Origin of the sequence: Streptomyces sp. NPDC093598, from assembly GCF_044764825.1 — a bacterium.
Taxonomy (GTDB): Bacteria; Actinomycetota; Actinomycetes; order Streptomycetales; family Streptomycetaceae; genus Streptomyces.
On record NZ_JBIWIV010000001.1, the window covers coordinates 452,244 to 509,282 of the forward strand.

The following is a 57,039-nucleotide window of genomic DNA, read 5'->3' on the forward strand; positions in this document are numbered from 1 at the left end:
GCGGTGTCGTCCGCGCTCAGGTGCCTGCCGTCCAGCAGGCCGTTCAGCAGCAGGGGCCAGGAGCGGCCCGCCGCGGTGTCGCCTCCAGCGGGGGTCACAGCGCTCATAAGCCGCTCCAGGGTCAGGCGTCCCGCACTACGGGACGAGAATCTCAACGAGGTCCACCCTATCCAGCCCCGGGCACGGCGAAGGGCCCCGTCCGACGATCGGACGGGGCCCTTCGGTGTGGCGTGGCGAAGCAGCGATCAGTGGTGGCCGTGGCCGCTCGTGATCTCCCGGTACTCCTCGACGGTGGGCTTCGGGATCTGGGCACCCTCGCCGTAGTAGGCGTCGCTGAGCTTGGCGCGCAGCTTCTCGGAGCCCTTCACCTTGCGCTCGACACCGTTCTCGTCGACCGTCGGGCCGATCTCGGCCGGCTCGTACTGCTCGTGCGCCGTGAGCGTGTACATCTGCTCCTGGCTGAGCGGCTCGTGCACCTCGATGAACTCACCGTGCGGCAGGCGCTTGATGATGCCCGACTCGCGGCCGTGCAGCACCTTCTCCTTGTCCCGGCGCTGCAGGCCGAGGCAGATGCGCTTGGTGACGATGAAGGCGATGACCGGTCCGAGGAAGAACCCGATCCGGACGAACCAGGTGACCGCGTTGATCGACAGGTGGAAGTGCGTGGCGACGATGTCGTTGCCACCGCCGATCAGCATGATGATGTAGCCGGTGACCCACGCGACACCGAAGGCCGTGCGCGTCGGGGCGTTGCGCGGGCGGTCCAGGATGTGGTGCTCGCGCTTGTCCCCGGTGATCCACGACTCGATGAACGGGTACAGGGCGATGATCGCGAGGAACACACCGAAGAGGACCAGCGGGATGAACACGCCCAGGACGAGCGTGTGACCCCAGAAGTTGATCTCCCAGCCCGGCATCGCGCGGACCAGACCCTCGGCGAAGCCCATGTACCAGTCCGGCTGGGCACCGGTCGACACCTGGTCGGGACGGTAGGGGCCCAGGACCCAGATCGGGTTGACGGTCGCGATGCCGGCGATGGCCGCGATGACACCGAAGACCAGGAAGAAGAAGCCTCCGGCCTTGGCCATGTAGACCGGCAGCAGCGGCATGCCGACGACGTTCTTGTTGGTCCGCCCGGGACCCGCGAACTGCGTGTGCTTGTGGTAGAAGACCAGGATCAGGTGGCCGACCACGAGCCCGAGCATGATGCCCGGCAGCAGCAGGATGTGGATCGAGTAGAACCGGGCGACGAAGTCGGTGCCCGGGAACTCCCCGCCGAACAGGAACATCGAGATGTACGTGCCCACGATCGGCACGGACAGGATCGCGCCCTGGGTGAAGCGGACACCGGTGCCGGAGAGCAGGTCGTCCGGGAGCGAGTAGCCGGTGAAACCGGTGAACATGCCCAGGACGAACAGCAGGAAGCCGAACAGCCAGTTGATCTCGCGCGGCTTGCGGAACGCGCCGGTGAAGAAGACGCGCATCATGTGCACGAACATGCCGGCGAGGAAGATGATCGCCGCCCAGTGGTGGATCTGCCGGATGAGCAGACCGCCGCGGACGTCGAAGCTGATGTCCAGCGTGGAGGCGAACGCCTCCGACATCAGCTGCCCCTGGAGCGGGACGTAACTGCCGTGGTACTCCACCTCGTTCATCGACGGGTGGAAGAACAGCGTCAGGTACACACCCGTCAGGATGATGATGATGAAGCTGTAGAGGCAGATCTCACCCAGCATGAAGGACCAGTGGTCCGGGAAGATCTTGCGCATGTTGGCCTTGGCCAGGGAGTAGATCCCGAGGCGGCCGTCGGCCCAGTCGGCGACCCGCTCACCCGCGGGCGCCTTGCGGCGTGTCTGTGCAGTGCTCATCCGCGCTCCCAGAAAGCAGGGCCGACGGGCTCTTCGAAGTCGCCGAGCGCCTCGAGGTAGCCCTCGTCGTTCACACCGATGCGGAGCTGCGGCAGGGCGTGACCAGCGGGACCGAAGATCACTCGGGCACCGTCGGAGAGGTCGAAGGTGGACTGGTGGCAGGGGCAGAGCACGTGGTGCGTCTGCTGCTCGTACAGGGAGATCGGGCAGCCGACGTGGGTGCAGATCTTCGAGTACGCGACGATGCCCTCGTGCGACCACTCGAGCTCGCGCTTGTCCTTGATGTTCTCCGGCTGGATCCGGACGATCATCAGGGCGGCCTTGGCGATCTCGTTCTGGAACTCGTGGTCGTGCTCCTCCAGGCCCTCGGGCTTGGCGAAGGTCAGCGAACCGACCGCCACGTCGGAGGGACGCAGCGGCTCGTTCGTGTTCATGTTGACGAGCAGCTTGCCCTTGGACCACAGCGTGTGGCGGAGCTTCTCGCCGGGCAGCGGGCCGAGGTCGCGCAGCAGCACGACACCGGAGAGCGGCACCAGGGTGAGCGCGCCGAGCATGGTGTTGCGGATCAGCTTGCGGCGGCCGAGCGCGGACTCCTTGGCGCCCTGCTTGAAGTCCGCGAAGACCTTCTCGCGGACCTCGGGCTCCGCCTCGATCGGGTGCCGCTCGTCGGCGATCTCCACGTCCGACATCAGGGTGCGGGCCCAGTGGACGGCGCCCGCTCCGATGCAGAACAGCGCGATGCCGAGCGTCATGCCCAGCGCGAAGTTCAGCGCGCTGATGCGACCGAGCGGGAAGATGTAGACCGACTTGTCCACCGGGATCGCCACGAACGCGGCGATGAAGGCGACGGTCGCCAGCATCGACACCGTGAACATCAGGGCGACCGAGCGCTCGGACCGCTTGGCGGCCCGCTCGTCGACGTCCTGGACCCGGTGCTCGTGAGGCGGCAGGCCCGGGTCGGCGAACGGGTGCTTGTCGTCCGCGACGCTCACCACGCCGTGCCCGTGCTCGTCATGGCCTGCGGACTGCGCGGCAGGCAGGTTCTCTTCTGGAATGTCTTGGCTACTCATGACTTCTTGGCCTTTGCGGTCCGGGCGGCGACCCACACGGCGACGGCGATCAGACCGCCGAGACCGAAGATCCAGCCGAACAGGCCTTCACTGACCGGCCCGAGGCCACCCAGTTCGAGGCCGCCGGGGCTCTCGGTCTTTTCGCTGTTGACCGCGTCGAGGTACGCGATGATGTCCTTCTTGTTCTTCTCCGACAGCGTGGTGTCGGGGAAGGACGGCATGTTCTGCGGGCCGGTCTGCATGGCCTCGTAGATGTGCTTCGGGGTGACGCCCTCGAGGGTCGGCGCGTACTTGCCGTGCGTGAGCGCGCCGCCCTTGCCGGTGAAGTTGTGGCACTGCGCGCAGTTGGTGCGGAACAGCTCACCGCCCTTGGCGATGTCGGCACCCTCGGGGCCGTACTGCTCCTCCGTCGGAACGGACGGACCGGCACCCAGCGAGGCGATGAACGCCGCGAGCTGGTCGATCTCGGCCTGCGAGTAGATGTTCTTCTTCTCCGGGACCTGGGGGCCCTGGGAGGTGGCGGCCGGCATACGGCCCGTGCCCACCTGGAAGTCGACGGCCGCGGCGCCCACGCCCACCAGGCTGGGCCCGTCGGAGGTGCCCTGACCGCCGGTGCCGTGGCAACTGGCGCAGCCGACCGAGTAGAGCTTCTTGCCCTCCTCGATGGTGAGGGACTGGGCGGTTTCGTCGGCCTGTGCCTTGTCCGCGGGTGCGAACACGGCGTACAGCCCCCCGGTGCATGCCAGCGCGAGGAGTAGGACGACGAGCGCCGCCAACGGGTGGCGTCGTCGTGCGGAGAGCTTTTTCACGGATTACCCCGGTGTCAGGATCTTCTGCGTCGATGCTTCTGGGATGCGCGCTTCGTGGAGCACGCGCGGATGCGGGCCCTGCTACTTGATCATGTAGATCGTGGCGAAGAGACCGATCCAGACGACATCGACGAAGTGCCAGTAGTAGGACACGACGATCGCGGCCGTCGCCTGCTCGTGGGTGAACCTCCGGGCCGCGTAGGTCCGGCCCAGGACCAGCAGGAAGGCGATGAGACCGCCCGTCACGTGCAGGCCGTGGAAGCCGGTGGTCAGGTAGAACACCGAGCCGTACGGGTCGGAGGACAGGGACAGGCCCGCCTCCTTGACCAGCTCCGTGTACTCGAAGACCTGACCGCCGATGAAGATCGCACCCATCACAAAGGTGACGATGAACCACATCCGCAGCTTCTTCACATCACCGCGCTCGGCGGCGAAGACGCCGAGCTGGCAGGTGAGGGAGGAGAGCACCAGGATGGTGGTGTTCGTCGCCGAGAACGGGAAGTTGAGATGGGCAGCCATCTCCTTCCAGTGATCGGGACCCGTCACCGATCGCAGGGTGAAGTACATCGCGAAGAGGGCCGCGAAGAACATCAGCTCGGAACTCAACCAGATGATGGTTCCGACGCTGGTGAGGTTCGGCCGATTGACCGACGGGTGCGCGTGCCCGGTTTCTGCTGTCGTTGCTGTCGCCACGACCGACATTATGTCGGTCGCTTATCCCGCCCTCACTCCGGGGGGTGCCGTTCGGAGTGTCTTCACCGGTCGTACCGGTGTTGACGTGGTGTTCAAGGGAGTAGCATCCGGCCCAACGGGCCTGTCCTTACGACGCTGACGTCACGGAGGAACAATGCAGCCGACCGCCACGGTGCTGGTCTACAGCGACGACTCCAACACCCGCGAGCAGGTGCGGCTCGCCACGGGACGGAGGCCGGCTCCGGACGTTCCCGTGGTGGAGTTCCTGGAGTGTGCGACCCCCGCGGCGGTGATCAAGGAGCTGGACCGGGGTGGGATCGACGTCTGCGTGCTGGACGGCGAGGCCGTGCCGATGGGGGGCATGGGGGTCTGCCGGCAGATCAAGGACGAGGTGTTCGACTGCCCGCCGGTGCTGCTGCTGATCGGGCGGCCCCAGGACGCGTGGCTTGCGACCTGGAGCCGCGCGGAGTCCGCTGTGACGCTGCCGGTGGAGCCGGTGGAGTTCGCCTCCGCGCTGGCCTCCCTGCTGCGGGAGAAGGCGGCTTTGAACGCCTAGGAACTCGGGGGCGCCCGTTGTCTCGCGGGTGCGGGTGGTCTGTGACTTGTCGCGCAGTTCCCCGCGCCCCTGAGGGACGTACCCCTGAGGGCGTCTAGACGCTCTGTGGGCGCAGTCGGGCCCTGTCGGCCTCCGTGGGGCCCTCCGGGGTGCCGCCTATGAGGGCGCTGCCGGTGCGCCACTTCGCCCAGTCGAGGTTCCAGTCGCCGAAGCCGTTGCCGAAGGGCGCCATCGTGTCGCCGCCGGAGTTTATGACCTTGACGATGTCGCCCTCGCGGACGGTGTCGTAGAACCACGCCGCGTTCTCGGTGCTCATGCCGGTGCAGCCGTGGCTGACGTTGGCGAAGCCCTGGGAGCCGACGGACCAGGGGGCGGCGTGGACGTACTCGCCGCTGTTGGTGACCCGGACCGAGTGGTGGACGATCAGGTCGTAGAAGTCCGAGGCGCCGATGCTGGCGCTGGTCATGCGGACGGTGCCCTCCTTGGCCAGGACGACCTTGACGCCGTTGCGGGTGTCGTAACCGGGCATGCCCGTCGTGACCGGGATCTGCCGGATGATCTCGTCGTTCTTGTAGACGGTCATCTGGTGGGCGGCGGCGTCGGTGACGGCTATGAGTTTGTCCGCGGTGGTGATGGTCAGCGGCTTGGCCTTGCCGCCCCACATCCGGTCGCCGATCTTGATGCCCTGGAGGTTGCTGCGCACCTGGACGGTGGCCTGGGCGGGCCAGTAGTCCTTCGGGCGGTAGTGGAGCTTCTTGTCGTCCACCCAGTGCCAGGCACCGTCCGTGGCGGGGGTGGAGGAGACCTTGAGGGCGCGTTCCACGACGGCCCGCTGGGCCTTGTCCTTGACGGGCCGGCTCAGCTCGGCCGTGATGGGCTGGCCGACGCCGTAGGTGCCCGCCTTGGGGCCGAAGGTGACGTCCAGGCGCTTCTTGGTGGTCGGCTTGCCGGTCTCGAAGGTGACGACCTTGCGGCCGGGCGCCCCGTCCTCGTCCTCGGTGCTCACCCGGACCGTGTAGCTGGCGTTGGCGGCGAGCGGGGAGGTGCTGTGCCAGCGGCTGCCGTCGGCGGCGAGTTCGCCCGCCACGTAGCGTCCTGAGGCGTCGTGGGCCGTGACGTCGGTGATGCGCCCGTCGGAGTCCTCGACGACTTCCAGGGGCTTGTCCGGGTCGGCCTTCTCGCGGCCCTCCGAGGGGGCGTTGAAGGAGACCTGGTCGGCCGCGTCGTAGGGACGGGCGGCGAGCGGATTGCCGTCCGAGCCGCAGGCGCTGACGCCCGCGCAGAGGGATATCACCAGCAGCGTGCAGCCGACGGCGGTGCGGCGGCGGGAGATCACTGTGTGGCTCATGACCTCACGCTAGGAAGCCGCGTCAACAGTGGCACGCCGAGCGACTCGTACGAGTGACATGCATGTGCGGCAAAAGCAGGGGCCCGGACGCTCCTCTCGGAGTGTCCGGGCCCCTGAAGCGCTCGGCGCGTGTTACTGGGTGCGGTTCTCACCGCGGTAGTACTCGAAGACCCAGCCCCAGACGCCGATCAGGATGATCGGCAGCGAGAAGTACATCAGCCACCAGCCGATCGCGATCGACAGGAAGGCGAGGGCGCCGCCGATGGCCAGGGAGAGCGGCTGCCAGCTGTGCGGGCTGAAGAACCCGACCTCGCCGGCGTCGTCCGCGACGTCCGCCTCCTTGTTGTCCTGTGCGCCCACGTCGACCCGCTTGGCCGTGAAGCCGAGGTAGAAGCCGATCATGATGCACAGGCCGAAGGTCAGGAAGAGCGCCGTCGTGCCGGCCGGCTCCTTCGACCACACGCCATAGACGATCGCCATGACGAGCACGAAGGCGCTCAGCCACATGAACATCTTGCCCTGGATCTTCACTTGCCGGCCTCCTTGCCGCCAGCGAGGGCCTTCTCGCCGTGACCGGCGTTCTCGAGCTGGTCGAGAGCGGCGATCTCCGGGTGGTGCAGGTCGAACGCCGGGGATTCACTGCGGATCCGCGGCATGGTGATGAAGTTGTGCCGCGGCGGCGGGCAGGAGGTCGCCCACTCCAGGGAGCGGCCGTAGCCCCACGGGTCGTCGACGCCGACCGGCTTGCCGTACTTGGCCGTCTTCCACACGTTGTAGAAGAACGGCAGGATCGACATGCCGAGCAGGAACGAGCTGATCGTCGAGATCGTGTTCAGCGCGGTGAAGCCGTCGGCCGCCAGGTAGTCGGCGTAACGGCGCGGCATGCCCTCGGCGCCCAGCCAGTGCTGGACCAGGAACGTGCCGTGGAAGCCGATGAACAGCGTCCAGAAGGTGATCTTGCCCAGGCGCTCGTCCAGCATCTTGCCGGTCCACTTCGGCCACCAGAAGTGGAAGCCGGAGAACATCGCGAACACCACGGTGCCGAAGACGACGTAGTGGAAGTGGGCCACCACGAAGTACGAGTCGGAGACGTGGAAGTCCATCGGCGGCGAGGCCAGGATGACACCGGTCAGACCACCGAAGGTGAAGGTGATCAGGAAGCCGGTCGCCCAGAGCATCGGCGTCTCGAAGGACAGCGAGCCCTTCCACATCGTGCCGATCCAGTTGAAGAACTTCACACCGGTCGGTACGGCGATGAGGAACGTCATGAAGGAGAAGAACGGCAGCAGCACACCGCCGGTGACGTACATGTGGTGCGCCCACACCGTCACGGACAGACCCGCGATCGCGATGGTCGCGCCGATCAGACCCGTGTAACCGAACATCGGCTTACGGGAGAAGACCGGGATGACCTCGGAAATGATGCCGAAGAACGGCAACGCGATGATGTACACCTCTGGATGGCCGAAGAACCAGAACAAGTGTTGCCACAGCAACGCGCCGCCGTTGGCGGAGTCGAAGACGTGGGCACCGAACTTGCGGTCCGCCTCCAGGGCGAACAGGGCCGCGGCCAGCACCGGGAAGGCGAGCAGGACCAGCACACCGGTCAGCAGCACGTTCCAGGTGAAGATCGGCATGCGGAACATCGTCATGCCCGGAGCGCGCATGCAGATGATTGTGGTGATGAAGTTGACCGAGCCGAGGATGGTGCCGAAGCCGGAGAAGGCCAGGCCCATGATCCACATGTCGGCGCCGATGCCCGGGCTGCGGACAGCGTCCGACAGCGGGCTGTAGGCGAACCAGCCGAAGTCGGCCGCGCCCTGCGGGGTGAGGAAGCCGCCCACCGCGATGAGCGAGCCGAACAGGTACAGCCAGTAGGCGAACATGTTCAGCCGCGGGAACGCCACGTCCGGCGCGCCGATCTGCAGCGGCATGATCCAGTTCGCGAAACCGGCGAACAGCGGCGTCGCGAACATCAGCAGCATGATCGTGCCGTGCATCGTGAACGCCTGGTTGAACTGCTCGTTCGACATGATCTGCAGACCAGGCCGGGCGAGCTCGGCGCGCATGAGCAGCGCCATGACGCCGCCGATGACGAAGAACGCGAACGACGTCGCCAGGTACAGCGTGCCGATCGTCTTGTGGTCCGTTGTCGTCAGCCACTTGACCACGACACTGCCGCGGTTCTGGCGCCTGACCGGCAGCTCGTCCTGGTAGTGGGACCCTGCTGCCGCGGCACCCTGGGGTTCGTTGAGGATGCTCACAGGTTGTTCGTCTCCCGGTTCTTCTCGTGGCTCGTCTGCGCGATGCCGGCAGGAACGTAACCGTTCTGCTGCTTGTCCACGAGGTCCTTGAGGTGCTGCTCGTAGCGCTCGGGGGAGACGACCTTCACGTTGAACAGCATCCGAGAGTGGTCGACGCCGCAGAGCTCGGCGCACTTGCCGAGGAAGGTGCCCTGCTTGTTGGGGGTCACCTCGAAGGCGTTGGTGTGGCCCGGAATGACGTCCTGCTTCATGAGGAACGGCACCACCCAGAAGGAGTGGATGACGTCACGCGAGGTCAGGACGAAGCGGACCGTCTTGCCCTCGGGGAGCCAGAGCGTCGGGCCCGGGTTGTTGGTCTGCGGGTTCCGCGTACCGGGGGTGCCGCAGTCGTAGACGCCGCCGGCGTTGGCCGGGAAGTCCTTCTTGAAGCGGTCCGGGATCGCGTCCAGGTCCTTCGAGGTCTTGGCGTCCCCGGTGGAACCGGCGACCGGCTCGATGTAGTTGAAGCACCAGCTCCACTGGAAGCCGACCACGTTGACCGTGACGTCGGGCTTCTTCTTGAGGCTGAGCAGCTCGGACTCGTCACGGGCGGTGAAGTAGAACAGCACCGAGACGATGATGAGCGGGACCACCGTGTACAGCGCCTCGATGGGCATGTTGTACCGGGTCTGCGGAGGAACTTCGACCTTGGTGCGGCTGCGCCGGTGGAAGAACGCACTCCACAGGATCAGACCCCACACCAGCACGCCGACGGCGAGCGCAGCCGCCCAGGACCCCTGCCACAGGGAGAGGATCCGCGGAGCCTCTTCCGTGGTCGGGGTGGGCATACCAAGGCGGGGGAAGTCTTCCCAGTTGTACGAGCAACCGGTGGCTGTCGCCAAGACCAGGCCCGCGGTCAGTGCCTGCAGCAGCTTCCGCCGCATCGGGCGCCGCGGCGAGCGGTCGGAGCCGTTGGGACTCACGTAGCGCCTTCCCGAGAGTCTCGCCCGCGCGGATCGGCTGCGGCCTGGCCTTCTCGCTGGTCGGTCGCGGCCCTGCGTCGGGCAGGGGTTTGGATGTTTATGCGGACCAAACCCTAGCCGACGCCCTCCGGGGGTTCTCGGGGAGGGGTGCCTACTCACTCGGGTGGTTCGCTGATTTGGCGGCTGCGGGTGATTTGTGGCTGTTCGCGCAGTTCCCCGCGCCCCTGAGGTCCAATGTCCCCAGGAACGTTCTAGCGTTGCTGTGTGGCCTACTTCGACGCTGCTTCCGCTGCTCCGCTCCATCCGATCGCCCGGCAGGCTCTGCTGGCCTCGTTCGACGAGGGGTGGGCGGATCCCGCGCGTCTGTACAGGGAGGGGCGCCGCGCCCGGGTGTTGTTGGACGCCGCGCGGGAGGCCGCCGCCGAGGCGGTGGGGTGCCGGCCGGACGAGCTGATCTTCACCTCGTCCGGAACACGTGCCGTGCACACGGGGATTGCCGGGGCACTGGCCGGGCGGAGGCGGGTCGGCCGTCACCTGATCGTGTCAGCGGTCGAACACTCCTCTGTACTGCATTCGGCGGAGCTCCTCGAGGCGGCCGGAGGGAGCGTCACCCAGGTCGCGGTGGACCGCACCGGGCTGGTGGACCCCGCGGCCTACGGCGATGCCCTGCGCGAGGACACCGCACTGGCGTGTCTGCAGTCCGCCAATCACGAGGTGGGGAGCGAGCAGCCCGTCGCGGCGGTGGCCGAGGTGTGCCGGGAGGCCGGGGTGCCGTTGCTGGTGGACGCGGCGCAGTCGCTGGGGTGGGGGCCGGTGGAAGGGGACTGGTCGCTGCTCGCGGCCAGTGCGCACAAGTGGGGTGGGCCGTCCGGGGTCGGGCTGCTCGTCGTGCGCAAGGGTGTGCGGTTCGCGGCGCAAGGGCCGGTGGACGAGCGGGAGTCGGGGCGTGCGCCCGGTTTCGAGAACATCCCGGCGATCGTGGCGGCGGCCGCGTCGCTGCGGGCCGTACGGGCGGAGGCGGCCGAGGAGGCCGTGCGCCTGCGGGAGCTGACGGACCGGATCCGGGCCCGGGTGCCGCGCCTGGTCCCCGACGTCGAGGTGGTGGGCCATCCGGTGCGCCGGCTGCCCGGGGTCGTCACCTTCTCCTGCCTCTATGTCGACGGGGAGGCGCTCCTGCACGAGCTGGACCGCGAGGATTTCTCCGTCTCGTCCGGATCGTCCTGCACGAGCAGCACGCTGACGCCGAGCCATGTACTGCGGGCGATGGGTGTGCTGAGTGAGGGGAATGTGCGGGTTTCGCTGCCACCGGGGGTGACCGAGGAGGATGTGGAGAGGTTCCTGGCCGTCCTCCCCGGGGCGGTGGCGGCCGTGCGGGAGAAGCTGGGCGCGCCGGTCGCCACCGAGGTAGCCCGCGAGGAGGACGTCCTGGTCGTGGACTCCCTCGGCAAGCGCTGCCCGATCCCCGTCATCGAGCTCGCCAAGGTCATCGGCGACGTACCCGTGGGCAGCCTGGTGCGGGTGCTGTCGGACGACGAGGCGGCCCGCCTGGACATCCCGGCGTGGTGCGAGATGCGGAACCAGGAGTACGTGGGCGAGGAGCCGGCGGACCGAGGAACGGCGTACACGGTCCGCCGGACGAGCTGAACGTTTCTTTGGTGCGGGGGTGCGGGGAACTGCGCGAACAGCCCCCGCGCGTCCGCAGCCGAACACGGTCTCTCAGGCGAGGTGCGCCTGAACCTCCGCGGCCGCCTCGTCCCCGTACGCCTTGGTGAACCGCTCCATGAAATGCCCGCGGCGCAACTGGTACTCCTGCGTCCCCACCGTCTCGATGACGAGCGTCGCCAGCATGCACCCGACCTGCGCGGCGCGCTCCAGGGAGACGCCCCACGCCAGACCCGAGAGGAACCCGGCGCGGAAGGCGTCGCCGACGCCCGTGGGGTCGGCCTTGCGCTCCTCGTCGGGCGTGCCGACCTCGATCGGGTCGTCGCCGGCCCGCTCGATGCGTACGCCGCGCGCGCCGAGGGTGGTCACCCGGTGGCCCACGCGGGACAGGATCTCCTCGTCGCTCCAGCCGGTCTTGGACTCGATGAGGCCCTTCTCGTACTCGTTGGAGAAGAGGTACGTCGCCCCGTCCAGCAGGATGCGGATCTCCTCGCCGTCCATCCGGGCGATCTGCTGGGAGAAGTCGGCGGCGAACGGGATCGAGCGGGAGCGGCACTCCTCGGTGTGCCGGAGCATGGCCTCCGGGTCGTCCGCGCCGATGGAGACCAGGTCGAGGCCGCCGACGCGGTCGGCGACGGTCTTCAGCTCGATGAGGCGGGCCTCGCTCATGGCGCCGGTGTAGAACGAGCCGATCTGGTTGTGGTCGGCGTCGGTGGTGCACACGAAGCGGGCGGTGTGCAGCGTGTCGGAGATGCGGACGGAGTCGGTGTCGACGCCGTGCCGCTCCAGCCAGGCCCGGTACTCGTCGAAGTCCGCGCCCGCGGCGCCGACCAGGATCGGCCGGGTGCCGAGCTGTCCCATGCCGAACGCGATGTTCGCCGCGACGCCGCCGCGGCGGACGTCGAGCTTGTCGACGAGGAACGACAGCGAGACCGTGTGCAGCTGGTCCGCTACGAGCTGGTCGGCGAAGCGGCCGGGGAAGGTCATGAGGTGGTCGGTGGCGATGGAGCCGGAGACTGCGATGCGCACGGCGTGGACTCTCCTGAGGGAGGCGGACCTTGACGGTTCACGCTATCGGGTGGACGGGGCCGCTCTGAAGGCATCGAAACTACCCGATAGTAGATCTTTCTCCGTGAGCTCGACCGTGCATACGGTGCCGGTATGACGAACCTCAAGGTCCACGTGCCCGCTCCGGTCGATCTGGAGGGCGACCTGGCGTCGCTGCCGGGTGACGGGGCGCGGATGGCTCCGCACTGGGCGGTCCCCGACCGGGTGGCCTCACGGCCGGTCTCCCCGGCCCTGATCCACGGCGTGTCCGTACCCCCGGCGTCCGCGCGGCTGCTCGACGCCATGGAGGACTACGGCGACTGAACGGCGCATTCGCGGGAACCGTGTGCTCCCCCGCTGCGTCCCATCGCTGTCCCCCGTAAAGGGGAGGCGGGATACGACCCACCAGCGGGCCCGTTGTGTGACGGGCCGGGTCCCATGGGACAGCTGTGCAGCCGAAGGAGCGATGCGGTGAACACCGAGCGACCCGACAACGACGACGACCCCAGGGAAGCGGACGGCGCCGGCGCCGGCGCCCCGGAGGTCGAGGAGCCGGGTACGGCGGACGCCGGAACCCCGGCGGAGGCCGGGGCGTCGGCGAAGGCCGGGGTGTCGCCGGGTACCGCTGAGTCCGACGAGGCCACCGAGGCCGTCGAGCCTTCCGATGCCCCGGGTGACGAGAGGCGGGCCGCTGAGGCGCAGGCCGCCGAGGGCAGCGAGGGCGGGGCGGCCACGGCAGCCGACGAGCCCGGTACGCCGGAAGCCGGGAAGACGGGCGAGCCGGAAGACGACCGGCAGGCTGACGGCGAGCGGCCCGCGGCGACCGGGGACCGGGAAGCCGGTGCCGAGCCGGCGCCTGATCGCACCGCCGCCGCGGAACGTGGGGGCGTCGCGGAGCGTGCGGGCGTCGCGGAGGCCCGCCCCGGCGCCACCGCGGCACCGGGCGGCGACCTCCCCCGCGACGAAGAGGACCTGGTCCGCCAGGGCAGTGGCCGCCCCCGTACGCCCGCGATCATCGCCTCCGTCGCCGCCGCCGTGCTGCTGATCGGCGGAGGCGGGGCCTGGCTCGCCTCCAACGCGTCCAGTGGCGCGGGCGGCGGTACGACGTCCGGTGCGCCCGGTGGGGACGGCACTCCCCCGCCGCTCGCGCTCGACGGGTACTCGGAGTCCACGACGGGCGGCGGCAACGGCATCGCACCCGGTGAGCCCAACCCCTACGGCGCCACCTACCGGGTCGGCGGCACCCTGCCGGACGGTCCCGGCAAGGCGCCGGTGTACCGGGCGCGGGGCGAGGTCACCCGGCAGGACGTGGCCCGGCTGGCGAAGGCCCTGGGGGTCGAGGGGTCGCCGGTGGCGCAGGGCGAGGCCTGGAAGATCGGGGGCCAGGACGGGTCGGGGCCGAGCCTTCAGGTGAACAAGCAGGCGCCGGGGTCCTGGACGTTCAGCCGTTACGCCCCGGGCACCGACAACTGCAAGGGCACCGACACCTGCACCGCCCCGCAGTCCGGTGGCACACCGGTGAGCGAGGAGGTGGCCGAGAAGGCGGCCGAGCCCGTGCTGAAGGCGGTGGGTCAGGACGACGCGAAGCGGGACGCGAGCCAGGTCATGGGGGCCCAGCGGGTGGTGAACGCCGCTCCCGAGGTCGGCGGACTGCCCACACACGGCTGGACGACCGGGATCACGGTCGGCTCGGACGGCGAGGTCGTCGGCGGCAGCGGTCAGCTGAAAACGCCGGTGAAGGGCGACACGTACCCCGTGGTCAGCGCCGGGAAGGCGCTGGAGCTGATGAACGGGCAGCCGAAGAACGACCACCGGATGGGCATCGGCGGCTGCGCGAGCCCCGTCCCCCTGAAGGACCGGCTGGAGCAGCCCTGCGAGCAGCCGTCGGGCGGCACTCCTCAGCAGGACACGGTCACGGTCGAGAACGCGGTGTTCGGGCTGGCCGCGCACGTCGTGGACGGGCGGCAGGCACTGGTGCCGTCCTGGCTGTTCGAGGTGACGGCGCCGGGCGCGAAGGACCCGTTCACGGTGACGTACCCGGCGGTGGAACCGCAGTACCTGGCCTCCCCCGAGCCGAGCGAGCCGAGTGACCAGCCGACCTCTGCTCCCGGTCCGCGTGAGGTGAAGGTGGACGGCTACCGGGCCGAGGGCGCGGAGCTGACGGTGACGTTCACGGGCGGGGTGTGCGCCGACTACGACGTGAAGGCGAGCGAGAAGGGCGACGAGGTCACGGTCACGGTGACGTCGACCCCGTGGCCGGACAAGGTCTGCGTCATGATCGCCAAGCAGTTCCAGGAGACCGTGCGGCTGGACGAGCCGCTCGGCGACCGGGCCGTCGTGAACTCGGACGGCAAGGCGGTCCCGCTGGCCAAGGACGGCGCGCGGCTGCCGGCTCCCCCGACGCCGGAGCGGTAGGGGGCCACGCGGCGCGAAGGCGGCGGCCCCGTCGGAGGGGGCCGCCGCCTTCGTCGTGTTCGCGGCCGCCGGTGGCGGCTCGGCAGGCTCAGCTGAAGGAGTCGCCGCAGGCGCAGGAGCCCGTCGCGTTCGGGTTGTCGATCGTGAAGCCCTGCTTCTCGATGGTGTCCACGAAGTCGATCGTGGCACCGCCCAGGTACGGGGCGCTCATGCGGTCGGTGACCACCTTCACACCGCCGAAGTCCTTCTCCACGTCGCCGTCGAGGGCGCGCTCGTCGAAGAAGAGCTGGTAGCGCAGGCCGGAGCAGCCGCCGGGCTGGACGGCGACCCGCAGCGCGAGGTCTTCGCGGCCTTCCTGGTCGAGCAGCGCCTTGACCTTGGACGCGGCGGCGTCGGTCAGGATGATGCCGTCGGTGACGGTGCTGGTCTCGTCCGATACGGACATCTACATCTCTCCCGGTTTGTACGGAGACTGCTTGCCGACGTTCCAACCGGCGTGGCCGCGGATTCATTCCGGGCCGGGCGCGCGATCTCGGCTCCTTTTCATGCTCGCACACGCACCGGGAACCGGAAAACGGCACTTTCCGGGTGTTCCCGGGAATGAACGGCGACTCACCGGGATTCACGTCACACCGACGCTATGGACATCGTCAAAGTGACGTGAACCGGTTATGATAGATAGCGTCAAATCGACGAAAAGTCGCAGAAACAGAAAGGGTGCGTGTCGTGACCACCGCCCAGACCCAGGAGCTCGACGTACAGCCGACGCCCCTCGCCCTGCTGCTCCTCGGCCGTGAGGCCGACCCGAAGAGCGAGCGCGGTGTGGAGTGTCCCGGCGACCTGCCCTCGCCGTCCGACCCGGACCTGGTGGAGCGCGCCCGCAAGGCGAAGGAGAAGCTCGGGAACAAGGTCTTCGTGCTCGGCCACCACTACCAGCGCGACGAGGTCATCCAGTTCGCCGACGTGACGGGTGACTCGTTCAAACTGGCCCGGGACGCGGCCGCCCGCCCGGAGGCCGAGTACATCGTGTTCTGCGGCGTGCACTTCATGGCGGAGTCGGCGGACATCCTGACCTCCGACGACCAGAAGGTCGTGCTGCCCGACCTCGCCGCCGGCTGCTCGATGGCCGACATGGCGACCGCCGAGCAGGTCGCCGAGTGCTGGGACGTGCTGACCGAGGCCGGGACAGCCGAGCAGGTCGTGCCCGTCTCGTACATGAACTCCTCCGCCGACATCAAGGCGTTCACGGGCAAGCACGGCGGCACCATCTGCACCTCCTCCAACGCCAAGCGCGCGCTGGACTGGGCCTTCGAGCAGGGCGAGAAGGTGCTGTTCCTGCCGGACCAGCACCTGGGCCGCAACACCGCCGTGCGGGACATGGGCATGTCCCTGGAGGACTGCGTCGTCTACAACCCGCACAAGCCGAACGGCGGCCTGACGGCCGACGAACTGCGCGCGGCGAAGATGATCCTGTGGCGCGGCCACTGCTCGGTGCACGGCCGCTTCAGCCTGGACTCGGTCAACGACGTGCGCGAGCGCATCCCCGGCGTGAACGTCCTGGTCCACCCCGAGTGCAAGCACGAGGTCGTGGCCGCGGCGGACTACGTCGGCTCGACGGAGTACATCATCAAGGCCCTGGAGGCCGCGCCGGCCGGCTCCAAGTGGGCCATCGGCACGGAGCTGAACCTGGTCCGCCGCCTGGCGAACCGCTTCGCACCGGAGGGCAAGGAGATCGTCTTCCTCGACAAGACGGTCTGCTTCTGCTCGACCATGAACCGCATCGACCTCCCCCACCTGGTCTGGGCCCTGGAGTCGCTGGCCGAGGGCAACCTGGTCAACCGCATCGAGGTGGACAAGGAGACGGAGGCCTTCGCGAAGCTGGCCCTGGAGCGGATGCTGGCGCTGCCGTAGCCCCGGCCGTCCTCCCGCTCACCCCGACGCGGGTTTCCGGTCGGGGTGGGCGGGGTCGAGGGTGAAGACGTCGCCGTCCGTGGTGGCGACGACCAGGGCGCCCTCATGGAGCAGCACCTCGGAGCCCGACCAGCCCTGGTTCGCCACCCGCCGGGCACGCGGCAGGGTCTCCCACAGCAGCGTGCCCTTCCTCGTGTCGAGGGCGGCGACCCGGCCGCTGGCGCTGGACAGATAGACCGCGCGGGCGCGGGGGTCGTGGGTGATGCCGCTGGGCTGCTCCAGGCTCGTGCGGGTCTGCCACAGCCGCTCGCCCGTGCGGACCGACACGGCGGTGACCTGCCCGGAGGACGTGGCGAACCACAGGGTGCCGCCCGAGAGCGTCGCGTTGCCCTCCAACGGCTCCGCGAGCTTCACCGCGCGGCCCTTTCCGGTGTCCGGGTCCAGCAGCCGGATCCCGGCGACCGCCTCGTCCTCGTCGTCCTCGGTCGGTTCGAGGAGGACCAGACGGCCCTCGAACGTGCCGACGGGCGTTTCGTCGACGGGCACCGTCAGACGCCGTGCCGAGCCGTCGGAGGGGTCCAGCCGCAGCAGGACCGTTTCCTTCGACGGCATCTCGTCCGGGCCGCACCGCAGGTAGGGGTTCTCTCCGGTGTCCGCCGGACCGCAGTACTGTCCTGCGGGCAGCGGCGCCGTCCAGCGCCCGGCGCCGGTGCGCGGCGAGCGGGCGGTCACCGAACGGCCGCCGTCGTCCGGGACGATCACCAGGCCGTCCGAGACGTACGGGCGCACCGCGTCGACGTTCACCGCGCGCTGCCACAGCCGCTCGCCGTTCCCGGTGCCGAGGGCGGCGACCGTGACCTTGACGTCGTCACCGTGGTGGGGGGTGTAGGTCTGCTCGACCAGCATCGCGTCGTCTGTGATGCCCAGTACGGAGAAGCTGTACGCCCCCTTGCCCGTGCCGGGCGGCAGCACGTCGGCGCGCCAGCGGGCCCGTCCGGTGAGAGCGTCCAGGCGCACGGGCAGGACCCCGTCGCCCGCGCAGTAGACGGCGCCCTCGTACGCCTCGCACGCCGGTCCGTTCATCGACCCGGCTTCGGCGATGCCGCGTCCCTCCTTCACGCCCTGCGCGGCGGTGGCGTACACCGTGGTCTGCCAGGGGCTCCAGCCGGCCGGGACGGTCGTCCACCGGGAGGGCGTGGACCCGGTGGTGTCCGGGCCCGCGCGGGAGTCGTCCTCGCCGAGTCCGGGCCCGAACAGCAGATAGCCCGTCAGGCCGAGCGCGAGGGCGCTCGCCGTGCCGGCCGTGGCCCACAGCCGCCGGGCACGGCTCCGGTGTCCTCCGGAAGCCGCGGGGCCGGGGTCGGCGACCGCGGCGGGCCGGGTGCTGACCAGGGCCGCCTCGTCCCGGCGCAGTGCCACGGTGGTCTGGTCGTCCGTGCCCGTCTCCGGCAGCGCGGTCACCAACTCCCGTGCCAGTTCGTCCAGTCCGGGCCGGTCCGCGGGATCCTTGGCGAGGCAGCGCTCCAGTAGCGGGTGCAGGAGCCCCGGCACGCCGTCCAGGACCGGCGCGTTGTGCACCACCCGGTAGGCCGTCAGATAGGGGCTGTCGGCGTCGAAGGGGCCCCGGCCGGTGCTCGTGTACACGAGCAGGGCGCCCACGGAGAACACGTCGGAGGCCGGGCCCACCGAGCGGGCGTCGGTGAGCTGCTCCGGCGACATGAACGGCGGGGTGCCGATCATCTGGCCGGTCTCGGTGAGGGTGTGGTGGTTCTCGGCGGCGCGGGAGATGCCGAAGTCGATGACGCGCGGGCCGTCCTCGGCCATCAGGACGTTGGCGGGCTTGAGGTCCCGGTGCACCACCCCGGCCCGGTGGATCTCCCGCAGCGCCTCCACCAGCCCGAGCGCCAGCCGTCGCAGTGCGGCGCCCTGCAGCGGGCCCTGGTCGCGGATCAGGGCGGCGAGGGAGGGCCCGGGCACGTACTGGGTCGCCATCCAGGGCCGTACCGCCTCCGGGTCGGCGTCCAGGACCGGCGCGGTGAAGGCGCCGCTCACCTTGCGGACGGCCTCGATCTCCTGCCGGAAACGGGCCCGGAAGACCGCGTCCTCCGCGTACTGGGCGTGCACCACCTTGACGGCGACCTCGCGCCCCGAGCGGGCCCGGCCGCGGTAGACGACCCCCATGCCCCCGGACCCGAGCCGGCCGACCAGCTTGTACCCGCCGATCGACTTCGGGTCGTCCTTCTGCAGCGGCACGCCCGGTTCCTCTCCCCCGCCATGCAGTCCGGGTCAGGATACGTAACGGCGGCACGACGAAGGCCGGGGCCCGAACCGTTCTTTCCGGTTCGGGCCCCGGCCCGGGGAGGTCTCGCCGTGCGGGCTCGGCGAACGGTCCGTTACGAGACGGACGCGGGCTCCGGCTCGTCCGTGGCCGGCGCGGCGCCGGACCGGTCCCCCGCCTTCTTCGCCCGCTTGGCGGCGCGCTTCTTCGCCCGGCGCTCCTTGCGGAGCTCGACCATCGCGTACAGCGTCGGGACCAGCACCAGCGTCAGCAGCGTCGACGTCACCAGACCGCCGATCACGACCACGGCCAGCGGCTGGGCGATGAAGCCGCCCTCACCGGTGATGCCGAGGGCCATCGGCAGCAGGGCGAAGATCGTCGCCAGGGCGGTCATGAGGATCGGGCGCAGCCGGTGCCGGCCGCCCTCGATCACGGCCTCGACGACGCCGTGGCCCTGCTTGCGGTACTGGTTGATCAGGTCGATCAGCACGATCGCGTTCGTCACCACGATGCCGATCAGCATCAGCATGCCGATCATGGCCGGAACGCCCATCGGGGTGCCGGTGGCGATCAGCAGGCCGATCGCGCCGGTGGCGGCGAACGGGATGGACACGAGCAGGATCAGCGGCTGGACCAGGGACCGGAAGGTACCGACCAGCAGCATGAACACGATCGCGATGGCCGCCAGCATCGCCAGGCCCAGGTTGGCGAACGCCTCGTCCTGGTCCTCGGAGACACCACCGATCGACGCCGTGGCGCCGTCCGGGAGCTTCAGCGCGTTGATCTCCGACTGGAGCTGGGCGCTGACCGCGCCGGTGTTGTCGCCGGTCGGCTTCGCGGTGATGGTGGCCGCGCGCTGGCCGTCGATGCGGGTCATGGAGACCGGGCCGTCGACCAGCTCGACCGAGGCGATGTCGCCGAGCTTCACCGCACCGCCCAAACGCAGGTTCTGAAGCTGCTTCAGGGTCTTGGCGGGCTTCGCCGAGCGGATGACGACATCGCGCTCGGTGTCGTCCAGGACCGCCTTGGCCGCGGTGGTGCCGCGGACGGCCTGGGCGACGGCCGCGCCGAGGGTCTGGTCGTCGAAGCCGGCCGCGGCCGCCTTGTCGTTGGCCTTGACCGAGATGCGCGGCACGCTGGTGGCCAGGTCGCTGCTGACGTCCGTGACGTCGTCGAGGGAGGCGACCGTCTTGCGGACCTCCTCGGACGCCGTGCGCAGGACACCGGCGTCGGCGGCCTTCACCACGACGCTGAGGTCCTGGCTGCCGAAGCCGTCACCGGCGGCGACGGTGGTCGTGCCGATGCCCTTCAGCCCGGCCAGGCCCTTCTCGATGCTGTCCTGGACGTCCTCGTAGGACGCCGAGTCGTCGAGCATCACCTGGTAGGAGGCCTGGTTGCTGTCCGTGCCGCCGCCGAAGGCCGCCATGAAACCGGACGAGCCGATCGTGACCTGGTAGTCCTTCACGCCCTTCGTGCCGGCGAGCAGCCGCTCGACCTTCTTCGCCTGGGCGTCGGTGGCCGCCAGGCTGGTGCCGGGCTTCATCTCCTGCTTGACGGTGAGGACTTCCTGCTCGCCCTGGTCGAAGAAGTTCGTCTTCAGCAGCGGCGCCATGCCGAACGTGCCGACCAGGACGACGATCGCGATGGCCACGCTGGTGAGGCGGCGGCGGGTCGCGAAGCGCAGGACCGGGACGTAGATGCGCTGCAGGCGGCTCTTGGCCTCCTTCTCCTCCGCGATCCGGCGCGCCTCGTCCGCGTCCTCGGGGGTGCCCTTCGGGGGCCGCAGGAACCAGTACGACAGGACCGGTACGACCGTCAGGGAGACGAGAAGGGACGCCAGCAGCGCGGCCGTCACGGTGAGGCTGAACGAGCCGAACAGCTCGCCCACCATGCCACCGACCAGGCCGACCGGCAGGAACACCGCGACCGTGGTGAGGGTCGAGGACGTCACCGCGCCCGCGACCTCGCGGACGGCGTTGAGGATGGCCGAGTGGCGCTCCTCGCCGTAGCCGAGGTGGCGCTTGATGTTCTCCAGGACCACGATCGAGTCGTCGACGACCCGGCCGATGGCGATGGTCAGGGCGCCCAGCGTCAGGACGTTCAGCGACAGGTCGCGCGTCCACAGCACGATCAGGGCGAGGACCACGGACAGCGGGATGGACACCGCGGTCACGAGAGTCGAGCGGATCGAGGCGAGGAAGACGAGGATCACCAGGACGGCGAAGAGCAGACCGAGCCCGCCCTCGGTGGTCAGGCCCTTGATGGACTTGGACACGGCCGGGCCCTGGTCGCTGACGACCGTGAGGGTCGCGTCCGAGCCGAGGTCCTTGCGCAGCTCAGGGAGCTTGTCCTGGACGGCGTCGGAGATGGCGACCGCGCTGCCGTCGCGGTCCATGGTGACGGCGACGGCGAGGCTCGGCTTGCCGTCCGTGCGGGTGATGGAGTCGGCCGTGGCCTCCTGCTGCTTCACCGTGGCGACGTCGCCGAGGCGCACCGGCTTGCCCTTGCCGGGCTCGCCCGTGACCATCAGGTTCTTGATCTGCTCGATCGAGGTGAAGCCGCCGCCGACCTGGACCGTGCGGTTGGCGCCGTCCTCGTCGAAGGAGCCGGCCGGGACGGTCGCGCCGCCCGCCTGGAGCGCGTGGGAGAGGGACTGCGAGGTCAGACCCGCCTTGGCCAGCCCGGCGTCGTCAGGCGTGACGGTGACCTGGAGGTCGCGTACGCCGTCGACGGTGACCTGGCCGACGCCGTCGATGCTCTCGAGGTCCGGCACGACGGTCTTGTCGAGCTGGTCGGCCAGGGCCTGCTGGTCGCGGCCGGAGGTGACGGCGAGGACGACGGTCGGGATGTCGTCCGTGGAACCGGCGACGACCTGCGGGTCGACGTCGTCCGGGAGCTGGACGCGGGCCCGGTTGACGGCCTGCTGGACGTCGGCGACCAGCTGCTTGGTGTCGTTGCCGTAGTCGAAGGACGCCATGATCACGGCGTTGCCCTCGCTGGCGGTGGAGGTGACGCCGCTGATGCCGTCGACGGCTTCGAGGGTGTCCTCGATGGGTTCGACGACCTGCTTCTCGACCACGTCCGGTGACGCGCCCTGGTACGGCGCCAGCACGGACACCATGGGCAGTTCGATGGTGGGCAGCAGCTGCTGCTTGAGCTGGGGTATCGCGATCGCCCCGAAGACGAGCGCGATGATCGACATCAGCCCTATCAGGGCCCGTTGCGCGAGGCTGAATCTCGACAGCCAGGACATGGGTGAGGGTCTCTCTTCTGTTTAGCGGCAGAAGCGGCAGCGGACGCGCAGATGAGCGCCCACCCCTACACCCTGAGCCATGGGAACCGGGGGTCCCGTAGGCCCCAGGTCCATTTCCTTATGCGGCGCATACTCCGGCCGCAGTACGCCCGGGTCGAGCTCACTCCACCCTTGGACGGACCAGGCCGGACTCGTACGCGGTCACCACGAGCTGGGCGCGGTCCCGGGCGCCCAGCTTGGCCATGGCCCGGTTGACGTGCGTCTTGACCGTCAGCGGGCTGACTTCGAGGCGTTCGGCGATCTCGTCGTTGGAGTGTCCGCCGGCGACCTGGACCAGCACCTCGCGCTCCCGGACGGTGAGCGAGTCGAGCCGTTCACCGCGGGCCGGGTCGCGGTCACCGTCGGCCGGGTCCTCGGTGGCGAGGAACCGGGCGATCAGGCCCGTGGTGGCCGCCGGGGAGAGCAGGGCCTGGCCGCCGGCCGCGATGCGGATGGCGTTCAGCAGTTCCTCGGGCTCGGCGCCCTTGCCGAGGAAGCCGGAGGCGCCGGCGCGCAGCGACTGCACGACGTAGTCGTCGACCTCGAACGTCGTCAGGATGACCACCCGGACATCGGCGAGATCGGGGTCGGCGCTGATCATGCGGGTCGCGGCGAGACCGTCGGTGCCGGGCATGCGGATGTCCATGAGCACGACGTCGGCGTGCTGCTCCTTGGTCAGGCGGACCGCTTCCGCGCCGTCGGAGGCCTCGCCGACCACCTCCATGTCGGGCTCCGAGTCGACGAGCACGCGAAAGGCGCTGCGCAGCAGCGCCTGGTCGTCGGCGAGCAGGACACGGATGGTCATGCGGGGTCCTCCCCGGTGGGTGTGCGGTTCTTGACCGGCAGGATCGCATGGACGCGGAAGCCGCCGCCGTAGCGGGGACCGGTGGTCAGGGTGCCGCGCAGGGCGGTGACGCGCTCGCGCATGCCCAGCAGTCCGTGGCCGCCGCCGCTGTCCTGGGTCTCGTGCTCGCCGCTGCCGTCGTCGAGCACGGTGATCTCGATGTTCGGTCCGACGCGTACGACGCTGACCTCGGCCTTGGCCTGGGGCCCTGCGTGCTTCTGCACGTTGGTGAGGGCCTCCTGGATGATCCGGTAGGCGGCCAGGTCGACGGCCGCCGGGAGGGGGGCGCCCTGGTCGGCGCGGGCGACCTCGATGTGCAGGCCGGCGCTGCGGAAGGTGCCGGTGAGTTCGTCGATGCGGTCCAGGCCCGGTGCGGGTTCGGTGGGGGCCTCCGGGTCGCCGGACTGCCGGAGCAGGCCGACGGTGGCGCGGAGCTCGTTGAGCGCGGAGCGGCTGGCCTCCCGCACGTGCGCGAGGGCTTCCTTGGCCTGGTCGGGGCGCTTGTCCATGACGTGGGCGGCGACCCCGGCCTGGACGTTGACCAGGGCGATGTGGTGGGCGACGACGTCGTGCAGGTCCCGGGCGATCCGCAGGCGCTCCTCGGCCACCCGGCGGCGGGCCTCCTCCTCGCGGGTGCGTTCGGCCCGTTCGGCGCGCTCCTGGATGGCCTGGACGAAGGCCCGGCGGCTGCGGACGGAGTCGCCCGCGGTGGCGCCGATGCCGGTCCAGGCGAAGATCGCCAGGTTCTCCTGGGCGTACCAGGGCAGGGAGCCGGCCGACATGGCGGCGCCGGTCAGCACGGTCATGGTGAGCAGGCCGACACGCCAGGTGGTGGGCCGGTCGGTGGTGGAGGCGACGGTGTACAGGGCGACGACGGCGGACATGGCGACGGGAGCGCGGGGGTCGCCGGTGACGGACTCGACCACGGAGACCGTGCCGGTGAGGGCGAGGACCGTCATCGGGGCACGGCGGCGGAAGACCAGGGCGGCGGCGGCGAGGGCCATGAGGACGAGGCTGAGGGGATCGGGGGTGCGCAGGGCCCAGCTGACGCTGTCCTGGTGCCGGGGCTCCACGAACGAGCCGGCGACCATGCAGACCAGGACGGCGGCGGCGAGGACGGCGTCCATGGCCAGGGGGTGCGCCTTGGCCTGGCATCTGGCCCGCGCGAGGGTGCTCACGGGGGTTCACGGTAGCCGGGGTCGGTGTGCGGGGGTATGGGGGCCGGGTGTGAGGTGCCCGGCGTCGGGGCGGGGCCGGGTCGGCGCGCAACCCGGCGGTGCGGGGTGCCTCCCGGGCCCTTGAGGCACCGGGGGAGGCACGCATGCCCGCAGCCGAGCGAATCTCAGCCCGGGATCAGACCGTCGTCGCCGAGCAGCTCCCGGACCTCCTCCAGGGTCGCGTCGGGAGACGGAAGGATCAGTTCCGACGGTTCCAGGGAGTCGTCGGGGAGGGGTTCGCCCAGGTCGCGGACCCGGGCCAGGAGGGCCTGGAGGGTGCGGCGGAAGCCGGGGCCGTCGCCGTTCTCCATTTCCGCCAGGAGTTCGTCGTCCAGCCTGTTCAGCTCGGCGAGGTGGCCGTCGGCCAGTATCACCTGGCCCTCCCCCATGATCCGTACGATCATGTCGCCCTCCTAGGCGTGGACCCCTACTGCTTGTCGAAGCGCGGGGTGTCCTGCGGCTGCTGCTGGGACTGCTGCTGGCCCGTGCCCCCTTCGAGGGCCTGCTGCCCGCTGCCCGAGCCTCCGGCCAGCTCGGCCTTCATGCGCTGGAGCTCCAGCTCTACATCCGTACCACCGGAGAGCCGGTCCAGCTCGGCCTGGATGTCGTCCTTGTGCATGCCGGACGGGTCGTCGAGGGCACCGGAGGCGAGCAGTTCGTCGATCGCGCCGGCGCGGGCCTGGAGCTGGGCCGTCTTGTCCTCGGCACGCTGGATCGCCAGGCCGACGTCGCCCATCTCCTCGGAGATGCCGGAGAAGGCCTCGCCGATCCGGGTCTGCGCCTGGGCCGCGGTGTAGGTCGCCTTGATCGTCTCCTTCTTGGTGCGGAAGGCGTCGACCTTGGCCTGGAGCCGCTGGGCCGCGAGGGTGAGCTTCTCCTCCTCGCCCTGCAGCGTCGCGTGCTGGGTCTCCAGGTCGGTCACCTGCTGCTGGAGCGCGGCCCGGCGGGAGAGCGCTTCCCGGGCCAGGTCCTCACGGCCCAGGGCGAGCGCCTTGCGGCCCTGGTCCTCCAGCTTGCCGGACTGCGACTGCAGCTGGTTCAGCTGGAGTTCCAGACGCTTGCGGGAGGTCGCCACGTCGGCGACGCCTCGCCGGACCTTCTGGAGCAGCTCCAGCTGCTTCTGGTACGAGTAATCGAGGGTCTCGCGCGGGTCCTCGGCCCGGTCAAGGGCCTTGTTCGCCTTCGCGCGGAAGATCATCCCCATACGCTTCATGACACCGCTCATGGGCTTCGCGCGCCCCCTTCTGACCGACTCCGGTTCCAGCTCCAGCGACAGAACCCACAGTACGGGCCCTGCATCCATTACCGCACTGTTCGGGGACGGATGCGCTCATCCCCAAGGACGACTGCGTGCGCTCCCGCTCCGGCGTAGGGAGTAGGTGGTCCCCGGGGTTACCGGAGCCGTACACCCCGGGAAACATCCGGAGGCGTACACAACGTCCCCTCTGTCCCCTTACTGACGACTGGTGTTGCCGGATCGTTCCCCACGGGACTGGGGTCCATGCCCGGAAGCCCTTACCCTTGGGTTTTGTGTTCCGAAGCCGTGCGAAGGATGAGAAGGCCCAGGACGCCGACAAGGCGCCGGTGACCGACTCCAGTCAGCCCCGTCACCCCGAGGCCCCCAAGGGCCGCCCCACGCCCAAGCGCAGCCAGGCCCAGTCCTCGCGCCGCAGCGTGGCCAACACGTCGATGACGCGCAAGGAGGCCGCCAAGCGACAGCGCGAGGAGCGCCGTGCCGCGATGGAGCGGCAGCGCCAGGCGCTGGCGAGCGGCGACGAGCGGTATCTGCCCGCGCGTGACAAGGGACCGGTCCGCCGGTTCGCGCGCGACTTCGTCGACTCCCGGTTCAACATCGCGGAGTTCTTCCTGCCGATGGCCGTGGTCATCCTCGTGCTGAGCATGGTGCGGGTGGCCGCGCTGCAGAACATCGCGCTGCTGCTGTGGCTCGTGGTGATCGTGCTGATCGTGCTCGACTCGTTCGTCACCGCCTTCCGGCTGAAGAAGCAGCTGAACGAGCGCTTCGCGGGTGAGAACAAGCGCGGCGCCGTCGCCTACGCCCTGATGCGCTCCCTCCAGATGCGCCGGCTCCGGCTGCCGAAGCCGCAGGTCAAGCGCGGAGAGCGGCCCTGACCACGACGCCGTTCTCCGGGGGTGCGGCTGATGCCTGGCTGGACAAGCTGGGCGGGCTGCGCGATGTCGTCCGGCAGGAGCTGGTGGCCCGCCAGCTGGACGAGCAGATAGTCGGCCGGTTCCCGGTCGGTCGTCGCCTGCGGGTGCTCGACGTGGGGATGGGCCAGGGCACACAGGCGCTGCGGCTGGCCCGGGCCGGGCACCAGGTGACCGGTCTGGAGAAGGATTCCACGATGGTCGCCGTGGCCCGGGAGTCCCTGGCCGGGGAACCGGAGGGCATCCGGGAGCGGATGCGCATCATCGAGGGCGACGGCCGGGACACCGGTGTGCATTTCCTGCCCGGCAGTTTCGACGTGGTGCTGTGCCACGGCGTCCTGATGTACGTGGAGGAGCCGGACCCGCTGCTGGCGGGCCTCGCCCGGATGCTCGCGCCGGGCGGGCTGCTGTCGCTGCTCGTGCGCAACGGGGACGCGCTCGCGTTCCGGCCGGGCCTGTCCGGTGACTGGCCGGAGGCGCTGGCGGCTTTCGACACGGTCTCCTACCGGAACCGGCTGGGGCTCGACGTACGGGCCGACCGGCTGAAGGACCTGACGTCCACGCTCGCTGGCATCGGGGCGCCGCTGCACGCCTGGTACGGGGTGCGGGTGTTCACCGACACGGCGGCGGACGGCGCCGGGATCCCGGCCGACGTGGAGACGCTGCTCGCGGTGGAGGAGAAGGCCGGGCGGACGGATCCGTACCGCGGGGTGGCCGCGCTGCTGCACCTGTGCGGCGTGCGCGGCTGAACCAGCCGAAACGGGGGTGGGCGGGGGCCGTCGGCCCCCGCCCCGGGCTCACGCCTCGGCCGCGTGCAGGCTCATCGGCCCGTAGATCTCCGTGGCGTCCTCGAACAGCCGCACCTGGTCGGCACCGCCCTCCTGGAGGGCCTTCCAGTGCTCCCCGATCCAGGACTCGGCGTCCCCCTGGGTGGGGAACTCCTCCGGCGGCACCGCGGGCTGGACCTCCGTCCCGTCGGTCTTCTCGAACCGCCACGTCCATGCCGCCATGTACGCCTCCCATGTGTGTGAGCACACTGCACAGCGAAAAGCCGGATCTTGGCCCGGCCCCCGTCCAGAGCCTATGCGCTCCGCCGGGTGTGCCGTCATAGGACTGCGGGTGACCGGTTGCGCGCGGGTCGTCACCTGTGAATCCCGTACCGGCCCGCATGGGAGCTCCATACGGGGCGCCAGGCGCGCAGGAGCCGGGCGGGCAGGCGAAAATCGGTGCGTGGAACTCACTCTGCTCGGCACCGGCGCCCCCGCGGGTCTCCCCCGCCCCGACTGTCCCTGCGCGGCTTGTGCGGCCGCCCTCGGCCCGGACGCGCGGGCGGCCACCGCGCTGCTCCTGGACGGGGCGCTGCTGCTCGACCTGACGCCCGGCGCGGCGTTCGCGGCGGCGCGGGCGGGCCGTTCCCTGACCGGCGTACGGCAGGTGCTGCTGTCGCATCCGCACGACGGGCCGGCGGTCGAGGTGCCCGCGGGGCTGCCGCAGCCCGGACGGGTGCCGGACGGGCGGGAGTTGACGCTGCTGACGGGCCACCGGGTACGGGCGGTGGCGCTGGACGCGCCGGGCACGGGGTACGCGGTGACCGGGCCGGAGGGGCAGCGGCTGCTGTATCTGCCGCCGGGCGGGGCCCCGGCCGGCCTGGAGGAGCCGGCCGAGTCGTACGACATGGTCCTCGCGGATGTCGTGGGACGGCCGGACGCGCTGGCGAAGCTGCGGGCGGTGGGGGCGGCCGGGCCGACGACCGACGTGGTCGCCGTCCACCTGGACCACGACGTGCCGCCCGGCCCGGAGCTCGGGCGGCGGCTCGCGGCGGCCGGGGCGCGGGCCGTGCCGGACGGGGTGACGCTGGTGGTGGGGGCGTACGAGGACGTGCCGGACGTGCCGCGGCGGACGCTGGTGCTGGGCGGGGCGCGGTCGGGCAAGTCGGTGGAGGCCGAGCGGAGGCTGGAGGCCTTCCCGGACGTGCTGTACGTGGCGACGGGCGGGTCGCGCAACGGGGACACCGAGTGGTCGTCGCGGGTGGCGGCGCACCGGGACCGGCGGCCGGGGTCGTGGCAGACGGTCGAGACCTGCGATCTGGTGCCGTTGCTCGCTGCGGAGGGGCCGCCCCTGCTCATCGACTGTCTGTCGTTGTGGCTGACCGACGCGATGGATTCCGCCGGGGCGTGGGACGACGCGGTGTGGGCGGAGCGGGGGGAGAAGGTGCTGCGGGAGCGGGTGCGGGAGCTCACGGAGGCGGTGCGGGTCACCCGGCGGACCGTGGTCGCCGTGTCGAACGAGGTGGGGTCGGGGATCGTGCCGGCGACGGCGTCGGGGCGGCGGTACCGGGATGAACTCGGGCGGCTGAACGCGGGGTTCGCCGACGAGTGCGAGCATGTGCTGCTGGTGGTGGCGGGGCAGGCCGTGGTGCTGCGGGGCTGACACGGGCCACGACTGCGCCCCCGGGCGTCCGGACCCCGCGTCTGCGGCGTGATCCGAAACGACACCCCTAGGGAGCCTTGCGGGCGATCACCCGGTAGGTGTTCGCGAAGCGAGTGCGGCGGGTCACCGGGGCCAGGAGCTGGTCGGCCATCGCTGCCAGGGCCACCAGGGGGATGCCCGCGCGCAGCAGCACCGTACGGGCGTGCCGGCGGGCCGGGGGCGGGGGGATCGCCCGCCAGGGGGTGTCCGGGGCCGGCAGGGCGTGGGAGAGGGCCAGGGAGGTGGCGCCCGCGAGGTCGTGGGGGACGTGGACCGGGCGGTGGTCGAGCGTCAGGACCGTGCAGCCGGCCGCCTCCAGTTCGGCCCGGAGGTTGAGCGGGGGGATCAGGTGGAGGTGGCGGGGCTGGTCGTGGGCCAGCCACCAGCGGCCCAGGAGGGCGGCGAACAGGCTGCGCGGGGTCACGGTCTCCAGCAGCAGATGGCCGCCGGGGCGCAGGACGGACAGGGCCGCGTGGAGTTCCGCACGCGGATCCGGCGTGCCCTCCAGGTGGTGGAGCATGCTGACCACGTCGTAGCGGGCGCGCAGGGGGGCGGCGATCCGGGGGTCCGTCAGGCGGCCGACGTGGGCCTCCTCGACGCGGTCGGCCGCGCGGGCGCGGACCACCCGCGGGGTGGGGTCCAGGCCGTCGAAGGCGGTGTACGGGAAGAACTGCCGGGCTGTGGCCGGGAAGCGGGCGTGGCCCGTGCCGACGTCGAGCCAGCTCTCCGGCTCGCCGAAGCGCAGCATCGCGCGGGCTGCTGAGCGGTGGCGGCGGGGGCCGGCGCGCAGGGCGAGGAGGCCGTCGCTCGCCGGGTCCCTGGGCGCCCCGCGCACGACCCGGTGGTAGAGGGCCAGGCCCTCCACCGTGAGGCGGGGGTTCTGGAAGGTGTGGCCGCAGTCCCGGCACGCGTCGACGGTGAAGCTGCCGGGCTTGTACTGCCGCAGGTCACCGGTGCGCAGCCGGTTCCGCAGCCGGGTGGAGCCGCACCAGGGGCAGTCCTCCCGGCGCGGTTCGTGGACCCGTGCGGTCAGGTGGGGGGCGAGGTCTGCTGAGGGGGCGGGGTGTGCGGGCATGGGCGGCTCCCGGGCGCGGCGGCGTACGGCATGGACGTACGGCGGGGACGTCGAACGGAGCACGTACGACAATCCGCTGCAAAACGGAACGTATGGGATGCCGATCTTGGGTGCAACGACGTCGTCGTGACGGAGGGGTGATGTGGCGCCGTGCTGTTCGACCGGTGCCGGTACTGTTCGGCGAATGAGCTCGCTTAATCTCGACGACTTCACCGATCTGATCGAGCGTCCGGACGGCGGGATCCGCCGTGACGCCGAGGCGCGCCGGGAGCGACAGATCGTGCCGCCCGGATCGCTGGGCCGGCTCGACGAACTGGGTGAGTGGCTGGCGGCGGCGCAGTCCGCCGTGCCGGTGCGGCCGGTCGAACGGCCGCGGGTGGTGCTCTTCGCCGGTGACCACGGCATCGCCGAGCTGGGCGTCTCGGCCCGGCCGGCGGGCAGCGCCGCGGAGTTGGTGCGCGAGGTGCTGGAGGGCGGCCGGCCCGTGTCGGTGCTGGCCCGGCGGCTGGGCGTGCCGGTGCGGATCGTCGACATGGCCCTGGACTGCGAGCCCGAGACGCTGCCCGAGGACGTCGTGCGGCACCGGGTGCGGCGCGGCAGCGGGCGGATCGACATCGAGGACGCGCTGACCCCGGAGGAGGCCGAGGCGGCGTTCCGGGCCGGGATCGCGGTGGCCGACGAGGAGGCCGACTCGGGCACGGACCTGGTGGTGCTCGGCGATGTGAGCGTCGGCGGGACCACGGCGGCGGGCGTGCTGGTCGCGGCGCTGTGCGGGGTCGACGCGTCGGTCGTCACCGGGCGGGGCGGGCTGGCGATCGACGACCTGGCGTGGATGCGCAAGTGCGCGGCGATCCGGGACGCGCTGCGCCGGGCGCGGCCGGTGCTGGGGGACCAGTTGCAGCTGCTCGCGACGGTGGGCGGGGCCGACCTCGCCGCGATGACGGGCTTCCTGCTGCAGAGCGCGGTGCGCAAGCTGCCGGTGGTGCTCGACGGGGTCGTGACGGCCGCGTGCGCGCTGGTCGGGCAGCGGATCGCGTTCCGGGCGCCGGACTGGTGGCTGGCCGCGCACGACAGCGGGGAGCCCGGGCAGGCGAAGGCGCTGGACCGGATGGCCCTGGAGCCGCTGCTGGCCCACGGTGTGACCGTCGGGGAGGGCGCGGGCGGCCTGCTGGCGCTGCCGCTCGTGCAGGCCTCGGCCGCGCTGGCGGCGGAGCTGCCCGAGAAGCCGAAGGAGTCCGAGGCGCCGGCCGGGCCGGAGGCGCCGGAGGCGCCCGCCGAGCAGTAGCACCCCCGAGATCCAGGTCACTCACGCCTGGCTCAACTTCGTCCCGTTCCGGTCGGTCTTGGAACGTGGTGTCGGTTTGACTGAGTCGCAGACACCCTCAGACATCGCCGCGCACGGACGAGGACGACCGCCGGATGACCACGCTCGCCCGCTGGGCCCGCGCCGAATGGGGACGGCTGTACGCCGCGGTGCGCGGGCCGCTGGCCGGGCGGCGGTGGCGGGCCGTGCCGTTGGCCGTCACGGCCGTGTGCCTCACGGCCGTGCTGCACCTCGTGCACAGCCAGGCGTGGGGCTACCGGTTCGTGCAGGACGCCGGCGGGGTGCGGGCCGTGGACCCGTTGTGGCTGGCCCTGCTGCGGACGCCGCTGTCGCTGTTCGTGCCCGCTCTGGACCTGCCGGTGTGGGGCGCGCTGGTGCAGATCCTGCTGGTGTTCGGCATCGCCGAGCTGTGCCTGGGGTGGCGGCGGGCGCTCGCCGTCGCCTACGCCGCGACGCTCGCGGGGACGCTGTACGCGCGCCTGGGCATCTGGCTGGGCCCGCACGCCCCGCTCGGCCTGCCCGCCTCGGACGCCTGGGTCGTGGACACCGGGCCGTCGGCGGCGGTGGTGGGGCTGGCCGTCTTCCTCGGGTGGCGCTACCGCGCGTACGTCACGGCCTCGGTGGTGATCGTGGCGATGGTGATCGAGGTGGTGGTCGAGGAGAACCTCGCGGGCAAGGAGCACCTCGCCGCGATCATGGCGGTGCTGGTGCTGTGCGGGGTCGGCGAGCTGCGTCAGCGGCGCTCCAGGGACCGGGCCGGCTCGGGGTCGGGGGCACCGCCGATCCAGTCCTGAAAGGCACGCCGGGGCCCCGCCCAGCGGCGGTCGTGGTGGTAGGCCCGCAGACCGGACCTGGCCCGGGCGCGGGGCCGGTTCCGGTAGAACCGTCTGGCCCACGGGGAGGTGGGGCGGGCCAGCCGTACGGCCGCGACCAGAGCGACGAGCGGGATGATCAGGCCCAGGACGGCGAGCCTGACCTTGCCCTTGAACAGGGCGATGAGGGCGAACGCGAAGTTGACGAGGACGTTGACCAGGACGACGGCACGGTTCTGCTGCTGGTCCTCGTCGAGGTCGTTGACACCCAGCGGCGAGAAGCCGATCAGGAGCAGGCCGACGAGGGAGGCGGTGAGGACGACCATCTCCACGCTCTTGCGGCCGTCCGGGGTCCAGTAGACGTCGGCGAGGTGCAGGACCAGGGCGAATTCGTCGAGGACGAGACCCGCGCCGATGCCGAAGATCACCGCGGCCAGCGCCGAGCCGAAGCCGTACTGGCCGCCGGCGACCGCGCCGAAGCCGCCGATGATCGTCAGGATGACGCCGGGAACCACATGGTGGACGTGGACACCGCCGCTGCCGCTGATATTGCGGAAGGGGCCCTTGCCGGCCCGGATGAGACGGGTGATGCCCCGGGTGATCAGGAAGGTGAGGACGAAGGAGACGAGAGCGAGAAGCAACGGCAGCTTGCCGGGTTCCATGATGTTCCGCTCGAACCATCCCATATGCGAACTTTATCCTCGGCCGCCGTGCTCGCTCTCCTGACCGGCCGGTAGCCTGCGCCGGTGCCCGGAACCTCGCCCCTCGACGGCCTCCGCTTCGCCTTCGGCACCCTCACGGTGATCCCCGTCCGGGTGACCCGGTGGGACCGGGAGGCCGCGCGTGGCGGCATGCTGTGCGCTCCGCTGGCCGGGCTGGCGGTGGGGGCCGCGGCCGCCCTGCTCGGGCTGGTGCTGCTGTTCCTCGGGGCGGGCGCGCCGCTCGCCGCCGTGGCCACCGTCGCCGTGCCGGCCGTGCTCACCCGGGGGCTGCATCTCGACGGGCTCGCGGACACCGCGGACGGGCTGGGCAGCGGGAAGCCCGCCGAGGACGCGCTGCGGATCATGAAGCAGTCGGACATCGGGCCGTTCGGGGTCATCACCCTCGTCCTGGCCCTGCTCGCGCAGGTCGCCGCGCTCGCGCAGGCGTACGACGCCTCCTGGGCCCGGGGCGCGTGCGCCGCCGTCGTCTCCGCGACGCTCGCCCGGCTGGCCCTGACCCTGGCGGCCCGGGCCGGGGTGCCGGCGGCGCGGCCGGAGGGATTGGGGGCGGCGGTCGCCGGTGTGGTGCCGCTGCGCGGGGCGGTGGTCACCGCCGTGGCCGTCGCGGGGGCCGCCGCGGCGGCGGGTGCCCTCCTCGGGCCGTACGACATGGTCCGGAGCGTGCTCGCGGCCGTCCTGTCCCTGACCGCCGCCGAGGCGCTGCTGCGCCACTGCACCCGCCGCTTCGGCGGGGTCACCGGGGATGTCTTCGGCGGTCTGGCGGAGACGGCGGCGACCACGGCACTGGTCGTTCTGTCACTGGGCTGAAACGATCTCCTCGCCCCTCTCCTGCCCGGACCGGACGGGGGCTGGCTTCGTGCCCGCACACACACGTGGTCGGGGATGTTCATGCCGAGACTGCGCCCCCGCCTGGCCTGTCGCGCAGGCCTTCGGGCTGCTGGTGCTGACGGTGTTCCTCTACCAGTGGGCGTGCCTGGCCCTGGCCGGGCGCACGGTCGGCAACGCCCTGACCGGGCTGAAGGTCACGCCGAACCTCCCGTGCAGGCTCAGGGCGGCGCGGCGGGCGGCGCTGCCGGTCCTCTCCCCCGGCCGCCGGTCCCTCGCCGACCGGATCGCGGGCACGGCGGTCACCGGGATCGGGCTCAGCAGGCCCGTCGCCACGCCCCCAGCTCGTACTTCTTGAGCAGCGAACTCAGCTTCAGCCGGCGCGAGTCGGCGCAGAAGCGGCCGGTGGGGACCTCGTACTCGACGTGGAAGACGGCCTTGCCGGCCTCGACGAACGGCTTCAGGGCCGCGCACTCGCCGTACTGGGCGCACTGTTCGTTGACCGCGAAGTCGAAGTCCCCGACCAGTTCCGGGATCTGGTCCAGGTCGTTCTTCAGGCCGACGGCCAGGCCCCGGTCGTGGGCCAGCCGGGCGATGAGGCGGTTGTAGCGGAGCTGGTCAGTGGCCGTGAGCGGGAAGCCGGTCTCGTTGCGGTAGCCGTCCATGTTGTCGGGCTCCACCGCGTCGAAGCCCTTGTCGCGGCACATGTCGATCCGGGCCGCCATGAGCGGCTCCAGGACGTCGGTGCGGCGGATGTCGAGCCAGCGCTCGCCCTTCCAGCCGTTGCCGCGGCCGAGGACCGCCCGGGGGAAGTCGCCGGCGTCCGGGCGGAACTCCTCCCACGCGCCCGTGGACAGGTAGCAGATGACCTTGCGGTCCTCGCGGTGCAGCCGGGCGACCGTGTCCGCGGAGTGGTCGAAGCCGTCGATGTCGTAGACGGGCACGTCGACGGAGGTGTCCAGGCGCCCGCTGAGCTGCCACTGCCAGGCGGTGCCGGGGCGGGGCTGCCAGCGGGGGCCGGGCTTGTCGTCGGGGGCCTGGGTGCATCCGGCGAGCAGCACCAGGAGGAGGGTCACGACGAGCCGGGTCAGGCGTCTCACGGGGCGTTCTCCGCGTGGTTCAGGGTGTACGGCAGTGTGCCCCACGGATGATCTCCGGTTCCGGGCACCGCGCAGTGCACCACCGCGCCCCGCGACCGGGCCAGGCCCGCCGGGTCGGCGTCGGGTGGGACGTCGTACACCAGGTGGCACAGCCGTACGTCCGTGCCTCCGGGCCAGGGCTGCGGGGGCAGCGCGCGGTACGCGTCCCAGGTGCCCTCGAAGGTGACGAGGACGTCGGCGATGCGGGCGTAGCAGGGGTGCGGTGCCGTGCCGTGGTTGAGGACGAGGGTGCCGCAGCCGACGCCCCAGGCGGCCACCGCCAGCTTCTGGTAGTGCTCGAACCGCTCGGGCCCGGACGGGACCTGGTCGAGGAAGGCGCCGTCGGTGCCGTACCAGTCGCGGTGCCTGGTGAGGTCGCGGACGACGTCGGTGGTGGCGCGGCGGCCGTAGTCGGTGTCGGCGTATCCGAGGACCCGCACCCCCGCGGCCCGCAGCCGGGCGGCGACCTCGGCGAAGGCCGGGTCGGAGCGGTCGCCGGGGCCGCTGGCCGGGTTGAGGACGACCCCGTAGAGGCGGGGCGCCGCCGCGATGATCGCGTCCCAGGCCGCCGGGCGGACGGACGGGTGCTCGTAGTAAGGGACCAGGAGAGTACTCATCGGTGGGCGGTTGCCCTCCCCAGCAGGGTGCACACCAGGGCGGTCTGAACGGCGGCGGCCGTGCCGTACACGACCGTTCCCGTCAGGTGCGGATCGCCGGTGCGGGTGACGAGGAGCAGGGTCTGGACGAGGGCCGCGGCACAGCACACCGCCGTCGCGCCGGTCACCGCGCCGAACGACTGGAGCAGCAGGCCCGTCCACAGGACCACGCCCAGCAGGAGCAGCCCGGCCAGCCGGATGCCGCCCGGGGCCGGGGTGTGCGGCCACAGGGCGGAGGCGGCGAGACTCAGCGCGAGCAGGACGGCGAGGTAGGCGGCCAGGCACCGCACGAGCGTCCCGGCCGTGGTGCGCCGGAAGTCCCGGGCGGTGCCGCTGGAGCGCAGTCCGGCGAGGCTCTCGCTGCGGAAGCGGTACAGCAGCCACTCGGCGGGACCCATGCTGAGGGTGAGCGCCACGGCGGCGGGCGCGGCGACCGCACCGGCCGTCTCGCCGGCGAGGACGTCGCCGAGCGCCGCGTACAGCACGAGGACCCCGGTGGCGAGCCCGAACAGGGCGTACGGCAGGGAGCCCGTGAGCCGGGGTGCGGCCGGGCGGCGGTGGGCGGGGAGGGTGCCGAACGCGCCGAACGGGAGCAGGGCGACGAGACCGGCACTCCAGCCGTGCTCGTCCTTGAGGGCGGGCGCCACCTCACGCAGCGCGAGCACGGCGACCGCCGCCAGGGAAGCCGGCAGCAGGGTCAGGCATGCCGCCTCGGGCAGCGGTTCGACCAGGGACAGGACCGCGCCCGCCGCCATCGGCGCGAGGGCGGCCAGCAGGAGCCGTTCACGGCCCATCACCAGCAGGACGGTCGCCGCGGCCAGATAGCAGGACTGCCCGGCGGCGAAGGCGGCCACGGCCGGGGCGGCGCTGCCCGCGCACGACACGGCGACCAGGGAGCCGAGCAGCGCCCCCGCCGGAGCGCCGAGCAGCAGGGCGCGCCGCGCGGCCGTGCGGTCGCCCAGCCCCAGCCACGCGTACGCCCGGTGGGCGAGACCCTGGTTCCACGTCCAGCCGCACAGGGCGCCGGCGAGGAGCGGGACCGTGCCCGCGGGGAGGCCGAAGTCGCCGGGGCCGGCGAGCAGGGGCGCGCCGAGGACGTAGGCGAGGCCGGGCAGGGCGAAGACGACACCGCGCAGGAGGCAGCCGAGCAGGCCGATCCGCCAGGGGTCGTGCGGGGGGCCGTCGGGCTCGGGGTAGCGGCGTTCGACGCGTTCGTAGAGGGTCTCGGCGAGCGCGAAGGAGTTCTTCACGCCGTACCGCTCGCGTATCTGGTCGTCGGAGAGGCCGTCGGATTCCAGCAGGGCGGCTATCTCGTCCGGGTGGACGGCCGCGGCTGCGAAGTCCGCCAGACGGTCGGCGAGTTCGTCGACCGGGTCGGGCCGGGCCCAGCCGGGGGTGTGCTGCCGGGGAATGGCGGGCAGGGTGTCGGGGCGGGAGCCCGGGGGCAGCCAGACGCTTCCGCTCACCAGCCGGCTCCGTCCGTCGCGACGGTGGCGTACCAGGGGTCGCGCAGTTCCAGGGTCCAGTCGGCGACGGTCTCCAGCGTGGGTTCGTACACCTCGTCCTCGCCCGCGAGTTCCTTGTAGATGGTGCGGAAGGCGTCCACCGAGCGGCGCAGTGTGAACCGGTCGATGACGCGCTGGCGTGACAACTCGCCCAGCTCCAGGCGCCGTCGGTCGTCCTTGAGCAGGGTCAGCGCGGCGGCGGCCATCTTCTCCGGCTCGCGCGGGGGCACCACCAGGCCCGTGTCGCCGACGGCCTCGCGCACCCCGCCGACATCCGTGGACACCGTCGTACGGCCGCACGACATGGCCTCGATGATGGAGAACGGGAAGCCCTCGGAGATGGACGACAGCATGACCAGGTGCCCGGCCGCGTAGGCGCGCCAGACCTCGCTGATGCGGCCCTCGAAGGTCAGGCCGTCGGTGACACCCAGTTCGGCGGCGAGTTTCTCCAGCCGGGTGCGGTAGGCCTCGCCACCGGGCGGGACCGGGCCGAAGAGCCTGAGCCGGGTCGCCGGGATCTCGGCGCGCACCATCGCGTAGGCGCGGAGCAGGGTCTCCAGGTCCTTGATGGGGTCGATCCGGCCGCACCAGGACAGGGTGGGGACCTCGGGCTCGGGGCCGGCGTGCGGGAAGGCGGCCGGGTCGACGCCGTTGTATACCGTGCGGATCTTGTCGGCGTCGGCGCCGCCGCGCTCCTCCCAGCGGCGGTTGTACTGGTTGCAGGGGGTGATCAGGTCGGCGGCCCGGTAGCCGTAGGAGTTCAGCTCGCGGTAGAAGCCCAGCATGAAGGCCTTCACGGGCCAGCGCTGGGCGTCGCGGCGGTAGCCGAGGTAGCGCTCGCGCAGGTAGATGCCGTGCTCGGTGAGCAGGAACGGCACCCCGTCCAGATGGCGGGCGGCGAGCGCGGGCAGGGTCGCGAGGCCGCTGCTGACGGCGTGCGCGACGGTGCCCTCGGCGTTCTCGGGTATGCGGACGCCCAGCGGGCGCAGGGCGTGCTCCAGCAGGTCGGTCGCGGTCAGCGCGTCGTGCACGGTGGGGCGGGCGGCGGCCGTCGGCAGATGCGGCATGGTCCAGATCCACATCAGCGACCGCAGCGCGGACTCGGTGCGCAGCGCGGCCGGCAGGCGGCCGTCCCGGGCGAGTTCGGCCAGCTCGTTCAGGGACTCGCCGAAGTCGGCGTGCGAGCCGGGGTCGAGGAAGGCCAGCAGGAAGCGCTCGTAGGTCTCGGTGAAGCGGCGGCGGTCCCTGCCGTACGGGGGCCTTCTGCGGCCGGGGCGCGGGCCCCAGGTCGGCACGGTGGTGTGCCGGCAGACGTTGGGCGGCAGTTCCCAGGTGACGGGTTCGCGGCCGCTGCCGGTGAGCGAGACGATGTGGAAGTCGACCTCGGGCATGCCTCTGACGAGCTGGTCGCACCAGGTGCTGACGCCGCCGTGGACGTGCGGGTAGGTGCCTTCCGTGAGCATGGTGACATGACGGCCTGTTCGCCTCATGCGGTGTTTCCCCCTGTGGTGCGGACGGTGTGCGGGGAACTGCTGCCGGATCCCGAGTGCGGGCCCTTTGTGGCTGGTCGCGCAGTTCCCCGCGCCCCTCTAGGGCAGCTTCAAGGTGAGAGCCGACTGGAGTGCCGCCGGGGTCGTCCAGGCCGAGCGGGCTCCCGCGTACGGGGTGCCGAACGCCGTCGTGCCCAGCACGAGTTGCTTCTTCGTGCCCTCCGGGGCGGTCACCGGGATCTGCGTGCCGGACGGGGCGGTGACGGTGACCGTGCCACCGATCCGGTACGCCGTCACACGGTTGTCGGCCAGGGCGCTCTGCCAGGCGGCGCGGCGCTGCACCTCGGTGCCGATGGCGCTCTGCCGGGGGTTCTCCAGCGGGGCGTTGTCGGTGAACAGGGCCCGGTAGTCGGCGAGCACCTTCTCCATGACCGGGTAGAGCAGCCGGTCCTCGGCCAGGTTGGACTGGTGGGCGTAGTGCGGCCGGGGGTCGCCCGCGAGGACGTGCCCGAGGGCGATGCGCGCCTCCTGCGGGACGATGTGCCCGGCGTAGCCGGTGGTGACGTCGAGCGGCTCGTCCAGGCACGTCGAGGTGGGGTTGTCCTCGCAGACGCCGCTGCCGCCGTCGCCGCGCGAGGTGTAGACCCAGTTGTACTCGTCGGCCATCTCGGCCGCCGTGCCCACGTTGTAGTACACGTTCATCGGGTGGCGCGGGACGGTCAGGGCGTTGCCGACCGCACGCTGCTCGGGCTCGCGGGAGTTGTCCGAGGCGATCCACTTGACGCCGGTGTCGGCGAGGGCGCCGGCCAGGTTGGGGTTGTCGTTCGGCTGCTGCGGCAGGGTCTTCAGGCCCGAGTGCTCACCGGTGACCAGCTCGGCGCGGTCGACGGGGAGGCCCTTGTTCACGGCCCAGTTGTGGTTGTCGCGGATCTGCGCGGCGATCTCGGCGCGGCTCATGTACCGCGTCGAACCGTCGGCGTTCTTCGCGCAGCTCCACGGCACGCCGGAGGTGTCCTGCACGCAGCCGAGGAAGGGGTGCGTGTAGGTGTGGTTGACCCAGCGGTACTGCGCCTTGTCGGCGAGCAGCCGGGCGGTGAGGGCGTCGGTGCCGCCGTGTTCGGTCTTCCACTCCTCGCCGGAGCCGGCGTTGAAGACCATGTCCATGGTGAAGCCGTGCTCGCGCTGCCACTGGGCGGCGTAGGCGGCGTCGTCGGCGGTCATGCGGATCGGCGTGGTGCCCTCGCCGTCGCCGCCCGCGCAGTCGAAGTCGCCCGGAGTGCAGTTGCGTTCGGTGTCCCAGCGGCTGTCGGGGGCGAACACGTCGTCGACGTGCACCGCGAAGGAGTTGCGGGTCCGGCCCAGGTGCACGCCCTGGGTGAGCCACTCGACGATGCCGCGGGCCAGCAGCCGGAACTGCTGCTGGTTGTTGTTGTAGGCGAAGGTCACCACGAGTTCGCGGCGGCCGTCGTGGGCGTACTCGCCGACGAGGCTGCCGCGGCCGGTTCCGCCGGGCACGGGGAGGTCGACGTAGCTGGTGAAGCCGGGGCGGGGCCGGGCGACATAGCCGTAGCTCTCCTGCACGGCCGGGGCGTTGTCCTCGAAGCGGAACGCGCCGTCGAGGTAGCCGAACCAGCCGGACTTCCCGGCCGCGGTGACGGTTGCCTCGCGCCCGTCGAGCGTGCCCGCCCAGCCACCCTCGCTGGTGTAGTCGAGGCCGACCTCCGGATGCGCCCACGTGTAGGCGTCGACCTGCGGGATGCCGTACGTCCGCTCGTAGGTCTCCAGGGCGGTCTGCTCGGCGGAGCCCGCGCCGAACGGCGCCTCGTTCGGCAGGACGACGCCCTGGTACTTGGCGCGGGGCCGGCCGCTGACGGTGTCGCTCAGGAACGACTCCGTGATCTTCGGCCGGCCGGAGTCGTTCAGATCGATGGTGGTGTACGGGATGCCCGTGCTCTTCAACTGGGCGGTGACGGCCTTGACGGGGCTGTCGCCGTTGTCCACCACCAGCACCTTCAGATCGATGCGGGGCGTCTCGGCGGCCGCCGCCCCGGGCGCCGTGGCCCCGGCCGTGATCATGCCTGCCGCCGTCATCGCGGCGGCCGTGTTTCTCCATCCGCGCGCACGCTGCGCCATGGTTCCTCCCCCAGAAGATCCGCGGAATCCTCTTGCGGTCGAACAGAGGAGGATCCGTGGGAATCATGCAAAGCGGCGAGCGGGTCGCTCACCGGATCGCGATGAGTGTGACTCAGTTCACCAGTGTGAGGGATCAAGAAATGGCCACTACGCCACCGACAGGTGAACGCCCGCAGGAATGAGCGAACGGGGCCACGCGCGTAGTCTCGACGTCGAGTGTTCGCCGCACCGGGGAAGGCCCCGTGAGTACCGGACCCTGAGGTCGGAATAGGGTCGGTCGGCAATCTCCCGTCGTCCGCCCGGAGGGCGGGCCCGGCGGCGTCTGGTGCGTGCAGCTGCAAGGCGGAGGAGGGAGTCGACGCGGAGCGTCGGTGACCGACGACAACGCCGCAGATGCGCGTGCCAGACGCCGCCGGGCAGACGGGAGATTGCCGACCGACCCTCAGGGTCGGCTGTCGGGCCCGGTCGACCCACACCGTTCGACCACAGCAACTTCACATCGGAAGCGAGATTTCACCACCGTGACTGCTCTCACTCTCAGCACCGCCGCGGCGTCCGGTCTGCGGGCCGACGCGATCGTGATCGGTGTCGCCAAGGGTGCCAAGGGGCCGGTCGTCGCACCGGGCGCCGAGGCCGTGGACAAGGCGTACGACGGCAGGCTCGCCGGCGTTCTGGAGACTCTCGGCGCCTCCGGCGGCGAGGGCGAGGTGACGAAGCTGCCGGCGCCGTCCGGCTTCAAGGCACCGCTCGTCCTGGCGGTCGGCCTGGGCGCGGTCCCGGAGAAGGACGCCGACTACGGCACCGAGACGCTGCGCAAGGCCGCCGGTGTCGCCGCCCGCGCCCTGGCCGGGTCCAAGAAGGCCGCCTTCGCGCTGCCGCTGGGCGACGCCGCCGACGCCGGCGCGATCGGGGAGGGCGCGCTGCTCGGCGCGTACTCCTTCGACGCCTACAAGGCCAACGGCCAGGACCCCAAGGCGAAGAACGGCAAGGCTCCCCTCGTCGAGGTCGCCCTGCTCGGCGGCAAGCCCCGCGACAAGGCGTACAAGGCCGCGATCGAGCGGGCCGTCGCCGTGTCCGAGGAGCTCAACCGCGCCCGCGACCTGGTCAACACCCCGCCGAACGACCTGAACCCCGAGTCGTTCGCCGCGATCGCCCAGGCCGCCGCCAAGGAGCACGGCATCAAGGTGCAGGTGCTCGACGAGAAGGCCCTGACCAAGGGCGGCTACGGCGGCATCCTGGGCGTCGGCGCCGGTTCGGCGGCGACTCCCCGCCTGGTCAAGCTGTCGTACACCTCCTCCAAGGCGAAGAAGCACCTCGCCTTCGTCGGCAAGGGCATCACCTACGACTCGGGCGGCATCTCGCTGAAGCCGGCCGGTCACAACGAGACGATGAAGTGCGACATGAGCGGCGCGGCCTCGGTCTTCGCCGCGGTCGTCGCCGCCGCGCGTCTCGGCCTGGAGGTCAACGTCACCGGCTGGCTCGCCCTGGCCGAGAACATGCCCTCCGGTTCGGCGACCCGTCCGGGTGACGTGCTGCGGATGTACAGCGGCAAGACGGTGGAGGTGCTCAACACGGACGCGGAGGGCCGGCTGGTGCTGGCGGACGCGCTGTGGGCGGCGTCGCAGGAGAAGCCGGACGCGATCGTGGACGTGGCGACGCTGACCGGCGCGATGGTGCTGGCGCTGGGCAACCGGACGTTCGGGATCATGGGCAACGACGACGCCTTCCGCGCGGCGCTGCACGAGGCGGCGGAGGAGGTCGGGGAGCCGGCGTGGCCGATGCCGCTGCCGGAGCACCTGCGCAAGGGGATGGACTCGGCCACGGCCGACATCGCGAACATGGGTGAGCGGATGGGCGGCGGGCTGGTCGCCGGTCTGTTCCTGCGCGAGTTCGTGGGCGAGGGCATCACCTGGGCGCACCTGGACATCGCCGGGCCGGCCTTCAACGAGGGCGGGCCGTTCGGGTACACGCCGAAGGGCGGCACGGGCAGTGGGGTGCGGACGCTGGTGCGGCTGGCCGAGCTGACGGCCGCGGGTGACCTCGGCTGAGTTCGCCTCTCGGCGCCATCTCGCCGGTTGTGTGGCGAGTGCGGGGGCGTGGGGGCTGGTCGCGCGGTTCCCCGCGCCCCTTCGGGGCGCGCTTCCCTGCCGTCGGTCGCCCGTATGCGTGAGGGCTGGTCGCGCCCGCGCGGCGCAGCCGCAGATCAGACACAGCCCCGCGCCCCTGAGGGCGGCTCCCCCGGGCGGCTCATGTGAACGTGGGGCGTCTCACACAGCAGCCCGGCGTCTCCTTGTGTGCTGACAAGTGCGAAGATGGGGCTCGGCAGGACAGGGCCCCACCGAAGGGCCGAAGAACGAGCGGCCGGACACCAGCCGCCTGCCGGTCACTGAAGACCGGCTCACGGCGCACATGCATGGAGGACGTGACGTGGCGAACGACGCCAGCACCGTTTTCGACCTAGTGATCCTCGGCGGTGGCAGCGGTGGTTACGCCGCGGCCCTGCGCGGGGCGCAGCTGGGCCTGGACGTCGCCCTGATCGAGAAGGACAAGGTCGGCGGCACCTGCCTGCACCGGGGCTGCATCCCCACCAAGGCCCTGCTGCACGCGGGCGAGATCGCCGACCAGGCCCGCGAGAGCGAGCAGTTCGGTGTGAAGGCCTCCTTCGAGGGCATCGACATCGCCGGGGTCCACAAGTACAAGGACGGCGTGATCGCCGGCCTGTACAAGGGCCTGCAGGGGCTCGTCGCCTCCCGGAAGGTGACCTACATCGAGGGTGAGGGACGGCTGTCCTCCCCCACGTCCGTCGACGTCAACGGCCGTCGTGTCGAGGGCCGCCACGTCCTGCTCGCGACCGGCTCGGTGCCGAAGTCGCTGCCCGGCCTGGAGATCGACGGCAACCGGATCATCTCCTCCGACCACGCTCTCGTCCTGGACCGCGTGCCCAAGTCCGCGATCATCCTGGGCGGCGGTGTCATCGGCGTCGAGTTCGCCTCCGCGTGGAAGTCCTTCGGCACCGAGGTCACGATCGTCGAGGGCCTGAAGCACCTCGTCCCGGTCGAGGACGAGAACTCCTCCAAGCTGCTGGAGCGCGCGTTCCGCAAGCGCGGCATCAAGTTCAACCTGGGCACCTTCTTCCAGAAGGCCGAGTACACCCAGGACGGCGTCAAGGTCACCCTCGCCGACGGCAAGGAGTTCGAGGCCGAGGTGCTGCTGGTGGCCATCGGCCGCGGCCCGGTCTCCCAGGGCCTGGGCTACGAGGAGCAGGGCGTCGCCATGGACCGCGGTTACGTCCTGGTCGACGAGTACATGCGCACGAACGTGCCGACCATCTCCGCCGTCGGTGACCTCGTCCCGACCCTCCAGCTCGCGCACGTCGGCTTCGCCGAGGGCATCCTGGTGGCGGAGCGCCTGGCCGGTCTGAAGACCGTTCCGATCGACTACGACGGTGTCCCGCGGGTGACGTACTGCCACCCGGAGGTCGCCTCCGTCGGCATCACCGAGGCCAAGGCCAAGGAGATCTACGGTGCGGACAAGGTCGTCGCTCTGAAGTACAACCTCGCCGGCAACGGCAGGAGCAAGATCCTCAACACCGCGGGCGAGATCAAGCTCGTCCAGGTCAAGGACGGTGCCGTCGTCGGCGTCCACATGGTCGGCGACCGCATGGGCGAGCAGGTCGGCGAAGCCCAGCTGATCTACAACTGGGAGGCGCTGCCCGCCGAGGTCGCGCAGCTCATCCACGCCCACCCGACGCAGAACGAGGCGCTCGGCGAGGCCCACCTGGCCCTGGCCGGCAAGCCCCTCCACGCGCACGACTGACCCCTCGGTCGACGAACGCGACGACACAGACTTCCGCACTTTCCGTAAGGAGCAACCGAAACCATGGCGGTTTCCGTAACCCTTCCGGCGCTCGGCGAGAGCGTCACCGAGGGCACTGTCACCCGCTGGCTGAAGGCCGAGGGTGAGCGCGTCGAGGCCGACGAGCCGCTGCTCGAGGTCTCCACCGACAAGGTCGACACCGAGATCCCCTCCCCCGCCTCCGGCGTGCTGTCCTCCATCAAGGTCGCCGAGGACGAGACGGTCGAGGTCGGCGCCGAGCTGGCCCTGATCGACGACGGCAGCGGCGCGCCCGCGGCCGAGCAGGCCCCGCAGGCCGAGCAGGTCGCCGAGCCCGCTCCCGAGCCGGCCCCGGCCGCCCCGTCCACCGAGCAGGCCGCCCCGGCGCCCGCCCCCACCGCCGACGCCGCTGCCGGCGGCGGCTCCGCCGAGGGCACGGACGTCGTCCTGCCCGCGCTCGGCGAGTCCGTCACCGAGGGCACCGTCACCCGCTGGCTGAAGTCGGTCGGTGACAGCGTCGAGGCCGACGAGCCGCTGCTCGAGGTCTCCACCGACAAGGTCGACACCGAGATCCCGGCGCCCACCTCGGGCACGCTGCTGGAGATCGTGGTCGGCGAGGACGAGACCGCCGAGGTCGGCGCCAAGCTCGCCGTCATCGGCGAGGCGGGTGCCGCTCCGGCCGCCGCCCCCGCGCAGGAGGCCCCGGCCGCCCCGGCGCAGCCCGAGCCCGCCCAGGCTCCGGCGCCGCAGCAGGCCGCCCCGGCCCCGCAGGCTCCGTCGGCCCCGCAGGCTCCGTCGGCTCCGGCCCCGCAGCAGCAGACCACCCCGGCTCCCGAGCCGGTTCCGTCCGCTCCCGCGCCGGCCCCGGCTCCGACCCAGGCCCCGGCTGCTCCCGCGGCCCCGGCCGCCGCCAAGCCGGCCGACGACGGCGCCTACGTCACCCCGCTGGTGCGCAAGCTCGCCGCCGAACAGGGCGTCGACCTGGCCGGCGTCAAGGGCACCGGCGTCGGCGGCCGTATCCGCAAGCAGGACGTCGTCGCCGCCGCCGAGGCCGCGAAGGCCGCCACCGCCGCTCCGGCCCCCGCCGCCGCTCCGTCGGCCGCGAAGAAGGCCCCGGCGCTGGAGGCGTCGCCGCTGCGCGGCCAGACCATCAAGATGCCGCGGATCCGCAAGGTCATCGGCGACAACATGGTCAAGGCCCTGCACGAGCAGGCCCAGCTGTCCTCGGTCGTCGAGGTCGACGTCACGCGTCTGATGAAGCTGCGCGCCCGTGCCAAGGACGCGTTCGCCTCCCGTGAGGGCGTCAAGCTCTCCCCGATGCCGTTCTTCGTCAAGGCCGCGGCCCAGGCGCTGAAGGCGCACGCGCCGATCAACGCCCGGATCAACGAGGCCGAGGGGACCATCACCTACTTCGACACCGAGAACATCGGTATCGCGGTGGACTCCGAGAAGGGCCTGATGACCCCGGTCATCAAGAACGCCGGTGACCTCAACCTCGCCGGTATCGCCAAGGCGACGGCCGAGCTCGCGGGCAAGGTGCGGGCCAACAAGATCACTCCGGACGAGCTGTCCGGTGCGACCTTCACCATCTCCAACACCGGGTCGCGCGGCGCGCTCTTCGACACGATCATCGTGCCGCCGGGCCAGGTCGCCATCCTCGGCATCGGCGCGACGGTCAAGCGCCCCGCCGTCATCGAGACGGAGGAGGGCACGGTCATCGGCGTCCGCGACATGACGTACCTGACCCTGTCCTACGACCACCGACTGGTGGACGGCGCCGACGCCGCCCGCTACCTGACGGCGGTCAAGGCCATCCTGGAGGCAGGCGAGTTCGAGGTCGAGCTGGGTCTTTGACCTTCCTTCACGGCTGAGCGGTGCCCCTGTCCGGACATCTCCGGGCAGGGGCACCGCCCGTTTTCACACCCCCCGTGTAAGCCTCGTCTCACCTGCACCAAGACACCCCCACCCACCTCACCCGCGGAACGAACCGGCCGTATTGTCTACACGTCGATCCCGCGTAAGGAGCCCTCATGACCGCGCCCGTCATCCACTCGCTCCGCGAGCAGATCCGCGAGCACATCCTGGAGGGGATCATCAGCGGACGCTGGCAGCCGGGTGAGCGGATCGTCGAGCGCCGGATCGCCACCGAACTGGAGGTCAGCCAGACCCCGGTCCGCGAGGCCCTGCGCGAGCTGGAGTCCCTGCGCCTGATCGAGTCCGCTCCGAACAAGGGCGTGCGCGTCCGCAACCTCACGGCCGCCGACCTGGAGGAGAGCTACCCGGTCCGGGCCGGCCTGGAGGCCATCGCCGCGGAGCTGGCCGCCCAGGGCCTCGCGGAGGACTGCTCGGCACTGGAGCCCCACGTCAGCGCCCTGTACGAGGCCGACCGCGTCTCCGACGGCACGGCCCAGGTCCGCCACACCGTCGCCTTCCACCGCGAACTGGTCCGCGCCGCCGGCAACTCCGTCCTGCTGCACACCTGGGAAGGCCTCGGCATCGAGGTGTTCACGGCCCTGTCGATCCGCTGGCTGGGCACCCAGCAGCAGTCGTACGCGGAGGAGCACGAGGAGCTCGTCGCCGCGTTCAAGCGCCGCGACCCCCGCATCGCGGAACTGGTGAAGGCCCATGTCCTGGGCTGCGCGCCCCGGGCGTGACACCCGAGCACACCCTCGCTCAAACGCCTCCGACCTGCGAAAACCATGCGAAAACCAGTCACCGCGTGCCACCGGCGGAGGCACCCCGTGCCTACTTTCTCGTGATCAAGAGGTTTTGCCCCTCAACCCTTTGATCGATCATCGATCAGCAAGTTACAGTCGCCGACGGGCTTCCACCCAAGCCCCGCGCCCTGTCCTGCCAAAGACAAAGGGCACCCCCGATCCCCTTATGTGAGGGAACCCCCTTCGACTGAGGAAGGCGGCGACATGACCGACCCCAACGCCATCCAGCCGAGCGAGCTCGACCAGCTCCCCGACCGGGACCCGGAGGAGACCGCCGAATGGCAGGCCTCCCTGGACGCGGTCACCAAGGCTGCCGGGCCGCACCGTGCCGCATACCTGATGCGCCGCACGCTGGAGCGCGCCGAGGGCGCCGGCATCGCGCTGCCGAAGCTCCTCGAGACCGACTACGTCAACTCCATCCCCACCTCCGCCGAGCCGGCCGTGCCCGGTGACGAGGCGATGGAGCAGCGGATCACCGCGTGGAACCGCTGGAACGCGGCCGCGATGGTGACCCGGGGCAGCAAGTACGGCGTGGGCGGCCACATCGCCACCTTCGCCTCCGCCGCCTGGCTGTACGAGACCGGCTTCAACCACTTCTTCAAGGGCAAAGAGGCCGACGGCTCCGGCGACCAGCTCTACATCCAGGGCCACGCCTCCCCCGGCATCTACGCCCGCGCGTTCCTCGACGGCCGTCTGAACGAGGAGCAGCTCGACAACTTCCGCCGGGAGGCGGGCGGCAACGGCCTGCCCTCCTACCCGCACCCGCGGCGCCTGCCGTGGCTGTGGGAGTTCCCGACGGTCTCCATGGGCCTCGGCCCCCTGTCGGCCATCTACCAGGCGCGCTTCAACCGCTACCTGACCAACCGCGGCATCAAGGACACCTCCGCCTCGCACGTGTGGGCGTTCCTCGGCGACGGCGAGATGGACGAGCCCGAGTCGACGGCGGCCCTCGCGCTCGCGGCCCGTGAGGAGCTGGACAACCTCACGTTCGTCATCAACTGCAACCTCCAGCGCCTCGACGGCCCGGTCCGCGCCAACTTCAAGATCGTGCAGGAGCTGGAGGCCCAGTTCCGCGGCGCCGGCTGGAACGTGATCAAGACGCTGTGGGGCACGGCCTGGGACGAGCTGTTCCGGCTCGACACCACGGGCGCGCTCGTACGCCGCCTGCGCCAGGTACCGGACGCGCAGATCCAGACGTACCAGACCCGCGACGCGGCCTACATCCGCCAGGACTTCTTCGGCGGTGACCCGGCGCTCGTGGAGATGGCGAAGCTGCTGAGCGACGACAAGATCCTCGAGTGCTTCCACCTCTCGCGCGGTGGTCACGAGGCCCGCAAGGTGTTCGCCGCGTACAAGGCGGCCGTCGAGCACAAGGGCGCGCCGACGGTCGTCCTGGCCCAGACGGTCAAGGGCCACACCCTCGGCGAGGGCTTCGCGTCGAAGAACGCCAACCACCAGATGAAGAAGCTCTCGGTGGACGAGTTCAAGAACATGCGCGACCTGCTGGAGCTGCCGATCAAGGACAGCGACTTCGTCGACGGCGTGGTCCCCTACGGCCACCCGGGCGCCGACTCCCCCGAGGTCCGCTACCTCCAGGAGCGGCGTGCCGCCCTCGGCGGTCCGGCCCCGGCCCGCCGTGTCCACCCGGTCGCCCCGCTGCCCGCCCCGGCGGAGAAGGCGTTCGCCTCCTTCGACAAGGGCTCCGGCTCGCAGAACGTGGCCACCACCATGGCGTTCGTCCGCCTGGTCAAGGACCTGGTCCGCGACAAGGAGACGGGCAAGCGCTGGGTGCCGATCGTCCCGGACGAGGCGCGCACCTTCGGTATGGAGTCGCTGTTCCCGTCGCTCGGCATCTACTCGCCGAAGGGCCAGACGTACGAGCCGGTCGACCGCGACCAGCTGATGTACTACAAGGAGGCCCAGAACGGCCAGATCCTCAACGAGGGGATCACCGAGGCCGGTTCGATGGCCGACTTCATCGCCGCTTCGACGTCGTACGCGACGCACGGCGAGGCGATGATCCCGTTCTACATCTTCTACTCGATGTTCGGCTGGCAGCGCACGGCCGACCAGATGTGGCAGCTCGGCGACCAGCTCGGCCGCGGCTTCCTCGTCGGCGCCACGGCCGGCCGTACCACCCTGACCGGTGAGGGCCTCCAGCACGCCGACGGCCACTCCCCCGTCATCGCGGCGACCAACCCGGCGGCGCTGTCCTACGACCCGGCGTTCGCCTACGAGGTCGCGGCCATCGTCAAGGACGGTCTGCGCCGGATGTACGGCGAGGCGGCCCCGGGTGAGGACCAGAACGTCTTCTACTACCTCACCGTCTACAACGAGCCGCTGCCGCAGCCCGCGAAGCCGTCCGTCGACGGCATCGACGAGGGCATCGTCAAGGGCCTGTACCGCTTCAACACGGCGGAGTCGGCGGGCATCACGCCCCCGGCGAACGCCCCGCGCATCCAGCTGCTCGGCTCCGGTACGGCGATCCACTGGGCGCTCAAAGCGCAGCGGTTGCTCGCCGAGGAGTGGGGCGTGGCGGCCGACGTGTGGTCGGCGACGTCCTGGAGCGAGCTGCGCCGGGACGCTCTGGAGGCGGACGAGGCGCTGCTGCGCGGCGAGGAGCGGGTGCCGTTCGTGCGGCGGGCGCTGCAGGGGGCCGAGGGCCCGGTGCTGGCGGTCTCCGACTACATGCGCCAGGTCCCGGACCAGATCGCGCAGTGGGTCGAGCAGGACTGGTCCTCGCTGGGCGCCGACGGCTTCGGCCTCTCGGACACCCGTGAGGCGGCCCGCCGCCACTTCGGTGTCGACGCCGAGTCGATCGTCGTCGCGGCCCTGGCCCAGCTCGCGGGGCGCGGCGAGGTCAAGGCGGCGTCCGTGAAGGAAGCGCGCGAGAAGTACGGGCTGTGAGAACGGCCCGTTGATCGGCAGGCCCCCGCCCCGGCGGGGGCCTGCTGCATGATGTGGCCATGCGCGCTGCCCGGCTGATCAAGATGGTGCTGCTGCTCCAGTCCCGGCCCTCCATGACGGCCGCCGAGCTCGCCCGTGAGCTGGAGGTGTCGGAGCGGACGGTCACCCGGGACGCGCAGGCACTGTCGGAGGCGGGCGTGCCGGTGTACGCGGACCGTGGCCGGGCCGGTGGCTACCGGCTGGTCGGCGGGTACCGGACGCGGCTGACCGGGCTGCACCGCGGCGAGGCCGAGGCACTGTTCCTGTCCGGGGTGCCCGGCGCGCTGCGCGAGATGGGCCTGGAGGACGCGGCCTCGGCGGCCCGGCTGAAGGTGTCGGCGGCACTGCTGCCGTCCCTCAGGGACGCCTCGAGGACGGCCGCCCAGCGGTTCCATCTGGACGCCCCGAACTGGTTCAAGGAGCCGAAGACGCCGGCCCTGCTGCCCGCCGTCGCCGACGCGGTGTGGGACGACCGGCGGATCAGCGCGCGCTACCGGCGCGGGGAGGACGAGGTCGTCCGGGAGCTGGAGCCGTACGGGCTGGTGCTGAAGGCGGGCGTCTGGTACCTGTGCGCCCGGGTGGCCCGGGGCGCGTCCTTCCGGGTCTACCGGATCGACCGGTTCACGGCGGTGGACGCGGACGGTGAGCGCTTCGAGCGGGAGCCGGACTTCGACCTGCCCGCGTTCTGGGAGGAGCGGGCGGAGCAGTTCGCGCGGTCCATCCTGCGCGCGCGGGTCGTCGTGCGGCTGTCCCCCGACGGTGTGCGCGCGCTGCCGTACGCCCTCGACTCGCCGACCGCCCGGGAGGCACTGGCGGACGCGGAGGCCCCGGACGGCGACGGCTGGGTGACCGTGGCCCTGCCGGTGGAGTCCGAGGAGGTCGCCCACACCCAGCTGGCGGCCCTGGGCCCGGAGGTGGAGGTGCTGGCGCCGGAGAGCCTGCGGGAGCGGTTCGCCGCGGACGCGGCGCGGCTGGCCCGGCTCTACCGGCCCCGGGACGGCGCATAACGATCCCGCGCACTCCGGGTGCGCCCCTGTGCCCCAGGGCCGATGCTTGACCCGTGATGGACGAGACGGAGTTCTGGGAGCTGGTGGACGACGCCCGGGAGGCCGCCGAGGGCGACCCGGAGGAGCAGGCCGACCTGCTGGTGGACCGGCTCGCCCAGCTGGACCCGGACTCGGTCCTGGACTTCGCCCGGCACTTCGAGTCCCGCTACAACCGTGCCTACCGCTGGGACCTGTGGGGCGCCGCCTGGGTGCTGCTCGACGGGGCGAGCGACGACGCCTTCGACTTCTTCCGGTGCTGGCTGATCGGCCAGGGCCGCGAGGTCTTCGAGGGTGCCGTGCACGACCCGGACGCCCTCGCCGATCTGCTGGACGACTTCGACGAGGAGGTCGACGGCGACGGCGAGGAACTCGGCTACGCGGCGGACGAGGCCTACGAGCAGCTCACCGGCGTGGTCGCCCCCGACCTGGAGATCGCGCCGGCGCCCCCGGAACCCGAGGGCACGCCGCTGGACTTCGAGAACGAGGGGCTGCTCGCCGAGCGCTACCCCCGGCTGTGGGAGCGCTTCAGGGGCTGATCAGGTGATCCGGCGGCGGCTCGTGTCGGAGGGAATGTAGGCGTGCGTCGGATCGGCCTGGACGGCGTGGCGCATCGGGGCGGCGTTGGCCTGGTCGAGGGCGGACGCGGTGACCGCGGCCGGGCCCAGGACGACGGTCACGGCCGCGCACAGCACCGCCCAGGGGCCGCGTGTGCCCCCCGTCCGCACCCCCGCGTCTGCCCCGTTCCCCGGGGCCTTCGTACGACGGTTGTTCATGGTCCCCACCTCCGGTCGGCTGCCTGTGGGGGTGACCGTAGGGGGCCTGGATCTCAGGACGCCGCGCGTTCGCTGTGGCCTTCCTGTGGACCGTCCGGCCGGCCCTGGAGACGGGCTGCGAGCTGCCTGATCTCGGGCAGGCGGGCGTGCAGGGCGGCGCCCGGGCAGCTGGTCATGTAGCCGTCGTTGTGGCCTGCGAGGGCGGGCAGGCGGGCGGTGGAGCCGGCCGCGTACCGGCTCAGGCCGTTGCTGGAGACCAGGCGGACGTCCGAGCGCGGGTCGGTGCCGGTCAGGCCCAGCTTCCACGCGGACAGCGCGGCGATCGCGCGGATCATGGGCCGTGGGACGGGCATGCCCTCGGTGAAGGTGCCGAGGGCGGCGATGCCCGTGGTGCGGTGGTTGAAGCCCTGGGTGTGGGCGCCGGTGACGGCGCGCTCCACGCCGCCGGCCCGGCCCTCGTAGATGGTGCCGCAGCGGTCGACGACGAAGTTGTAGCCGATGTCGTCCCAGTCGCGGGTGCCGGTCTGGCCGGTGTACAGGTCCCGGATGATGCGGGGCGCGTCGGCGCAGTCGTAGCCGTTGGGCGAGTCGGTGTGGTGGACGAAGACGGCGGCGACCCGGTCGTCGTAACGGGGGCGGGGCTGCACGCGGGCGGCGTCGCCCAGCCAGTGCGCTCTCGGCACGATGTGCGGGCGGGGAGCGGCGTAAGGCGTGGCGGTGGAACGGGCCGGGGCGGCGCTGGAGCCGGTCTCGGCTGCGTTCTCGACGCCGTGGGCGCACAGGACCAGCGCCACGACGGCGGCGACACCCGGCAGGCAGCCGAGCAGCACCCGTGCCCCGCGCGGCAGGCCGGCTGTGCCGGGTGTCCCGGCGGCGGAGTGCCTGCGTGCGCCCCGCCGTCTTCGGAAGACACGCATGGCCCCACTCTCGGCCTGATCCGGTCAGTCCGCGATGTGTGATGTGCCACCTGGTGGAACCATCGTCACGGTCCGCGACGTTTATCCGTGTGCACGCCCGCGTGGCCGATTCCGATCATCCCGCGCGCGTGTGACTGATCACCGGGCCCTCCCCCCGCGTATTAAGGGGTTCCGAGAGAAAGGCGGCGTGCGTGGACCTGCTCGACATCCTGCTGTTGCTGGTCGTCCTGGCCTACGCGGCGTCCGGGTACCGGCGCGGCCTGGTGGCCGGCTGTGTGTCGCTGGCGGGCTTCGTGGGCGGCGCGGTCGTCGGCGTGTGGATCCTGCCGTGGGTCATGGATTGGGTGGAGCCGGGGACGACGCGGGCGACGGTGACGGCGGTGTTCACGGTGCTGCTCCCGGCGGTGCTGGGCCACGAGCTGGCGGGGCGTCTCGCGCTGCTGCTGCGGCGGGAGCTGGACCGGGGGCCGCTGAGAGTGGCGGACGGGATCGGCGGGGCCGTGGCCAACTCGGTGGCCGTGCTGATCGTGGCGTGGGTGGCGGCCAGCGTCCTGGGCGCGTCCTCGTCGCCCCTGGTCACCTCGGCGATCCGGGACTCGCGGCTGCTCGGCGCGGTGCAGCGGACGATGCCGGACACCACACCGGCCTGGTTCTCGGGGGCCACGTCCGCGCTGACGCAGGCGGGCTTCCCGCAGGTCTTCAACCCCTTCGAGAACGAGTCGACGGCCGAGGTCGCGAGGCCCACCGGCGACAGTGTCACGGCCGCCGCCACCGAGGCCGCCAAGCGGAGCACCGTGAAGGTCGAGGGCGTCGCGGGCACGCAGGGCCGCGAGGGCAGCGGGTTCGTGTACGCGCGCGAGCACGTGATGACCAACGCCCATGTCGTGGCCGGCATCGACGAGCCGACCGTGCAGATCGGCGGGGTCGGGCGGACGTACGAGGCGCGGGTGGTGCTCTTCGACCCGCAGAAGGACGTGGCCGTGCTGTACGTGCCGGGGCTCGAGGCGCCCGTGCTGCGGTTCGACGACAACGCCGAGCGCGGTGACTCGGCGGTCGTCGCGGGCTATCCGCAGGACGGCGACCTGGACCTCCAGGCGGCGACGGTCGCGAACCGGGTGCGGGCGACGGGCCAGAACATCTACAACGACGGGACGGCCACCCGCGAGATCTACTCGATCCGCTCCACGGTCCGCCCCGGCAACTCCGGTGGCCCCCTGCTCACCACGGACGGCCGGGTGTTCGGCGTGGTCTTCGCCCGCTCCACGACGGACGCCGAGACGGGCTACGTCCTGACGGCGGACGAGGTCGCCTCCGACGCGCGCAGCGCCGCGGGCGCGACGGCACCGGTGGACACGGGCGAGCTGGCCGCGTCGTAGCCCCGGGTCACAGGAAGCGCCCCATGAACACGTCGTCGACGTACGCCCCGTCGAGCAGGAACTCCTGGGGCAGGATCCCTTCGACCACGAACCCCTCGGCCTCGTAGAGCGCCCGGGCCGGGGTGTTGTGCCCGAGGACCCGCAGGGTGACGCGGCGGGCGCCGCGCCGGCGGGCCTCGTCGACGGCGGCCCGGACCAGCGCCCGCCCGACCCCCAGGCCACGCGCCTCCTCGGCGACGGCGAGGCCCTGGATCTGGCGGACGTGCCGGTTCGAGTCGAGCGGAGTGGGGAAACCGAGGTGGACATAGCCCGCGAGGCGGTCGCCGAGCTCGGCGACCAGGCAGTCCTCCGGGGTGTGCCGCTCGCTGAAGAAGGGAGCGTACGGCGGCTGCGGCTCGGGCATCACCGCGTGCCGGTGCGACCAGGTGAGCCGGTCGAGCAGGGCCAGCTCGCCGTCGTCATCGGGCCGGGCGGCGCGGATGCGCGGTTCGGGGAGCTCGGGCATGGGCGTCACCCTACGGCGAGCGGATCAAGGCCTTGCAAGGGATTTACGGAGCCACCCGGCAGGATGGGTTTATGGAACATTCAAGAATCGCGGTGGCGGGTGCGTCCGGTCTCATCGGCGGCGCCCTGGTGCGGTCCCTGACCGCCGACGGGCACGAGGTGCGCCGCCTGGTGCGCGGCACGCCCCGGGCGGCCGGGGAGATCCGCTGGGACCCCGAGGGCGGGCGGGTGGACGCGGCCGGGCTCGCGGGGTGCCACGCGGTGGTGAACCTGGCGGGGGCGGGTGTCGGCAACCGGCGCTGGACGGAGGCCTACAAGCAGCGGATCCGCGACAGCCGGGTGAAGGGCACGGCGGCCCTCGCCGAGGCGGTCGCCTCGCTGGGCGGCACGGACCGGCCGCGGGTCTTCGTGAACGGCAGCGCCATCGGCTACTACGGCGAGACCGGGGAGCGGGCGGTCGACGAGAGCGCGCCCGCGGGAGAGGGTTTCCTGCCCGCGCTGTGCGTGGAGTGGGAGGGGGCGACGGCACCCGCCCAGGAGGCCGGCGTCCGCACGGTGTTCACGCGGACCGGGCTGGTCGTCTCCCGCGAGGGCGGCGCCTGGGGGCGGCTGTTCCCGCTGTTCCGGGCGGGGGCCGGGGGGCGGTTGGGCGACGGGCGGCAGTACTGGTCGTTCGTCGCGCTGCACGACGAGGTCGCCGCGATCCGGCATCTGATCGACACCGACGGCCTGTCCGGACCGTTCAACATCACCGCCCCGAACCCCCTGACGAACCGTGAGATCACGGCCGCGATGGGACGCGTGCTGCACCGCCCGACGCTGTTCCCGGTGCCCGCGCCCGTCCTGCGGAGCGTGCTGGGCGAGATGGCGGGGGACGTCCTCGGCAGCGCCCGGGTGCTGCCGACGCGCCTGCTGGAGTCGGGCTTCCGGTTCGCGTTCCCGGAGATCGAGGGAGCGATCCGGGCGGCGCTGTGACGGCTCCCGCCCCCGACGGAACGTGTCTTCGCGGCGCAGACCGGCCGCCTGTCCGAGATCCGACCGGCGTGTCCGAGCCAGCTCATCGACCCGCGCACCAGCCTCCTGCGACCACTTCATGCCCACGAGGCATCCATATGCGACCACTGTGCGACCGTGCCCTGTTCATGCGCGACTCCCGCTGACCGATCACGGTCCTACCCTCGACCAGAACTCGCGTATCCCTGCGGCCTGTTGAGGGCATGACGTCTCCAGCGCCCGCGCAACCTCGAGGAGGGGCACGTGTTTGAGCCCGCGTACCAGGCGGACGTGGTCGTCGTGGGGGCCGGGGTCGCCGGACTCTCGGCCGCGCACCGGCTGACCAGCGCAGGAGTGACGACCATGGTCCTGGAGGCCGCCCATGGGGTCGGCGGCCGGATGGCGACGGAGAAGGTCGACGGCTTCCGGCTCGACCGGGTCGGCCAGTTGCTGTCCACGGCGTATCCGGAACTACGACTGACGCCGGGTCTCGACGGACTGGTGCTGCGGCCCTTCGCACCCGGCGTCCTGCTGCACGGCGACGGACGTCACCACCGCGCCGGCGTGCAGCCGGGTGCAGGGGGCGCACGGGGCGCACTGCACGCGGTACGCGCCCTTGCGAGTGCTCCCCGGCCGTCGTCCGCACCCAGGCCGCCCAGGCGGCCGGTGGCCGTGCCCGGCCGGCAGGTCTCCGTCCCCCGGAGCCGGTCCGGCGCCCCGCTCGGCACGGCCGTCGACCAGGCCCGGCTGGGTGCCGCCCTGACCCGGCTGGCGGGCACACCGGCCGAACGGCTGCTGGCCCGCCCCGAGTTGCCCGCCGGTGAGGCCCTGGCTGCGCGCGGACTGCCCGCCCGTACGATCGACGGCTTCCTGCGCCCGCTGCTCGCCGCTCTGCTCTGCGACCCGGGCCTCACGACGTCCAGCCGGTGTGCGGACCTCGCGCTGCGCTCCTTCGCGCGGGGCCGGCTGTGCCTGCCGGAGGGCGGTGCCGAGGCCCTGCCGGAGCTGCTGGCACGCACACTGCCGCCGGGCACGGTGCACACCGGCGTACGGGTCACCTCCGTCTCGACGACGTCGGTGACCACCGCCGAGCACGGTGAGATCCGTTGCCGGGCGGTGCTGGTGGCGACGGATGCCCGGGCCGCGGCGGAGTTGCTGCCCGGGCTGAGGGTGCCGGAGTTCCATCCGGTGACGGTGGTGCACCACACGACGGACGAGCCTCCGGCGACGGGGGCGTCCTTGCTGCTCGACGCGGATCTCGGCGGGCCGGTCGCGCACACGGCGGTGGTCAGTGACGTCGACCCGTCCCGGGCTCCGGCGGGACGGGCGCTGGTGTCGTCGACGGTGCTCGGGCGGCCTCCCGGGGACGTGGACACGGCGG

50 protein-coding genes (2 of these 50 running past the window's edge) are annotated in these 57,039 nt (G+C 71.6%); 22 read left to right on the forward strand and 28 right to left on the reverse strand.

Going from position 1 to position 57,039, the window contains the following annotated elements; translation table 11 throughout:
- The 5 genes from trpD to ACIRDU_RS02115 form a co-directional block, all read right to left on the reverse strand.
- Nucleotides 1-107, reverse strand: the 5' end (the start) of a protein-coding gene (gene trpD / locus ACIRDU_RS02095; protein ID WP_403573110.1) for an anthranilate phosphoribosyltransferase. 958 nt of this gene lie to the left of the window's left edge; 107 of the gene's 1,065 nt are visible here — the first part of the coding sequence; the start codon lies at nt 105-107; the stop codon falls past the left edge of the window.
- A 138-nt stretch (nt 108-245) separates the two neighbouring features.
- A complete protein-coding gene (locus ACIRDU_RS02100; protein ID WP_403573113.1) occupies nt 246-1,868 on the reverse strand; it encodes a cytochrome bc complex cytochrome b subunit in 1,623 nt (540 codons plus the stop codon).
- Complete coding sequence (locus ACIRDU_RS02105) at nt 1,865-2,938, reverse strand: Rieske 2Fe-2S domain-containing protein (RefSeq protein ID WP_403573116.1); 1,074 nt, start codon at nt 2,936-2,938, stop codon at nt 1,865-1,867. Before ACIRDU_RS02105 ends, ACIRDU_RS02100 begins: the two co-directional genes overlap by 4 nt.
- Entirely contained in the window at nt 2,935-3,747 is an 813-nt protein-coding gene (locus ACIRDU_RS02110; protein WP_403573119.1) for a c-type cytochrome, read from the reverse strand. Before ACIRDU_RS02110 ends, ACIRDU_RS02105 begins: the two co-directional genes overlap by 4 nt.
- An 81-nt stretch (nt 3,748-3,828) precedes the next feature.
- Nucleotides 3,829-4,449: a heme-copper oxidase subunit III gene (locus tag ACIRDU_RS02115; RefSeq protein ID WP_403573122.1), complete on the reverse strand. Its 621-nt coding sequence runs from the start codon at nt 4,447-4,449 to the stop codon at nt 3,829-3,831.
- Between the two features lie 145 nt (nt 4,450-4,594).
- Here ACIRDU_RS02115 and ACIRDU_RS02120 point away from each other — a divergent pair, with 145 nt between their 5' ends.
- On the forward strand, nt 4,595-4,996 hold the full coding sequence (locus ACIRDU_RS02120; protein WP_403573124.1) for a hypothetical protein: 402 nt from the start codon (nt 4,595-4,597) through the stop codon (nt 4,994-4,996).
- A gap of 94 nt (nt 4,997-5,090) precedes the next feature.
- On the opposite strand, the gene ACIRDU_RS02125 is transcribed toward ACIRDU_RS02120, so the two are convergent.
- The 4 genes from ACIRDU_RS02125 to coxB all read right to left on the reverse strand — a co-directional run bounded on the left by ACIRDU_RS02125 (nt 5,091) and on the right by coxB (nt 9,570).
- The gene (locus ACIRDU_RS02125) at nt 5,091-6,344 is read right to left on the reverse strand and encodes an Ig-like domain-containing protein (RefSeq protein WP_403573127.1); all 1,254 of its coding nucleotides are present in this window, start codon (nt 6,342-6,344) and stop codon (nt 5,091-5,093) included.
- Nucleotides 6,345-6,476: 132 nt separating this feature from the next.
- Nucleotides 6,477-6,875 carry a cytochrome c oxidase subunit 4 gene (locus ACIRDU_RS02130; protein WP_403573130.1) on the reverse strand — a complete coding sequence of 133 codons (399 nt, stop codon included), beginning with the start codon at nt 6,873-6,875 and terminating at the stop codon, nt 6,477-6,479.
- On the reverse strand, nt 6,872-8,608 hold the full coding sequence (gene ctaD, locus ACIRDU_RS02135) for a cytochrome c oxidase subunit I (protein ID WP_362039429.1): 1,737 nt from the start codon (nt 8,606-8,608) through the stop codon (nt 6,872-6,874). The genes ACIRDU_RS02130 and ctaD overlap by 4 nt, the downstream gene beginning before the upstream one ends.
- Entirely contained in the window at nt 8,605-9,570 is a 966-nt protein-coding gene (coxB, locus tag ACIRDU_RS02140) for a cytochrome c oxidase subunit II (protein WP_403573133.1), read from the reverse strand. The genes ctaD and coxB overlap by 4 nt, the downstream gene beginning before the upstream one ends.
- A gap of 264 nt (nt 9,571-9,834) precedes the next feature.
- On the opposite strand from coxB, the gene ACIRDU_RS02145 reads away from it, so the two are divergent.
- Complete coding sequence (locus ACIRDU_RS02145) at nt 9,835-11,214, forward strand: cysteine desulfurase/sulfurtransferase TusA family protein (protein ID WP_403573136.1); 1,380 nt, start codon at nt 9,835-9,837, stop codon at nt 11,212-11,214.
- Nucleotides 11,215-11,286: 72 nt separating this feature from the next.
- Here the strand turns inward: ACIRDU_RS02145 and ACIRDU_RS02150 are convergent, their stop codons facing one another.
- A complete protein-coding gene (locus ACIRDU_RS02150; RefSeq protein ID WP_403573138.1) occupies nt 11,287-12,261 on the reverse strand; it encodes a carbohydrate kinase family protein in 975 nt (324 codons plus the stop codon).
- A gap of 132 nt (nt 12,262-12,393) precedes the next feature.
- Between ACIRDU_RS02150 and ACIRDU_RS02155 the strand changes: the two genes are divergently transcribed.
- Both ACIRDU_RS02155 and ACIRDU_RS02160 read left to right on the forward strand, forming a co-directional pair.
- Nucleotides 12,394-12,603: a hypothetical protein gene (locus ACIRDU_RS02155; protein ID WP_403573141.1), complete on the forward strand. Its 210-nt coding sequence runs from the start codon at nt 12,394-12,396 to the stop codon at nt 12,601-12,603.
- 147 nt (nt 12,604-12,750) lie between these two features.
- Nucleotides 12,751-14,694 (forward strand): hypothetical protein, encoded by a 1,944-nt coding sequence (locus ACIRDU_RS02160; RefSeq protein WP_403573144.1) that lies wholly within the window; start codon nt 12,751-12,753, stop codon nt 14,692-14,694.
- Between the two features lie 88 nt (nt 14,695-14,782).
- Here the strand turns inward: ACIRDU_RS02160 and ACIRDU_RS02165 are convergent, their stop codons facing one another.
- Nucleotides 14,783-15,139, reverse strand: a complete 357-nt coding sequence (locus ACIRDU_RS02165) for an iron-sulfur cluster assembly accessory protein (protein WP_031109243.1) — start codon at nt 15,137-15,139, stop codon at nt 14,783-14,785.
- A gap of 281 nt (nt 15,140-15,420) precedes the next feature.
- Here ACIRDU_RS02165 and nadA point away from each other — a divergent pair, with 281 nt between their 5' ends.
- Complete coding sequence (gene nadA / locus ACIRDU_RS02170) at nt 15,421-16,605, forward strand: quinolinate synthase NadA (RefSeq protein ID WP_403573146.1); 1,185 nt, start codon at nt 15,421-15,423, stop codon at nt 16,603-16,605.
- A gap of 18 nt (nt 16,606-16,623) precedes the next feature.
- Here nadA and ACIRDU_RS02175 read toward each other — a convergent pair whose 3' ends face one another.
- From ACIRDU_RS02175 to ACIRDU_RS02200, 6 genes are all read right to left on the reverse strand, one after another.
- Nucleotides 16,624-18,858, reverse strand: coding sequence for a protein kinase (locus ACIRDU_RS02175; RefSeq protein ID WP_403573149.1), 2,235 nt, complete (start codon nt 18,856-18,858; stop codon nt 16,624-16,626).
- A gap of 140 nt (nt 18,859-18,998) precedes the next feature.
- On the reverse strand, nt 18,999-22,136 hold the full coding sequence (locus tag ACIRDU_RS02180; RefSeq protein ID WP_403573152.1) for an efflux RND transporter permease subunit: 3,138 nt from the start codon (nt 22,134-22,136) through the stop codon (nt 18,999-19,001).
- Nucleotides 22,137-22,296: 160 nt separating this feature from the next.
- Entirely contained in the window at nt 22,297-22,980 is a 684-nt protein-coding gene (locus ACIRDU_RS02185) for a response regulator (RefSeq protein WP_403573155.1), read from the reverse strand.
- Entirely contained in the window at nt 22,977-24,197 is a 1,221-nt protein-coding gene (locus tag ACIRDU_RS02190) for a sensor histidine kinase (RefSeq protein WP_403573156.1), read from the reverse strand. Before ACIRDU_RS02190 ends, ACIRDU_RS02185 begins: the two co-directional genes overlap by 4 nt.
- A gap of 164 nt (nt 24,198-24,361) precedes the next feature.
- On the reverse strand, nt 24,362-24,640 hold the full coding sequence (locus ACIRDU_RS02195) for a hypothetical protein (RefSeq protein ID WP_403573159.1): 279 nt from the start codon (nt 24,638-24,640) through the stop codon (nt 24,362-24,364).
- Nucleotides 24,641-24,663: 23 nt separating this feature from the next.
- Nucleotides 24,664-25,449, reverse strand: a complete 786-nt coding sequence (locus ACIRDU_RS02200; RefSeq protein ID WP_403573162.1) for a PspA/IM30 family protein — start codon at nt 25,447-25,449, stop codon at nt 24,664-24,666.
- 317 nt (nt 25,450-25,766) lie between these two features.
- Here ACIRDU_RS02200 and ACIRDU_RS02205 point away from each other — a divergent pair, with 317 nt between their 5' ends.
- Nucleotides 25,767-26,366 carry a DUF3043 domain-containing protein gene (locus ACIRDU_RS02205; RefSeq protein ID WP_403573165.1) on the forward strand — a complete coding sequence of 200 codons (600 nt, stop codon included), beginning with the start codon at nt 25,767-25,769 and terminating at the stop codon, nt 26,364-26,366.
- A gap of 83 nt (nt 26,367-26,449) precedes the next feature.
- Entirely contained in the window at nt 26,450-27,151 is a 702-nt protein-coding gene (locus ACIRDU_RS02210; protein ID WP_403573168.1) for a class I SAM-dependent methyltransferase, read from the forward strand.
- Between the two features lie 48 nt (nt 27,152-27,199).
- Here the strand turns inward: ACIRDU_RS02210 and ACIRDU_RS02215 are convergent, their stop codons facing one another.
- Nucleotides 27,200-27,412, reverse strand: coding sequence for a hypothetical protein (locus ACIRDU_RS02215; RefSeq protein WP_062926420.1), 213 nt, complete (start codon nt 27,410-27,412; stop codon nt 27,200-27,202).
- A 220-nt stretch (nt 27,413-27,632) separates the two neighbouring features.
- Between ACIRDU_RS02215 and ACIRDU_RS02220 the strand changes: the two genes are divergently transcribed.
- Nucleotides 27,633-28,832: a bifunctional adenosylcobinamide kinase/adenosylcobinamide-phosphate guanylyltransferase gene (locus ACIRDU_RS02220; protein ID WP_403573171.1), complete on the forward strand. Its 1,200-nt coding sequence runs from the start codon at nt 27,633-27,635 to the stop codon at nt 28,830-28,832.
- 67 nt (nt 28,833-28,899) lie between these two features.
- On the opposite strand, the gene ACIRDU_RS02225 is transcribed toward ACIRDU_RS02220, so the two are convergent.
- Nucleotides 28,900-29,946 carry a class I SAM-dependent methyltransferase gene (locus ACIRDU_RS02225; protein WP_403573174.1) on the reverse strand — a complete coding sequence of 349 codons (1,047 nt, stop codon included), beginning with the start codon at nt 29,944-29,946 and terminating at the stop codon, nt 28,900-28,902.
- 184 nt (nt 29,947-30,130) lie between these two features.
- Between ACIRDU_RS02225 and cobT the strand changes: the two genes are divergently transcribed.
- The gene (cobT, locus tag ACIRDU_RS02230; protein ID WP_403573176.1) at nt 30,131-31,231 is read left to right on the forward strand and encodes a nicotinate-nucleotide--dimethylbenzimidazole phosphoribosyltransferase; all 1,101 of its coding nucleotides are present in this window, start codon (nt 30,131-30,133) and stop codon (nt 31,229-31,231) included.
- 134 nt (nt 31,232-31,365) lie between these two features.
- Nucleotides 31,366-32,064 carry a hypothetical protein gene (locus ACIRDU_RS02235; protein WP_403573179.1) on the forward strand — a complete coding sequence of 233 codons (699 nt, stop codon included), beginning with the start codon at nt 31,366-31,368 and terminating at the stop codon, nt 32,062-32,064.
- Here the strand turns inward: ACIRDU_RS02235 and ACIRDU_RS02240 are convergent.
- Nucleotides 32,004-32,768 carry a hypothetical protein gene (locus tag ACIRDU_RS02240; protein ID WP_391294888.1) on the reverse strand — a complete coding sequence of 255 codons (765 nt, stop codon included), beginning with the start codon at nt 32,766-32,768 and terminating at the stop codon, nt 32,004-32,006. The two genes, ACIRDU_RS02235 and ACIRDU_RS02240, sit on opposite strands and share 61 nt — an antisense overlap.
- A gap of 60 nt (nt 32,769-32,828) precedes the next feature.
- On the opposite strand from ACIRDU_RS02240, the gene ACIRDU_RS02245 reads away from it, so the two are divergent.
- On the forward strand, nt 32,829-33,611 hold the full coding sequence (locus tag ACIRDU_RS02245; RefSeq protein WP_403573182.1) for an adenosylcobinamide-GDP ribazoletransferase: 783 nt from the start codon (nt 32,829-32,831) through the stop codon (nt 33,609-33,611).
- Nucleotides 33,612-33,753: 142 nt separating this feature from the next.
- Nucleotides 33,754-33,987: a hypothetical protein gene (locus tag ACIRDU_RS02250; RefSeq protein ID WP_403573185.1), complete on the forward strand. Its 234-nt coding sequence runs from the start codon at nt 33,754-33,756 to the stop codon at nt 33,985-33,987.
- On the opposite strand, the gene ACIRDU_RS02255 is transcribed toward ACIRDU_RS02250, so the two are convergent.
- From ACIRDU_RS02255 to ACIRDU_RS02275, 5 genes are all read right to left on the reverse strand, one after another.
- A complete protein-coding gene (locus ACIRDU_RS02255) occupies nt 33,947-34,729 on the reverse strand; it encodes an endo alpha-1,4 polygalactosaminidase (RefSeq protein WP_403573187.1) in 783 nt (260 codons plus the stop codon). The genes ACIRDU_RS02250 and ACIRDU_RS02255 overlap by 41 nt on opposite strands.
- Entirely contained in the window at nt 34,726-35,385 is a 660-nt protein-coding gene (locus ACIRDU_RS02260) for a spherulation-specific family 4 protein (protein ID WP_403573190.1), read from the reverse strand. Before ACIRDU_RS02260 ends, ACIRDU_RS02255 begins: the two co-directional genes overlap by 4 nt.
- Nucleotides 35,382-36,890, reverse strand: coding sequence for a hypothetical protein (locus tag ACIRDU_RS02265; protein ID WP_403573193.1), 1,509 nt, complete (start codon nt 36,888-36,890; stop codon nt 35,382-35,384). The genes ACIRDU_RS02260 and ACIRDU_RS02265 overlap by 4 nt, the downstream gene beginning before the upstream one ends.
- Nucleotides 36,887-38,419 (reverse strand): GT4 family glycosyltransferase PelF, encoded by a 1,533-nt coding sequence (gene pelF, locus ACIRDU_RS02270; RefSeq protein WP_403573196.1) that lies wholly within the window; start codon nt 38,417-38,419, stop codon nt 36,887-36,889. Before pelF ends, ACIRDU_RS02265 begins: the two co-directional genes overlap by 4 nt.
- A 99-nt stretch (nt 38,420-38,518) precedes the next feature.
- Nucleotides 38,519-40,552 carry a hypothetical protein gene (locus tag ACIRDU_RS02275; protein ID WP_403573198.1) on the reverse strand — a complete coding sequence of 678 codons (2,034 nt, stop codon included), beginning with the start codon at nt 40,550-40,552 and terminating at the stop codon, nt 38,519-38,521.
- A 521-nt stretch (nt 40,553-41,073) separates the two neighbouring features.
- Here ACIRDU_RS02275 and ACIRDU_RS02280 point away from each other — a divergent pair.
- From ACIRDU_RS02280 to ACIRDU_RS02310, 7 genes are all read left to right on the forward strand, one after another.
- Nucleotides 41,074-42,600 carry a leucyl aminopeptidase gene (locus ACIRDU_RS02280; RefSeq protein WP_403573201.1) on the forward strand — a complete coding sequence of 509 codons (1,527 nt, stop codon included), beginning with the start codon at nt 41,074-41,076 and terminating at the stop codon, nt 42,598-42,600.
- Nucleotides 42,601-42,979: 379 nt separating this feature from the next.
- On the forward strand, nt 42,980-44,368 hold the full coding sequence (gene lpdA, locus ACIRDU_RS02285; protein ID WP_403573204.1) for a dihydrolipoyl dehydrogenase: 1,389 nt from the start codon (nt 42,980-42,982) through the stop codon (nt 44,366-44,368).
- 63 nt (nt 44,369-44,431) lie between these two features.
- Nucleotides 44,432-46,240, forward strand: coding sequence for a 2-oxoglutarate dehydrogenase, E2 component, dihydrolipoamide succinyltransferase (gene sucB / locus ACIRDU_RS02290; protein WP_403573206.1), 1,809 nt, complete (start codon nt 44,432-44,434; stop codon nt 46,238-46,240).
- Nucleotides 46,241-46,416: 176 nt separating this feature from the next.
- Nucleotides 46,417-47,040: a GntR family transcriptional regulator gene (locus ACIRDU_RS02295; protein WP_033312601.1), complete on the forward strand. Its 624-nt coding sequence runs from the start codon at nt 46,417-46,419 to the stop codon at nt 47,038-47,040.
- Between the two features lie 267 nt (nt 47,041-47,307).
- Entirely contained in the window at nt 47,308-50,010 is a 2,703-nt protein-coding gene (aceE, locus tag ACIRDU_RS02300) for a pyruvate dehydrogenase (acetyl-transferring), homodimeric type (RefSeq protein ID WP_403573209.1), read from the forward strand.
- Nucleotides 50,011-50,069: 59 nt separating this feature from the next.
- A complete protein-coding gene (locus ACIRDU_RS02305) occupies nt 50,070-51,056 on the forward strand; it encodes a helix-turn-helix transcriptional regulator (protein ID WP_403573211.1) in 987 nt (328 codons plus the stop codon).
- A 56-nt stretch (nt 51,057-51,112) separates the two neighbouring features.
- Complete coding sequence (locus ACIRDU_RS02310; RefSeq protein ID WP_403575103.1) at nt 51,113-51,631, forward strand: DUF4240 domain-containing protein; 519 nt, start codon at nt 51,113-51,115, stop codon at nt 51,629-51,631.
- Here the strand turns inward: ACIRDU_RS02310 and ACIRDU_RS02315 are convergent, their stop codons facing one another.
- The gene (locus tag ACIRDU_RS02315) at nt 51,632-51,868 is read right to left on the reverse strand and encodes a hypothetical protein (RefSeq protein WP_403573214.1); all 237 of its coding nucleotides are present in this window, start codon (nt 51,866-51,868) and stop codon (nt 51,632-51,634) included. It lies immediately after the preceding gene.
- Nucleotides 51,869-51,921: 53 nt separating this feature from the next.
- A complete protein-coding gene (locus ACIRDU_RS02320) occupies nt 51,922-52,698 on the reverse strand; it encodes a peptidoglycan recognition protein (protein WP_403575106.1) in 777 nt (258 codons plus the stop codon).
- A gap of 278 nt (nt 52,699-52,976) precedes the next feature.
- Here ACIRDU_RS02320 and ACIRDU_RS02325 point away from each other — a divergent pair, with 278 nt between their 5' ends.
- Nucleotides 52,977-54,161 carry a MarP family serine protease gene (locus ACIRDU_RS02325; RefSeq protein WP_403573217.1) on the forward strand — a complete coding sequence of 395 codons (1,185 nt, stop codon included), beginning with the start codon at nt 52,977-52,979 and terminating at the stop codon, nt 54,159-54,161.
- A gap of 7 nt (nt 54,162-54,168) precedes the next feature.
- Here ACIRDU_RS02325 and ACIRDU_RS02330 read toward each other — a convergent pair whose 3' ends face one another.
- The gene (locus ACIRDU_RS02330) at nt 54,169-54,666 is read right to left on the reverse strand and encodes a GNAT family N-acetyltransferase (protein WP_403573220.1); all 498 of its coding nucleotides are present in this window, start codon (nt 54,664-54,666) and stop codon (nt 54,169-54,171) included.
- 71 nt (nt 54,667-54,737) lie between these two features.
- On the opposite strand from ACIRDU_RS02330, the gene ACIRDU_RS02335 reads away from it, so the two are divergent.
- Together ACIRDU_RS02335 and ACIRDU_RS02340 are read left to right on the forward strand one after the other, a co-directional pair.
- Nucleotides 54,738-55,640 (forward strand): TIGR01777 family oxidoreductase, encoded by a 903-nt coding sequence (locus ACIRDU_RS02335; protein ID WP_403573223.1) that lies wholly within the window; start codon nt 54,738-54,740, stop codon nt 55,638-55,640.
- 282 nt (nt 55,641-55,922) lie between these two features.
- Nucleotides 55,923-57,039 carry the 5' portion of an NAD(P)/FAD-dependent oxidoreductase gene (locus ACIRDU_RS02340; RefSeq protein ID WP_403573226.1) on the forward strand. It continues 290 nt past the right edge of the window, so 1,117 of the gene's 1,407 nt are visible here — the first part of the coding sequence; its start codon is at nt 55,923-55,925; the stop codon falls past the right edge of the window.

Excerpts from the sequence above, each read along its gene's own strand:
- ACIRDU_RS02100 (WP_403573113.1), bottom strand. The coding sequence starts at position 1,868 with ATGAGCACTGCACAGACACGCCGCAAGGCGCCCGCGGGTGAGCGGGTC.
- ACIRDU_RS02105 (WP_403573116.1), bottom strand. The coding sequence starts at position 2,938 with ATGAGTAGCCAAGACATTCCAGAAGAGAACCTGCCTGCCGCGCAGTCC.
- ACIRDU_RS02115 (WP_403573122.1), bottom strand. The coding sequence starts at position 4,449 with ATGTCGGTCGTGGCGACAGCAACGACAGCAGAAACCGGGCACGCGCAC.
- ACIRDU_RS02120 (WP_403573124.1), top strand. The coding sequence starts at position 4,595 with ATGCAGCCGACCGCCACGGTGCTGGTCTACAGCGACGACTCCAACACC.
- ACIRDU_RS02125 (WP_403573127.1), bottom strand. The coding sequence starts at position 6,344 with ATGAGCCACACAGTGATCTCCCGCCGCCGCACCGCCGTCGGCTGCACG.
- ACIRDU_RS02155 (WP_403573141.1), top strand. The coding sequence starts at position 12,394 with ATGACGAACCTCAAGGTCCACGTGCCCGCTCCGGTCGATCTGGAGGGC.
- ACIRDU_RS02165 (WP_031109243.1), bottom strand. The coding sequence starts at position 15,139 with ATGTCCGTATCGGACGAGACCAGCACCGTCACCGACGGCATCATCCTG.
- ACIRDU_RS02180 (WP_403573152.1), bottom strand. The coding sequence starts at position 22,136 with ATGTCCTGGCTGTCGAGATTCAGCCTCGCGCAACGGGCCCTGATAGGG.
- ACIRDU_RS02185 (WP_403573155.1), bottom strand. The coding sequence starts at position 22,980 with ATGACCATCCGTGTCCTGCTCGCCGACGACCAGGCGCTGCTGCGCAGC.
- ACIRDU_RS02195 (WP_403573159.1), bottom strand. The coding sequence starts at position 24,640 with ATGATCGTACGGATCATGGGGGAGGGCCAGGTGATACTGGCCGACGGC.
- ACIRDU_RS02200 (WP_403573162.1), bottom strand. The coding sequence starts at position 25,449 with ATGAAGCGTATGGGGATGATCTTCCGCGCGAAGGCGAACAAGGCCCTT.
- ACIRDU_RS02215 (WP_062926420.1), bottom strand. The coding sequence starts at position 27,412 with ATGGCGGCATGGACGTGGCGGTTCGAGAAGACCGACGGGACGGAGGTC.
- ACIRDU_RS02225 (WP_403573174.1), bottom strand. The coding sequence starts at position 29,946 with ATGCCCGCACACCCCGCCCCCTCAGCAGACCTCGCCCCCCACCTGACC.
- cobT (WP_403573176.1), top strand. The coding sequence starts at position 30,131 with ATGAGCTCGCTTAATCTCGACGACTTCACCGATCTGATCGAGCGTCCG.
- ACIRDU_RS02235 (WP_403573179.1), top strand. The coding sequence starts at position 31,366 with ATGACCACGCTCGCCCGCTGGGCCCGCGCCGAATGGGGACGGCTGTAC.
- ACIRDU_RS02240 (WP_391294888.1), bottom strand. The coding sequence starts at position 32,768 with ATGGGATGGTTCGAGCGGAACATCATGGAACCCGGCAAGCTGCCGTTG.
- ACIRDU_RS02260 (WP_403573190.1), bottom strand. The coding sequence starts at position 35,385 with ATGAGTACTCTCCTGGTCCCTTACTACGAGCACCCGTCCGTCCGCCCG.
- pelF (WP_403573196.1), bottom strand. The coding sequence starts at position 38,419 with ATGAGGCGAACAGGCCGTCATGTCACCATGCTCACGGAAGGCACCTAC.
- ACIRDU_RS02275 (WP_403573198.1), bottom strand. The coding sequence starts at position 40,552 with ATGGCGCAGCGTGCGCGCGGATGGAGAAACACGGCCGCCGCGATGACG.
- sucB (WP_403573206.1), top strand. The coding sequence starts at position 44,432 with ATGGCGGTTTCCGTAACCCTTCCGGCGCTCGGCGAGAGCGTCACCGAG.
- ACIRDU_RS02295 (WP_033312601.1), top strand. The coding sequence starts at position 46,417 with ATGACCGCGCCCGTCATCCACTCGCTCCGCGAGCAGATCCGCGAGCAC.
- aceE (WP_403573209.1), top strand. The coding sequence starts at position 47,308 with ATGACCGACCCCAACGCCATCCAGCCGAGCGAGCTCGACCAGCTCCCC.
- ACIRDU_RS02305 (WP_403573211.1), top strand. The coding sequence starts at position 50,070 with ATGCGCGCTGCCCGGCTGATCAAGATGGTGCTGCTGCTCCAGTCCCGG.
- ACIRDU_RS02310 (WP_403575103.1), top strand. The coding sequence starts at position 51,113 with ATGGACGAGACGGAGTTCTGGGAGCTGGTGGACGACGCCCGGGAGGCC.
- ACIRDU_RS02315 (WP_403573214.1), bottom strand. The coding sequence starts at position 51,868 with ATGAACAACCGTCGTACGAAGGCCCCGGGGAACGGGGCAGACGCGGGG.
- ACIRDU_RS02330 (WP_403573220.1), bottom strand. The coding sequence starts at position 54,666 with ATGCCCGAGCTCCCCGAACCGCGCATCCGCGCCGCCCGGCCCGATGAC.
- ACIRDU_RS02335 (WP_403573223.1), top strand. The coding sequence starts at position 54,738 with ATGGAACATTCAAGAATCGCGGTGGCGGGTGCGTCCGGTCTCATCGGC.